At 72.7% G+C, this 57,671-nt stretch carries 48 protein-coding genes and 1 pseudogene (1 of these 49 running past the window's edge); 17 read left to right on the top strand and 32 right to left on the bottom strand.

All coding sequences use genetic code 11. The annotated features are described in order from the left end of the window. The 5 genes from ACIP9H_RS32915 to ACIP9H_RS32895 form a co-directional block, all read right to left on the bottom strand. Positions 1-656 carry the 5' portion of a M14 family zinc carboxypeptidase gene (locus ACIP9H_RS32915; protein ID WP_401583527.1) on the bottom strand. It extends 2,299 nt beyond the left edge of the window, so the window shows 656 of its 2,955 coding nt (coding positions 1-656); it begins with the start codon at positions 654-656; its stop codon lies beyond the left edge, outside the window. A 203-nt stretch (positions 657-859) separates the two neighbouring features. Next, positions 860-1,060, bottom strand: coding sequence for a cold shock domain-containing protein (locus ACIP9H_RS32910; protein ID WP_360905365.1), 201 nt, complete (start codon positions 1,058-1,060; stop codon positions 860-862). Between the two features lie 157 nt (positions 1,061-1,217). After that, positions 1,218-1,874 carry a response regulator gene (locus ACIP9H_RS32905; protein WP_401583529.1) on the bottom strand — a complete coding sequence of 219 codons (657 nt, stop codon included), beginning with the start codon at positions 1,872-1,874 and terminating at the stop codon, positions 1,218-1,220. 204 nt (positions 1,875-2,078) lie between these two features. Next, on the bottom strand, positions 2,079-2,510 hold the full coding sequence (locus tag ACIP9H_RS32900) for a hypothetical protein (RefSeq protein WP_401962469.1): 432 nt from the start codon (positions 2,508-2,510) through the stop codon (positions 2,079-2,081). Between the two features lie 67 nt (positions 2,511-2,577). Continuing rightward, complete coding sequence (locus ACIP9H_RS32895) at positions 2,578-3,030, bottom strand: hypothetical protein (protein WP_401962467.1); 453 nt, start codon at positions 3,028-3,030, stop codon at positions 2,578-2,580. A gap of 263 nt (positions 3,031-3,293) precedes the next feature. On the opposite strand from ACIP9H_RS32895, the pseudogene ACIP9H_RS32890 reads away from it, so the two are divergent. Both ACIP9H_RS32890 and ACIP9H_RS32885 read left to right on the top strand, forming a co-directional pair. Then, positions 3,294-4,430: pseudogene (locus ACIP9H_RS32890) on the top strand (phosphodiester glycosidase family protein); the annotation flags it as partial. Positions 4,431-4,488: 58 nt separating this feature from the next. Next, a complete protein-coding gene (locus ACIP9H_RS32885; protein WP_401962464.1) occupies positions 4,489-6,834 on the top strand; it encodes a phosphodiester glycosidase family protein in 2,346 nt (781 codons plus the stop codon). A gap of 40 nt (positions 6,835-6,874) precedes the next feature. Here the strand turns inward: ACIP9H_RS32885 and ACIP9H_RS32880 are convergent, their stop codons facing one another. The 9 genes from ACIP9H_RS32880 to ACIP9H_RS32840 all read right to left on the bottom strand — a co-directional run bounded on the left by ACIP9H_RS32880 (position 6,875) and on the right by ACIP9H_RS32840 (position 19,746). Then, complete coding sequence (locus ACIP9H_RS32880) at positions 6,875-7,450, bottom strand: hypothetical protein (RefSeq protein ID WP_401962463.1); 576 nt, start codon at positions 7,448-7,450, stop codon at positions 6,875-6,877. After that, positions 7,447-8,148, bottom strand: coding sequence for a VOC family protein (locus ACIP9H_RS32875; RefSeq protein WP_401583535.1), 702 nt, complete (start codon positions 8,146-8,148; stop codon positions 7,447-7,449). The genes ACIP9H_RS32880 and ACIP9H_RS32875 overlap by 4 nt, the downstream gene beginning before the upstream one ends. 299 nt (positions 8,149-8,447) lie before the next feature. Then, positions 8,448-10,631: an alpha-galactosidase gene (locus ACIP9H_RS32870; protein WP_401962460.1), complete on the bottom strand. Its 2,184-nt coding sequence runs from the start codon at positions 10,629-10,631 to the stop codon at positions 8,448-8,450. 94 nt (positions 10,632-10,725) lie between these two features. Continuing rightward, positions 10,726-12,075, bottom strand: a complete 1,350-nt coding sequence (locus ACIP9H_RS32865) for an ABC transporter substrate-binding protein (RefSeq protein ID WP_401583539.1) — start codon at positions 12,073-12,075, stop codon at positions 10,726-10,728. Further along, positions 12,072-13,082: an acetylxylan esterase gene (locus tag ACIP9H_RS32860; protein WP_401962457.1), complete on the bottom strand. Its 1,011-nt coding sequence runs from the start codon at positions 13,080-13,082 to the stop codon at positions 12,072-12,074. The genes ACIP9H_RS32865 and ACIP9H_RS32860 overlap by 4 nt, the downstream gene beginning before the upstream one ends. Further along, complete coding sequence (locus tag ACIP9H_RS32855) at positions 13,076-15,499, bottom strand: glycosyl hydrolase family 95 catalytic domain-containing protein (RefSeq protein ID WP_401962454.1); 2,424 nt, start codon at positions 15,497-15,499, stop codon at positions 13,076-13,078. Before ACIP9H_RS32855 ends, ACIP9H_RS32860 begins: the two co-directional genes overlap by 7 nt. Before the next feature lie 29 nt (positions 15,500-15,528). Further along, positions 15,529-16,455: a carbohydrate ABC transporter permease gene (locus ACIP9H_RS32850; RefSeq protein WP_401583544.1), complete on the bottom strand. Its 927-nt coding sequence runs from the start codon at positions 16,453-16,455 to the stop codon at positions 15,529-15,531. A gap of 11 nt (positions 16,456-16,466) precedes the next feature. Next, positions 16,467-17,501: a carbohydrate ABC transporter permease gene (locus tag ACIP9H_RS32845; RefSeq protein ID WP_401583545.1), complete on the bottom strand. Its 1,035-nt coding sequence runs from the start codon at positions 17,499-17,501 to the stop codon at positions 16,467-16,469. A gap of 115 nt (positions 17,502-17,616) precedes the next feature. Continuing rightward, positions 17,617-19,746, bottom strand: a complete 2,130-nt coding sequence (locus ACIP9H_RS32840) for a fibronectin type III domain-containing protein (protein WP_401962451.1) — start codon at positions 19,744-19,746, stop codon at positions 17,617-17,619. 439 nt (positions 19,747-20,185) lie between these two features. Between ACIP9H_RS32840 and ACIP9H_RS32835 the strand changes: the two genes are divergently transcribed. Further along, positions 20,186-21,340: an ROK family protein gene (locus ACIP9H_RS32835; protein WP_401583548.1), complete on the top strand. Its 1,155-nt coding sequence runs from the start codon at positions 20,186-20,188 to the stop codon at positions 21,338-21,340. Between the two features lie 37 nt (positions 21,341-21,377). After that, entirely contained in the window at positions 21,378-22,466 is a 1,089-nt protein-coding gene (locus ACIP9H_RS32830; RefSeq protein ID WP_401962449.1) for a mandelate racemase/muconate lactonizing enzyme family protein, read from the top strand. Here ACIP9H_RS32830 and ACIP9H_RS32825 read toward each other — a convergent pair. The 3 genes from ACIP9H_RS32825 to ACIP9H_RS32815 are packed head-to-tail and all read right to left on the bottom strand — an operon-like array spanning position 22,463 to position 23,814. Continuing rightward, positions 22,463-22,780, bottom strand: coding sequence for a hypothetical protein (locus ACIP9H_RS32825; protein ID WP_401962447.1), 318 nt, complete (start codon positions 22,778-22,780; stop codon positions 22,463-22,465). The genes ACIP9H_RS32830 and ACIP9H_RS32825 overlap by 4 nt on opposite strands. After that, the gene (locus ACIP9H_RS32820) at positions 22,777-23,061 is read right to left on the bottom strand and encodes a TetR-like C-terminal domain-containing protein (RefSeq protein WP_401962445.1); all 285 of its coding nucleotides are present in this window, start codon (positions 23,059-23,061) and stop codon (positions 22,777-22,779) included. The genes ACIP9H_RS32825 and ACIP9H_RS32820 overlap by 4 nt, the downstream gene beginning before the upstream one ends. A 9-nt stretch (positions 23,062-23,070) precedes the next feature. Further along, positions 23,071-23,814, bottom strand: coding sequence for an SDR family oxidoreductase (locus tag ACIP9H_RS32815; protein WP_401962442.1), 744 nt, complete (start codon positions 23,812-23,814; stop codon positions 23,071-23,073). 152 nt (positions 23,815-23,966) lie between these two features. On the opposite strand from ACIP9H_RS32815, the gene ACIP9H_RS32810 reads away from it, so the two are divergent. After that, positions 23,967-24,872 (top strand): helix-turn-helix domain-containing protein, encoded by a 906-nt coding sequence (locus ACIP9H_RS32810; protein WP_401583554.1) that lies wholly within the window; start codon positions 23,967-23,969, stop codon positions 24,870-24,872. 245 nt (positions 24,873-25,117) lie between these two features. On the opposite strand, the gene ACIP9H_RS32805 is transcribed toward ACIP9H_RS32810, so the two are convergent. The 3 genes from ACIP9H_RS32805 to ACIP9H_RS32795 form a co-directional block, all read right to left on the bottom strand. Then, complete coding sequence (locus ACIP9H_RS32805) at positions 25,118-26,026, bottom strand: GNAT family N-acetyltransferase (RefSeq protein ID WP_401583556.1); 909 nt, start codon at positions 26,024-26,026, stop codon at positions 25,118-25,120. Positions 26,027-26,089: 63 nt separating this feature from the next. Continuing rightward, a complete protein-coding gene (locus ACIP9H_RS32800) occupies positions 26,090-27,202 on the bottom strand; it encodes a PP2C family protein-serine/threonine phosphatase (RefSeq protein WP_401583558.1) in 1,113 nt (370 codons plus the stop codon). A gap of 185 nt (positions 27,203-27,387) precedes the next feature. Then, a complete protein-coding gene (locus tag ACIP9H_RS32795; RefSeq protein WP_401583559.1) occupies positions 27,388-28,116 on the bottom strand; it encodes a DUF2625 family protein in 729 nt (242 codons plus the stop codon). Positions 28,117-28,273: 157 nt separating this feature from the next. Between ACIP9H_RS32795 and ACIP9H_RS32790 the strand changes: the two genes are divergently transcribed. Both ACIP9H_RS32790 and ACIP9H_RS32785 read left to right on the top strand, forming a co-directional pair. Continuing rightward, the gene (locus ACIP9H_RS32790; protein WP_401583561.1) at positions 28,274-28,954 is read left to right on the top strand and encodes an NADPH-dependent F420 reductase; all 681 of its coding nucleotides are present in this window, start codon (positions 28,274-28,276) and stop codon (positions 28,952-28,954) included. A 180-nt stretch (positions 28,955-29,134) separates the two neighbouring features. Further along, positions 29,135-31,228, top strand: coding sequence for a PhoX family protein (locus ACIP9H_RS32785; protein ID WP_401583563.1), 2,094 nt, complete (start codon positions 29,135-29,137; stop codon positions 31,226-31,228). A gap of 111 nt (positions 31,229-31,339) precedes the next feature. On the opposite strand, the gene ACIP9H_RS32780 is transcribed toward ACIP9H_RS32785, so the two are convergent. Then, positions 31,340-32,092, bottom strand: a complete 753-nt coding sequence (locus tag ACIP9H_RS32780) for an SGNH/GDSL hydrolase family protein (RefSeq protein WP_401583822.1) — start codon at positions 32,090-32,092, stop codon at positions 31,340-31,342. A gap of 659 nt (positions 32,093-32,751) precedes the next feature. On the opposite strand from ACIP9H_RS32780, the gene ACIP9H_RS32775 reads away from it, so the two are divergent. Further along, the gene (locus ACIP9H_RS32775; RefSeq protein ID WP_401583565.1) at positions 32,752-33,603 is read left to right on the top strand and encodes a GNAT family N-acetyltransferase; all 852 of its coding nucleotides are present in this window, start codon (positions 32,752-32,754) and stop codon (positions 33,601-33,603) included. A 55-nt stretch (positions 33,604-33,658) separates the two neighbouring features. On the opposite strand, the gene ACIP9H_RS32770 is transcribed toward ACIP9H_RS32775, so the two are convergent. Next, complete coding sequence (locus ACIP9H_RS32770; protein ID WP_401962439.1) at positions 33,659-36,016, bottom strand: alpha-L-fucosidase; 2,358 nt, start codon at positions 36,014-36,016, stop codon at positions 33,659-33,661. A 209-nt stretch (positions 36,017-36,225) separates the two neighbouring features. On the opposite strand from ACIP9H_RS32770, the gene ACIP9H_RS32765 reads away from it, so the two are divergent. Then, the gene (locus tag ACIP9H_RS32765) at positions 36,226-37,446 is read left to right on the top strand and encodes a threonine synthase (protein ID WP_401583569.1); all 1,221 of its coding nucleotides are present in this window, start codon (positions 36,226-36,228) and stop codon (positions 37,444-37,446) included. A 40-nt stretch (positions 37,447-37,486) separates the two neighbouring features. Here ACIP9H_RS32765 and ACIP9H_RS32760 read toward each other — a convergent pair whose 3' ends face one another. The 6 genes from ACIP9H_RS32760 to ACIP9H_RS32735 form a co-directional block, all read right to left on the bottom strand. Further along, complete coding sequence (locus ACIP9H_RS32760; protein WP_401583571.1) at positions 37,487-38,944, bottom strand: pyridoxal phosphate-dependent decarboxylase family protein; 1,458 nt, start codon at positions 38,942-38,944, stop codon at positions 37,487-37,489. 330 nt (positions 38,945-39,274) lie between these two features. Beyond that, positions 39,275-39,865 carry a TetR/AcrR family transcriptional regulator gene (locus tag ACIP9H_RS32755; protein ID WP_401583572.1) on the bottom strand — a complete coding sequence of 197 codons (591 nt, stop codon included), beginning with the start codon at positions 39,863-39,865 and terminating at the stop codon, positions 39,275-39,277. A gap of 310 nt (positions 39,866-40,175) precedes the next feature. Continuing rightward, positions 40,176-41,003, bottom strand: a complete 828-nt coding sequence (locus tag ACIP9H_RS32750; protein WP_401583574.1) for an SAM-dependent methyltransferase — start codon at positions 41,001-41,003, stop codon at positions 40,176-40,178. Between the two features lie 76 nt (positions 41,004-41,079). Then, positions 41,080-41,988, bottom strand: coding sequence for a helix-turn-helix domain-containing protein (locus ACIP9H_RS32745; protein ID WP_401583576.1), 909 nt, complete (start codon positions 41,986-41,988; stop codon positions 41,080-41,082). 109 nt (positions 41,989-42,097) lie between these two features. Then, a complete protein-coding gene (locus tag ACIP9H_RS32740) occupies positions 42,098-42,772 on the bottom strand; it encodes a response regulator (protein ID WP_401583577.1) in 675 nt (224 codons plus the stop codon). After that, positions 42,760-43,938 (bottom strand): sensor histidine kinase, encoded by a 1,179-nt coding sequence (locus ACIP9H_RS32735; RefSeq protein WP_401583579.1) that lies wholly within the window; start codon positions 43,936-43,938, stop codon positions 42,760-42,762. Before ACIP9H_RS32735 ends, ACIP9H_RS32740 begins: the two co-directional genes overlap by 13 nt. Positions 43,939-44,107: 169 nt before the next feature. Here ACIP9H_RS32735 and ACIP9H_RS32730 point away from each other — a divergent pair, with 169 nt between their 5' ends. Then, the gene (locus tag ACIP9H_RS32730; RefSeq protein WP_401583580.1) at positions 44,108-44,374 is read left to right on the top strand and encodes a hypothetical protein; all 267 of its coding nucleotides are present in this window, start codon (positions 44,108-44,110) and stop codon (positions 44,372-44,374) included. After that, positions 44,371-45,144 carry a polysaccharide deacetylase family protein gene (locus ACIP9H_RS32725; RefSeq protein WP_401583581.1) on the top strand — a complete coding sequence of 258 codons (774 nt, stop codon included), beginning with the start codon at positions 44,371-44,373 and terminating at the stop codon, positions 45,142-45,144. Before ACIP9H_RS32730 ends, ACIP9H_RS32725 begins: the two co-directional genes overlap by 4 nt. A 72-nt stretch (positions 45,145-45,216) precedes the next feature. Here ACIP9H_RS32725 and ACIP9H_RS32720 read toward each other — a convergent pair whose 3' ends face one another. Continuing rightward, positions 45,217-46,041: a helix-turn-helix transcriptional regulator gene (locus ACIP9H_RS32720; RefSeq protein WP_401583583.1), complete on the bottom strand. Its 825-nt coding sequence runs from the start codon at positions 46,039-46,041 to the stop codon at positions 45,217-45,219. Between the two features lie 186 nt (positions 46,042-46,227). On the opposite strand from ACIP9H_RS32720, the gene ACIP9H_RS32715 reads away from it, so the two are divergent. The 4 genes from ACIP9H_RS32715 to ACIP9H_RS32700 all read left to right on the top strand — a co-directional run bounded on the left by ACIP9H_RS32715 (position 46,228) and on the right by ACIP9H_RS32700 (position 49,007). Beyond that, complete coding sequence (locus ACIP9H_RS32715) at positions 46,228-47,076, top strand: DUF1684 domain-containing protein (RefSeq protein ID WP_401583585.1); 849 nt, start codon at positions 46,228-46,230, stop codon at positions 47,074-47,076. Between the two features lie 75 nt (positions 47,077-47,151). Further along, positions 47,152-47,712, top strand: a complete 561-nt coding sequence (locus tag ACIP9H_RS32710; protein WP_401583586.1) for a GNAT family N-acetyltransferase — start codon at positions 47,152-47,154, stop codon at positions 47,710-47,712. After that, positions 47,712-48,203, top strand: a complete 492-nt coding sequence (locus tag ACIP9H_RS32705) for a nucleotidyltransferase domain-containing protein (protein WP_401583825.1) — start codon at positions 47,712-47,714, stop codon at positions 48,201-48,203. Before ACIP9H_RS32710 ends, ACIP9H_RS32705 begins: the two co-directional genes overlap by 1 nt. Before the next feature lie 327 nt (positions 48,204-48,530). After that, positions 48,531-49,007, top strand: a complete 477-nt coding sequence (locus tag ACIP9H_RS32700; RefSeq protein WP_401583588.1) for a hypothetical protein — start codon at positions 48,531-48,533, stop codon at positions 49,005-49,007. 14 nt (positions 49,008-49,021) lie between these two features. Here ACIP9H_RS32700 and ACIP9H_RS32695 read toward each other — a convergent pair whose 3' ends face one another. From ACIP9H_RS32695 to ACIP9H_RS32685, 3 genes are all read right to left on the bottom strand, one after another. Further along, positions 49,022-50,377, bottom strand: a complete 1,356-nt coding sequence (locus ACIP9H_RS32695) for a mycothione reductase (protein WP_401583590.1) — start codon at positions 50,375-50,377, stop codon at positions 49,022-49,024. Positions 50,378-50,539: 162 nt separating this feature from the next. Then, entirely contained in the window at positions 50,540-53,512 is a 2,973-nt protein-coding gene (locus ACIP9H_RS32690) for a carboxypeptidase regulatory-like domain-containing protein (protein ID WP_401962429.1), read from the bottom strand. Positions 53,513-54,018: 506 nt separating this feature from the next. Continuing rightward, the gene (locus ACIP9H_RS32685; RefSeq protein WP_401583594.1) at positions 54,019-55,221 is read right to left on the bottom strand and encodes a cytochrome P450; all 1,203 of its coding nucleotides are present in this window, start codon (positions 55,219-55,221) and stop codon (positions 54,019-54,021) included. Between the two features lie 152 nt (positions 55,222-55,373). Here ACIP9H_RS32685 and ACIP9H_RS32680 point away from each other — a divergent pair, with 152 nt between their 5' ends. After that, entirely contained in the window at positions 55,374-56,285 is a 912-nt protein-coding gene (locus ACIP9H_RS32680) for an alpha/beta fold hydrolase (RefSeq protein WP_401962428.1), read from the top strand. A 108-nt stretch (positions 56,286-56,393) separates the two neighbouring features. Further along, positions 56,394-57,440: an L-glyceraldehyde 3-phosphate reductase gene (gene mgrA, locus ACIP9H_RS32675; protein ID WP_401583598.1), complete on the top strand. Its 1,047-nt coding sequence runs from the start codon at positions 56,394-56,396 to the stop codon at positions 57,438-57,440. Positions 57,441-57,671 lie beyond the last annotated feature (231 nt).

Raw genomic sequence — 57,671 nt, 5'->3', positions numbered from 1 at the left:
CACAGCTCGGTGGTGTCGACGATCTTCTTGATGCGCGGGTCGGTGGCGTAGTTGTCCAGGTAGTAGTGCATCAGCCGGCGGGTCATCTCCGGCGTGATCCACTCCCGCGCGTGCTGGTTGGACATGTACAGCACGGAAGGCTTGGAGCCGTCCTTGGACTTCTTCGCGTCCTTGGTGAGCCGCAGCGCGAGGATGTCCTGACCGTTCACCGTCTTGCCGATGGAGACGACCTTGGTCAGGTTCGGGTTCGCCTGGCCCGCGGCAAGGATCTCCTCCTTGATGCCGCCCGGGCCGCTGTACGGCCGGAAGACGCCCTCGGCGGCGCTCTGGAGGCGCGCCTCGGACTTGGCGGCGATGGTGTGCTCCGTGAGCCGCACGCCCTTGCGCTCCAGCTGCCCGGCCTGCTTGTCGGTGAGGTAGACCTCGACCGAGGCGGTGCCGTTGACGGGCGCCTGCTCGCTCAGTTCGTGACCGTCCTGCCCTGCTTCCAGCAGCAACGGGATCTGGCTCTTGGTGACTTCCGCACGGAACACCTTGACCTCGTCCGCGTCACCCCTGGCCGGGATCGTGCTCCGGGCCTGGGCGACGGGCGCGATGGCCGCACTGCAGAGGATGAGAGCGCCGGCAACGACGGTCGTTAAGACTCTGGGTCTCACGACTCTCCTTCACATGGTCTGCGACAAGGACGCCCATACCATAAGAAGTTCACGCCACCGTCAAGGGTGTCTCAAGGCCTACTTAGGTCACGGGCACCTCGTGGGCCCCGGCGGCGGTGCCGGCCGAAGGCACGACGAGCGGGGCCGCCCCCCTGGGGAGCGGCCCCGCTCGTACGGGACACGGGCTGCGGGCGGCAGGCGGGTCAGCCGCGGACGATGTTCTCCGCCTGCGGGCCCTTCTGGCCCTGCGTCACCTCGAAAGTGACCGCCTCGCCTTCCTGGAGCTCGCGGTAGCCGTTACCGACGATGTTGGAGTAGTGGGCGAACACGTCCGGCCCCCCGTCCTGTGCGATGAAGCCGAAGCCCTTTTCGGCGTTGAACCACTTCACGACTCCAGATGCCACCGTGTCCATCCCTCATGTGCCGATGTGGCGGCGCACCAGGTGCGCCGGCGGGCCCCCGCGGCTGCGGGCCCCGGAGCCTGCCTACCCGATGGCGGGGACGTCTATCCCCCGGGACGGCGGCGGGATGGGGCGGGCCGCGTCCGCGGGCCCTCCGCGGTCAGTGCCCGGGGCGCAGCAGGCCCGACTCGTAGGCGAGAACCACCAGTTGGGCCCGGTCCCGCAGTCCCCGCTTGCCGAGCAGATTGCCCACGTGGGTCTTGATGGTGCTCTCGGCGAGGCAGAGCACCGTCCCGATCTCGGTGTTGGACATGCCCCGGCCCACCAGGCGCAGCACGTCCAGCTCGCGCTGCGTCAGGTCGTCGAGGACGGGCTGGGCCGCCGCGCCCGGCGGTGGCCCGCTGAGGAACTCCTCCAGCAGCCGCCGGGTGAGGATCGGGGCCAGCAGCGCGTCGCCCGCCGCCACCGTGCGCACCCCGGCCGTGAGTTGGTGCCGCGGCGCGCTCTTGAGCAGGAAGCCCGAGGCCCCGGCCCGCATCGCGTGGTACACGTACTGGTCGAGATCGAAGGTGGTGAGCACCAGGACCCAGCTGCGCGGTGCGGTCCGGGCGAGCCTGCGGGTGGCCTCGATCCCGTCCAGCAGGGGCATGCGGATGTCCATCAGCACGACATCGGGATCCGTGCGCCGCACCTCGCCGAGCGCCTCCACCCCGTCCGCGGCCTCCGCGACCACCTCGATGTCCGGTTCGCCGGAGAGGATGGCCGCGAGCCCGTGCCGGATCAGCATCTCGTCGTCGGCGACGACCACGCGGATCACGCCGGGACCCCCACCGCGAGCGGCAGCCGCACCCGTACGGTGAAACCGGCGGACACGTCGAGCGTCAGGCTGCCGCCGCAGACCACGACACGCTCCCGACCGCCGGCACGGTCTGACGGCGTCCGGCCGCGGCGTTCGCCCCGCCGGGGGAGGCGAACGCCGCGCCCGGCGTTCCCGACGGGGCCGCCCGGGGCGGCCCAGACGTCAGTCCGCGGGTCGACGGGCCATGTGCCGCTCACAGATCGCCCGGTGCTCCGGGAAGGCCCGGGCGATCTCCGTGAGCTTCGTGACCATCTCCGCATGCGTGGGCAGGGGGTAGCGCTCATGGTGCAGCGCGATGCCCAAGCGAAGACTGTCGTCCGCCCGGCGAACCCACTCGTCCAGTGTGTGCCCCATCGACGCGCCGTTGTCCGTCCCCGACCACGCCGCCACGTTCAGGAAAACGATCGCCTGCTCCGCTGTCGCCCGTTCGGCCACCACAGCCTCGGCGACGATCCCGGCGATGTCGTCGGCACCGTAGGCATCGATCAGATCGTCCACACGGTCGTAGAGGTCATCAGGGAACTCGGCGTCCCGCCGCGACACCCGCACGGCACACAACCGGTCGAGCGCCTCGTGCCACGCCGGCACCGTCATCGAGCCCCTCCTGCGAAGCGCGCGAACGGACAACAGCGCGGGCCGGCCCGAGAGCGCCCCGGAGGCATCACCTGCCGGCACGCCACCGGAACCAGTAATCCGGGCCCTCCACCCGGTAGCGCGCCCCGGGCCCGAAGCGCACCTCGCCCACAAGTCGCCTGGCGTCGTCGGGGGCCTGCCGGTACTGCGCCAGCAGCAGGTTGAGTTCGTCGTAGCGGGCGTCGATCCCGCCCTCACCCGGATGGGTCTCCGGCCCCGCTGTCCCTGCCTCATAGCGCTCGTTCCACCTCGCGAAGATCGCCCACTGCTCGCGCTCCCACTCCACTGCCGCGTCGCTCGCGGGCCAAACGCTGTACTCGTCGGCGAGGTCGGCGTGGCTGTAATCCTCACTCAGGAAGTAGTGCGGCCTGCCGTCGACGTCGGCAAGCCCGGCGCGCGGCCCGTCGTACCACTCCGACTCGGCGTACACGCGCTCGAAGCCATCGGCGATCAGTTGCGCTTCGTCCCAGGTCTCAGCCACACGGGCAGGCTACCGAAGGGCGAACCCGCGCGGCGCGTCGCGTTTTGACGCCTTCGTTGCCGACCGCGTCCGGACGCATCCGGGACGCAGGCCGGCGCGGCGACACCACGGGCGGCATTGTGCAAGCCTCCGCCTTCGGGCAGGCCGTACACGCAGCCGGTGCCCGGCGTACGGCCGCGCGAGCGCGGCCCAGTCGGGGCCGTACACCACTTACCGCGTCCAAAGCAGGACGCGTCACAGGATGTTCACAGCGAACATCCCCGATGATCACCCACCGCGGGGTGCTTCGACACCGGCGGCACATCGACTGGGCGATGACCCCCGGCCATTCCACGGAAAGAAGTCAGCCAGTGCCCCTTCCCTTTGACTCCGTCGTCCCGCGGCCGCGTGCCGCGGCCCGGCGCGGTGCCGTCGTCCTGGCCCTGGCCACGGCGCTCAGCATCGGTGCCGGCATGATGACGACCGCCCAGGCGCTCACGCCCGAGCACCTGATGTCGGCCACCGCCGACGCGCCGAAGCCCGCCGGTTCCGTCCAGGGCCTCATCCCGAGCACCCCGGGCCAGTCCATCGTCACGCGCGAGGACCGCACGCCCATCGCGCCCGGGCTGAACCTCACGCGCTTCGACCGCTTCGAGGCGGACGGCTGGGTGCGCGGGCAGGTGCTCGTCGCGGATCTGGCGGACGACCGGGTCAAGGTGGACTACATCTCCTCCGGCACGGTCACCGGGAAGTCCCGGGTCACCGAGCAGGCCAAGCGCACCGGGGCGGTCGCCGCGATCAACGGCGACTACTTCGACATGAACGACACCGAGGCCCCGGTCGGCGGCGCCGTGTCGCGCGACGGCGGGCTCATCAACTCCCCCACCGAGGGCCGCAGCCAGACCGTCGCGATCGGCGCGGACGGCCTCGGCCGGCTCGCCCAGGTGTTCCTGGAGGGCGAGGTCACGGTCGGCGGTACGCAGCACCTGAAGCTGTCCAGCGTCAACTCCCCGGTCCTGGCGGCTGGCGGCATCGGCCTGTTCACCGACCAGTGGGGCCCGTCCCCGCGCACCAAGCCCGTGAGCGGCGCGAGCCGTGTCGCCGAGGTGTGGCTGCGCGACGGCAAGGTCACCGAGGTGCACACCTCCGTCAGCAGCGGCCCGGTCCCGGCCGGCACCAGCGTGCTGCTCGGCCGTGAGGCGGGCGCCGACGCGCTGTCCGGCCTCGTGCCCGGGGACTCCGTGAACGTCGCCTACCGCCCGCGCGCCGACTTCGGCGACGTGGCGGTCGCCGTCGGCGGCGGCCAGGTCCTGGTCGCGGACGGCGTGGTGAAGCACTACACCGACGGCGACACCGTCACCGCCACCTCCCGCACCAGCGTGGGCTTCTCCGCCGACGGCCGCACCATGTACCTGGTCGCGATCGACGGCAAGCAGACCAACAGCCGCGGCATGGACCTCAACGAGCTCGGGCGCCTTCATGAAGGGCCTCGGCGCCGTCAACGCCCTCAACATGGACGGCGGCGGCTCGACCACCATGGCCGCCCGCCTGCCCGGCGAGAGCGTGACGGGTCTGGTCAACAGCCCCTCGGACGGCTCGGAGCGCCAGGTCGCCAACGGCCTCGGCCTGTTCGCCGCCCCCGGTTCCGGCGAGGCCCGCGGCTTCCGCGTCCTCCCGGCCCTGACGGCCGACGGTTCCGACAAGGTCTTCCCCGACCTGCACCGCACCGTCAAGGCCCTGGCGCACGACGAGACGTACACGCCCGCGCCCACCCCCCGCGTGCACTGGCGGGACGACTCCCTGGCCGCGGTCAAGGGCGGCGACGGCAGCACCGCCGTGGTCACCGGCAAGCACTCCGGCACCAGCGAGGTCGAGGCGAGTGCCAGCCACGGCGTGAGCGGCACGATGAAGCTGACCGTCCTCGCTCCGGCCGTGCGCATCACCCCCAGCAGCAGCCTGGTGGCGCTCGACAGCCTGGACGACTCGGCGCGCCTGACGGTCACCGGCTACGACGCCCTCGGCGACTCCGCCCCGATCGAGGCCTCCGACATCAAGGTCACCGGCGGCGACGGCGTCGTCTCGCTGACCCCCGCGGACGACGCGACGTTCACCGTACGCGGCCTCGCCGACGGCGCCTCCGCCACCCTGCACCTGACGGTCGGCACGATGACCACCGACGTGGCCGTCACCGTCGGCCTGGCCGAGAAGTCCTTCGCGGACCTGTCGGACGCGGCCGCCTGGACCTCGGCGAACGACCGCGCGCCCGGCGGCTCGGTCACCCCGGCCGCCGGCCACGACGGCGCGCCCGGCCTGGCCCTCACGTACGACTTCACCAAGTCCACCGCCACGCGCGGCCAGTACGCCGTGCCGCCGCAGCAGATCCAGCTGCCCGGCCAGCCGCAGGCCGTCACCATGTGGATCAACGGCGACGGCAACGGCGAGTGGCCGCGGCTCCAGTACCGCACGGGCGCGGGCGTGACCGCCAACCTCGACGGCCCCCTGATCACCTGGACCGGCTGGCGCAAGGTCGAGTTCCCGGTGCCCGTCGGCACGCCGTACCCGCTCACCTTCCAGCGGGTCCGGCTGCTGGAGACCAGCGCCGCCCGCTCGTACACCGGCAAGGTGACCGTCAGCGACCTGCGCGTCAAGGTCGCCCCGGACGTGGAGCTGCCCGTGCAGCCGAAGGTCGCCGACCCCGTGGTGGTGACCAACGGCACCGTCGACGGGCGTCCGCTGCGCGTCGCCGTCATGTCCGACGCCCAGTTCGTCGCCCGCGACCCCAACAGCCCGCTGGTGGAGGCGGCCCGCCGGACGCTGGCCGAGATCGCCGACGCCAAGCCGGACATGCTGGTCATCGACGGCGACTTCGTCGACGAGGGCTCGCCCGCCGACTTCAAGCTGGCCCGCACGCTCCTGGACGAGTTCGACGCCCGCACCGGCGGCACCATCCCGTGGCACTACGTGCCCGGCAACCACGAGGTGATGGGCCCCGGGACGCCCGTCAACTTCAAGGCGGAGTTCGGCGACACCACGTCGGTCTTCGACTCCGAGGGCACCCGCTTCATCACCCTGGACTCCTCCAGCGGCACCCTGCGCGGCGGCGGCTTCGCCCAGCTCCAGCTGCTGCACGACCAGCTCGCGGCCGCGGCAGCCGACAGCTCCGTCAGCGGCGTCGTGGTCTTCGAGCACCACCCCACCGAGGACCCGCTGCCGGACAAGGCCAGCCAGCTCGGCGACCGCAAGGAGGCCGCGCTCGTCGAGCAGTGGCTCGCCGACTTCCGGGCCCAGGGCCACAAGTCCGCCGCGTTCGTGGGCGGTCACGTCGGCGCGTTCTCGGCGTCCGAGATCGACGGCGTCTCCTACCTGGTCAACGGCAACTCCGGCAAGAACCCGGCCAGCACGCCCGACAACGGCGGCTTCACCGGCTGGACGATGCTGGGCATCGACCCGGCCAAGGGGCGGGTCACCGACACGTTCGCCGTCCCCACCCGTGACTCCGACGCCTGGCTCCGCGCGGAAGTGCACGTCCGCACCGACGCGGTGGACCTCAGCGCGCCGGACACGCTCACGGTCGGCGACCGGGCCAAGGCGTCCGCGACGGTCACGCAGGACGGCACACGTGCCGTCCCGGTGGCCTGGCCGGTCAGCGCCTCCTGGACCGGCTCGCGCGTCGAGATCGCCGGCCGCACCGAGGGCGGTTCCGCGGTCGTCTCCTACGACCCGGCCACCGGCGACCTGACCGCGCTCCGCGCCGGTACCGCGGTCCTCCGCGTCACCGTCAACGGGGTGACCACGCAGCACACCATCACGGTGGGCCGCCGCTGATCCCCCGGCCCGGCGACCGTGCCCCCGCACGGTCGCCGGGTCACGGCGCGGCAGTTGTGGCGGACGCCCCTTGTGCCCTGCGCCATTCCACTTCCCGGGCGGTCATCGGCACGTGGATCTTGTACACGTCACCGACCCGCAGACGGTCCGGCGTGCTGTACTCGCCGTGGGTACCGATGACGGAGACGCCCACCTGCACGCGGGGCTGCCAGTAGGTGCGGAAGTACGGGGCGTTCGCCGATATCTCGGGGACCTCCACCAAGGGCACGCCGCGCCTGTCCAGCAACCGTCGCAGCTTCTCGAAGCGCAGCCGTGGCGCGAAACGCCCGTACCGGGCGCGCAGCACCTCGTTCACGATGCCGCGATCCCGGTCCGCGAGCCGGTGCACCTGCAGGGTGACATGGTGCCCCTCCCACAGGTCACCGGTGGACGCGCGGTGCCAGTAGAACTCGGCGAGGCCGTAGTCACGGAACAGGCTGACGTCGTCGAAGCCGCCCTCGGCGAAGCGGGGTCCCAGCACCGCGGTGACGCGCTCGGGGGAATCCGCGGACCCCACGCCGAGCACCGTGCCCGTGGTGACGACGTCCACGTAGAACGCCAGGGAGTACGGGGTCACGAGCCCGCCCCGTCGCGGCCCTGCCAGGTCGTCACGCAGGCCTCATTGCCCTCCTTGTCGGCGAGCACCCAGAACGCGGGGGCACGGCTCGCGGACACGAGCCGGCCGCCGGCCGCAAGTGCCGCCTCGATCCGGCGGGGTGCCTCGTCGTGCGGGACGCTGATGTCGAGGTGGATGCGATTGCGCTGCGGGCGTGCCCGGTCCATCCGCTGGAACCAGACCGCCGGGCCCTGCCGTTCCGGGTCGACCAGCGGGTCCTCGGGTCCGTCGGCGCCCGCCTCGTCGGTCCAGCCCAGCACCGCATTCCAGAACGGCCGGACACCGGCGATGTCCAGTGCGTCGATCGCGATCTCCAGGAGCTGCACCGACCGGCCCTCGCCCGTGCCGGCTCCGGGGTCCGCCGGCGACCCGGCGGCGCGCATCGCGGCGGAGACGCGGCACGCGAGGTCGACGTCGAGCGACGTGACGGCCGCGTGCGCGAGCGACTGCAGGGTGAGCAGCACCCGCCCCGGGCGGACGTCGACCCAGAGGTGCCCGTCGGCGTCGTCGCCGCAGACCGCGACGGCCTCCGCCGCCAGCGCGGCCCCCTGCGCCATCGACCCGGCGGGGACCGATGTCTGCAACGCGCCCAGTATGTAGCGCCATCCGTGGCCGCCGACCGCGTCCGAGGCTTCCTGCCGGCTCAGTTTCCGCTCCATACGGGCATCCTCGCAGCCGGGCGCGACCCGGGTCGCCGGATCGCGCGCGACCGGCGTTCGGCCTCCGCGCCAGGCGCAGGCCGGCCTCCTTCTCCGGCGAGGCCACCGCTCCCTCCGGGTCGGCCCCTGCCACAACGGCCGCCGGTGACCTGCGCGCCGGCATCGGGCGCCCCCACCGGAGGGGACGCCTCGGCACGACAGGTCTCCACGTGCCTGAGAACGCGGTGCACTCCCACCCGGGCTGTGCGCCGCACGCTGTCGCGTCAGGTCGGGCGTGCGGCGCACAGGGGTCGCTCGGTTCAGGCGGTGCGCCGGACCTCGAGCAGGAGGGCCTGCTCCGGGTTGAGTTGGGGCATCGGGAGACCCGCGGAGGCGAGGACCGCGCCCGGGAGGGGGAGCCAGCCGTCGATGGCCGCCGTGAGCCATGCGGGGCCGCTGGTCTGGTGGAAGGAGGGCAGGCCGAGGTCGGTGCGGACCCGCACCTCGTAGCGGTGGGCGGGGTCGAGGCCGGGCAGCCGGACGCGGCCGGACTGGCCCTCGGGGGAGGTCGCGACGCGCGCCCAGCAGTAGAGGGCGGCGGTGCCGTCCTGGGCGACGACGCCGTGCAGGAGCGTCGCGTCGTCGGGGAGGTCGGCACGCACGGTGCGGCCGCTGTGGAGCAGGGGGCGCAGTTCGCGGTAGAGGGCCGTCCACGCGGTCAGCCGGGCGATCTCCTCCGGGGTGCAGCGGGTGATGTCCTGCTCGATGCCGGCGTGGCCGAACAGGGCGGTGGCCATCCGGAAGGCGTCGGAGGTGACGCGGGCGGTGGTGTGGCTCGGGTTGGCGCCCACATGGGCGCCGACGAGTTCGGGGGGCAGCAGCTGGCCCGTCCAGCGCTGGATGGACTGCCGCTCCACGGGGTCGTTGCAGTCGGAGGCCCACACCCGGTCGGTCCTGGCGAGGATACCCAGGTCGACGCGGCCGCCGCCGCTGGCGCAGCTCTCGATCTCCAGCGCGGGGTGGCGCTCCTTGAGCGCGTCCAGCAGCCGGTAGAGCGCCACGACCTGGGCGTGCGAGGCGGGCCGGTCCGCGGGGCCGTGGACGGCCTCGTACAGCTCCCGGTTGTGGTCCCACTTGAGGTAGTCGATGCCGTACGTGGTGATCAGGGTGTCCAGCGAGTCCAGCAGGTACGCGGCGAGGGCGGGCTGGGACAGGTCGAGGGCGTACTGGTGACGGGCCGTCGGGCCGAGGCCGGCGGCGGGGCCGAGGACCCACTCGGGGTGCTCGCGGGCCAGATCGGAGTCGAGGTTGACCATCTCCGGTTCGAACCAGAGGCCGAACTCCATGCCGTGGGAGCGCACGTGGTCGACGAGGGGGGCGAGTCCGCCGGGCCACACCTTCGGGTCGACCGTCCAGTCGCCGAGTCCCGCGTGGTCGGAGCGGCGGCCGCGGAACCAGCCGTCGTCCAGCACGAACCGCTCCACGCCGACCTCGGCGGCGCGGTCGACGAGGCGCAGCAGGTGGTCGAGGTCGTGGTCGAAGTACACGGCCTCCCAACTGTTGAGGATGACCGGGCGCGGGCGCCGGGGGTGGCTGGGGCGGGCCCGCAGCAGGGTGTGGAAGCGGTCGGCGAGGCCGTCGAGGCCGGAGCCGGACCAGGCGAAGTGGCACACGGGGGTGCGGTAGCTCTCGCCGGGGGCGAGCCGGATCTCGCCGGCGCGCAGGAGTTCGCCGCCGCCGAGGGCGGCGGCGTGGCTGCCGGCGCCCTCGGGCAGCCGCTCCACGAGGTAGCGCTGGTCGCCGCTCCAGGCGACGTGCAGGCCCCACACCTCGCCCTCGCGGAAGCCGAAGCCGGGCACGCCGACGGCGACGAGGTACGGGGAGTCGAGGCCGGGCTTGCCGCGCCGGACCTCGCGGGCGTGGGCGCCGAAGCCGAGCGGGCGCCGCTGCGGGGAGCGTTCGCGGCTCCACTTGCCGGTGAAGTCGAGGATCTCGCCGGCGCGCCGGGGCAGCGGAAGCAGCACGGTGGCCTGGGCGAGGTCGTAGGGTGCGGGGCCGGCGGTGCCGTGCCGGGTGATGTCGGCGTGGACGGCGAGCACTCCGGAGGCGTCCATCCGGTAGGTGACCGTGATGTCGAGCCCGGCGGCGGCGTCGGTGAGGGAGACCTCCAGTTCGCCGCCGCCCTCGGGGTCCTCGCGCAGGGCCGTGCCGGCGAGGGTAGGGCGCGGGGCCGCGGATCCGCCGTCGGCGTGCCCGTGGTGGGCGGGGGTGCCGGCCCATCCGTCGGCCTCGGTGGGCCAGACGGTGTAGCGGCGCGGGATGTCGACGGCGTTGTTGAGGACCGCGGGCTCGGCCGTCAGGGAGAGCGCGGCGAGGTCCGCCGCGGACAGGTCGCCGAGGTCCTCGCCCCAGTGCAGGACCCGGGGCACCGGCTCGGTGAGCTCCAGGACGAACGCGGTGCCGGCCGCGCGCAGGGCCGCGATCCGCGCGGTGGTGTCTGCCATGGGGGGTCCTTCCTTTCGATGTGCTCCGCCGCCCGGACGGGCCCCGGTGGGGGGCCGCGTCCGGGCGGCGGTTTCACGGGTCACTGCAAGTGGATCAGTTCTTCGCGAGCAGCGTCTTGCTCTGCTCCTGCATGCCGGTGAAGACGGAGTCGTCCTTCTGCCCGGCGAAGTACGCCTCGAAGAGCGGGTTCATCGCGTCCTGGACCGCGGCGCCGTTGCCGTAGACCGGCGAGGGGTAGAGCACCTTGTTCTTCAGCATGTCGGTGAAGACGGTCAGGTCGACGCCCTCGGCGGCCAGCGCCTTGGCGGAGGCGTCCATGGACGCCGGGATGGAGGGGAAGAACGTTCCGGTGAGCGAGGCCTTGCTCTGGCAGGCCTCGGAGCCCATGTAGGAGACCCACTTCCAGGCCAGGTCGGGGTTCTTGGTGCCGGCCCAGATGTTGTTGCCGTTGGAGTTGCTCATCACGGCGCGGGTCGTGCCGTCGGGGCCGTACGGGGGCGCCGCGATGCCCGCCTTGATGCCGGGGATCTTCGCGAAGGTGGAGGCCTCCCAGGAGCCGCCCATCTCCAGGGCGACCTTGTGGGAGGAGAGCAGGTCGACGTCGCTGACGCTGGAGGTGAACTCGCCGATCTTGGGCGCGTAGCCCTTGTCGGTGAGGGAGCGCACCCACTTCATCGTCTTGATGAAGCGCGGGTCGCCGTAGTTGAAGACGGTGGGCCAGCTCTGCTTGTCGCCCAGGCGCCAGCCGGTGCTGGAGACGAAAGGGCTCCAGGTGGTCTGGCCGATGAAGTCCTTGGCGGCGACCTGGCCGAAGCCGAACGTCTTGACGTGGGCCTTGTCGAAGCCCTTCTCGTCGCCGCGGTGGCCCTTCTCGTCGATGGTGAGGTGGGCGATCAGCTTGCCGAAGTCGCCGCCGTCGTCGGGGTTCCACTTCAGGGAGGCGAGCTTGTCCGCGGAGTAGCCGGCCTTGGTCAGGGCGTCCTGGTCGTAGTAGAGGGCGGCCGCGGCCCAGTCGAGCGGCAGGGCGTACTGCTTGCCGTCGGTGAACTTCCACGCGTCCACGCCCACGGAGAACCGGGACATGTCGAACTTGTCCTTGGCGATGAAGTCGTCCATCGCCAGCAGCTGGTGCTGCGAGGCGTAGGCCTGGAAGAACTGCACGCTGTTCTGGAAGGCGTCGGGGGCGTTGCCGGCGACGAAGCCGGCGGTCAGCTTGGTGAAGTAGTCGTCGACGGCGTACTGCGAGATCTTGACGGTCGTCCCGGGGTTGGCCTTCTCGAAGTCCGTGGCGCAGACCTTGTACGCGGCGGCCTGCTTGTCGTCCCAGGTCCACCAGTTGACGGTCTTCGAGCCGCCCGCGGAGGAGGAGCCGGACGAGCAGGCGGAGAGCACCGCCGCGAGGCTCAGCGTGGCGCCCAGCGCGACGACCTTGCGTATTCTCATGATTCCTTCTTTCGGGATGGTTCCTGGTGGGCGTGGGACGACGTCTTGAGGAGCGCGCGGAAGGCGCTCAGGGTGATGGCCAGGTCCTCGGAGCCGCCGGCGTCGTGGCCGTTGAACTCCCACAGCCGCATCTGCTTGGGGCCGCCGTAGGCGTGGTAGGCGGCGACGGCGGTGGCCGGCGGGCAGACCTGGTCGCGCAGCCCGGCGGAGAACCAGGCGGGGGCGGTCGCGCGGCGGGCGAAGGCGAGCCCGTCGAAGTAGCCGAGGGTCCGGAAGGTCTGCTCGACCCGGTCGCGGCGGGCGGCGAGGTAGCCGATGAGCTCCGCGTAGGGCTGCTCGCCGGTGAGCCGGGTGGCCTGCCTGATGTCGCAGAGGAACGGTGACTGGAACTGGGCGGCCGTCAGGTCCGGCACGAGGCCGGCGACGGCGAGCGCGATGCCGCCGCCCTGGCTGGGACCGGTGACGGCGACACGGCCCGGGTCCGCGTACGGCGAGCCGCGCAGGGCTTCGACGGCGCGCACGGCGTCGGTGAACACCCGGCGGTAGACGTAGGTGTCCTTGTCCTCGATGCCGCGGGTGAGGAAGCCGGGGTGGGAGGGGCCGCTGCCGACCGGGTCGGCGGTTCCGCCGCCGCCCGCCCAGGCGCCGCCCTGGCCGCGGGCGTCCACCAGCAGGTGGGCGTAGCCGGCGCAGGCCCACATCAGGTCGTCGACGGGGGCGCCGCGCCCGCTGCCGTAGCCGTGGAACTGCACGACCGCCGGCAGGGGGCCGCCGCGGTGGCGGGGCATCCGCAGCCAGCCGCGGACGGGGTGGCCGTCGAAGCCGGGGAAGACGGCGTCGAAGACGTCCACGGCCTCCAGGCCGGTGTCGACCGGGGTCAGTTCGAGCCGGGCGTCGTGGCGCCGGGCGCTGTCGAGGGTGTCCTTCCAGAAGGCGTCGAAGTCGGCGGGCTCCTGGTAGGTGCTGCGGTACGACCACAGCTCGGGGACGTCCTGTTCGGTCAGCACGGCCGCGCCTCCCCCTGCGGCCGCAGGTCGGCGCCGAGGGTGACGGCGGCCCCGGTCGGGACGCGGAGTTCGGCGGTGCGGTCGCGGTGGCGGATCCGTACCGGCACGGTGTCGTCCCCGGCGTGCCGGCGGAGCGTCACGGCGGTCAGCTCGCCGTCGCGCCAGCTGAAGTCGGCGCCGAGGCCGCCGCGGCAGCGCAGGTCCGTCGCCTGCCCGTCGGCCCATCCGGCGGGGAGGGCGGGCAGCAGGTGGACCGTGCCGGTGTGGCTCTGCAGCACCATCTCGGTGAGCGCGGCGGTGAAGCCGTAGTTGCCGTCGATCTGGAACGGCGGGTGGGTGGAGAAGAGGTTGGGCAGCAGGCCGCCCCACTGCGAGCCGTCGACGGGTGCGTCGGTGCCCGGGTCGCCGGCGAGCGGCCGGGTCGCCTCGTCGAAGAGGGAGCGGGCCGTGGCCGCGTCGTGCAGCCGGGCGCGCAGCGCCATCTTCCACGCCCAGGACCAGCCCATGGCACCGGGTCCGCGCCGGTCGAGCAGGGCGGTGGCGGCCGCGGCGAGTTCGGGGTTGGCGTCGGGGGTGATCTGACCGAGCGGGTGGACGGTGACCATCTGCGACAGGTGGCGGTGGTGCGGGTCCTGCTCGGGCAGGTCCTCGGCCCACTCCTGGAGCCAGCCGCCGGCGGCGATCCGCGGCGGGTGCAGCTTGGGCAGCGTCTCGGCGATGCGGCCGGTCAGCGGGGTGTCGAGGCCGAGCAGTCCGGCGGCGCTCAGGGTGCGTTCGAGCACGGCCCGGGTCAGGGCCATGTCCATCGCGGTGGAGCGGGTGACGGAGGCCGGGGAGCCGTCGGGGGTGAGGAAGTGGTTCTCAGGCGACGTGGAGGGGAGGGTGTCGAGGCCGCCGGCGCCGTCGTCGACCAGCCAGTCGAGCAGGAACTCCGCGCAGCCGCTGAGCAGGGGCCAGGCCCGCTCGCGGAGGAAGGCGGCGTCGTGGGTGAACTCGTAGTGGTCCCAGACGTGCTGCACCAGCCAGGCGCCGCCCATCTGCCAGATCGCCCAGGACGCGGCCCCGTGGCCCATGCCGACGGGCAGGGCCCAGCCCCACATGTCGGTGTTGTGGTGGGCGACCCAGCCGCGGGCGCCGTAGAGCCGCGTGGCCACGTCCGTGCCGTTGGCCGCTACGCGGTCCAGCAGGTCGAAGAGCGGTTCGTGGCAGCTGCTGAGCCCCGCGGCCTCGGCGCCCCAGTAGTTCATCTGGGTGTTGATGTTGACGGTGTAGTTCGAGGACCAGGCCGGGCGCAGGTCGGCGTTCCAGATGCCCTGGAGGTTGGCGGGCGGCCCGGCGTGCGGGCGGGAGGCGGAGGCGAGCAGATAGCGGCCGAGCTGGAAGAGCACGGTGGCGGTGAGGAGTTCGTCGCCTCCGCCGAGGATGTCGCGGGCCACGTCGTAGGTGCCGGAGCGGCGCGGGCCGATGCGCAGCGACGTGCCGCCGAGGAGTCCGCGGAGGTCGGCCTCGTGGGTCTTGAGCAGTTCCGCGGTGCCGCGTTCTGCGGCCCGCGCGGCGCTGCCCGCGGCGGTGTCGAGATGGCCGGCGCGGTCTTCGGCTGCCGGCAGGCCCCGCCAGTGCCGCAGGGCGGCGGTGGAGCTCGCCACGACCGCCAGCAGCCGGGTCGCGCCGGTCACCCGCAGGGCGCCCGCGTCCGCGATGACCTCGCCGTCGGTCTCCACCCGCAGGGCGACCGCCCCGAAGGGGTCGTAGCCGTCGACGGGACCCCCGCTGTAGCGCAGGGGCTCCTCGACGCCGGGTTCGTGCGCGGGCGCGCCGTCGACGGGGATCTCCACGCCGAGGACGACACCGCTTCCGTCCGCGGTGCGGTGCGTCTCCTTGAGCGGGCTGGTCAGTTCGAGCCGCAGGTCCAGGCTCCCGCCGTGCACGACGAGGTCGGTGCACAGGGTCCCGGTGCCGGCGTCGGCCCAGGTCCGGCGGTCGACGACGGTGCCGTCGGGGAGCTCGAAGGCGTCTTCGGCGAGCCCGTTGTCGAGGTTGAGGGTCCGCCCCCGGTACGTGGCCCGCTCTCCCCCGGACACGGTCAGCCACAGGTCGGCCCAGGGCAGGTACTCCTGGCTGTACGGCCCCTCGAAGGCCATCAGCAGTTCCTCGGCGCGGTGCGGGTCCCCGGCGCGCAGGGCGGCGCGGACCTCGGCCAGCCGCTCCGGGCCGGCACCGGCCGCGACCACGTCGGCCAGGGCCTTCGCCGGTCCCGCGGGGGTGCCGGACCACACGGTGGAGTCGTTGATCTGGATGCGGGAGCGGTGGGCGCCGCCGAAGACCATCGCGCCGAGCCGGCCGTTGCCGACCGGGGCGGCCTCGTTCCAGGTACTCGCGGGCGCGGGCCAGCGGAGCAGGAGATCAGAGGTGTTCATGAGGGTGCCGTCCAGGTGCGCGTACGCGGTTACTTGAGGCCGGAGAAGCCGATGGAGTTGACGATCCGCTTGCCGAAGGCGACGAAGAGCAGCAGCATCGGCAGCGCCGCGATGAGGGCGGCGGCCATCAGCCCGGCCCAGTCGGGGGCGGCCTGCGGCGAGGACTGCTTGAACACGCCCAGGGCAAGGGTCAGCGGCTGCACGCTCGCGTCGTTGGTGACCAGCAGCGGCCACATGTAGTCGTTCCAGGCGTTGACGAACATCAGCAGCGACACGGTGGCGATCGGCGCCGCCGACATCGGCAGCACGATCCGCACCAGGATCCGCAGCGGTCCGGCGCCGTCGATGATGGCCGCCTCCTCGATCTCGCTGCTGAGGCCGAGCATGAACTGCCGCAGGAAGAACAGCGTGAAGGCCTGGAACAGCCCGCCGGGCAGGATGAGCCCCGCGAAGGTGTTGGTGAGGCCGAGGTCCTTGATGAAGACGAAGTTCGGCAGCAGGGTGAAGACGCTCGGCACCATCAGCGCGCTGATGAGGATCGAGAACACCAGGTTCCGGCCGCGCCAGTGCAGGCGGGAGAACGCGTAGGCCGCGCAGGCGGAGAACAGCACGATGAGCGCGGTCTGCACGGAGGCGTAGATCAGGGAGTTGCGCAGGTAGAGCGCGATGTCCAGGGAGGCGCCGGAGCCGCCCTGGGCCTGGGCCTCGGCGAGGGAGGCCAGCCCGAGCGCCCGCTTGAACGCACCGAGGGTGAAGCCGACGGGCAGCGGCGAGGAGGGGTCGGTGGCCAGCTGGTAGTTGTTGGACAGCGCGGTGCGCAGGATCCAGTAGAAGGGGAAGACCGTGGCCAGGGAGACGATCCCGAGGTAGGTCCAGGCCAGGATCCGGCCGGGGCCGGCCTTGCGGGTGCGGGGGCGCCGTACGGACTTCGTGCGGGGCGCGAGGGCGAGCGTCATCAGGGCCTCCGTCAGTTCAGGTCGGATTCGTCGGCCCGGGCGAGCCGCAACTGGGTGAAGGTGACCGTGATGAGCAGGACGAACAGCGCCAGCGACATCGTCGCGGCGTAGCCGAAGTCGAACTGCCGGAAGGCCTTGTCGTAGATGTACATCTGGAGCACGTTCGAGGCGTTGGCCGGTCCGCCCTTGGTGGTGACCGCGACGATGTCGAAGACCTGGAAGGCGTTGATCACCGTCAGGACGACCACCATCACCAGGATCGGCCGCAGCAGCGGCACGGTCAGGCGCCGGAACATCTGGAACTCGCTCGCGCCGTCGACCCGGCCGGCCTCGTAGATGGTGGGCGGGATGGTCTGGAGACCGGCGAAGATCAGCAGGGAGTAGTACCCCATCCACTTCCACACGCTGATCGCGGCGAGGGAGGGGATCGCCCACGGGCCGCTGCCGAGGAAGAGGATCGAGTGGCCGATGACGTGGTCGAGCACGATGTTGATGACGCCGAGGTGCGGGTCGAGCATCCACTGCCAGACCAGCGCGGCGATCACGTTGGAGATCAGGAACGGCATGAGGATCATGCCGCGCAGCGCCGAGGAACTGGTGACGCGGTGCAGGATCACCGCCGTCACCAGGGATATCAGCGTGCCGGCGACGACGGACAGCACCACGAAATAGACGGTGACGAGCAGCGAGTGCCAGAAGACGTCGTCGCCGAACATCTCGCGGAAGTTGGCCAGTCCGACCCAGTTCGGCGGGGTGAGGACGTGGAAGTCGGTGAAGCCGAGGTAGATCCCGCGGAGGGTCGGATACGCGTAGAAGATCGCGAAGCCGACCACCGAGGGCAGGATGAGCAGCAGGGCGACCGGCAGGTCCTTGCGCCGGGCCGCCACCGACCTGGTGGCGGCCGGGCGCTTGGTCCTGCCGCTGTTCTTCCCTGGGGTGATCGCGGATTTCCCGCTGGATGAGGCGGCCGTGGTGGCCTCCGCGCCGGCTGCGCCGGACGGCGGTGTCACCGGCGTCGTGTGGTTGCCCTGCGATGTGACCACCACGGCACTCTCCTTTTCGTACGTCGGTCGAACGGGTGGTTCTGTGGTGCTTCCGCTCAGTGCTTCATTGCTTCAGCGGCTCAGCGGCTCAGCGGTTCGGTGCGGGTTCCGCCGCGGGTCAGAGGGTGATCCGGTCGATGTCGGACACGTAGTCGGACGGGTTGCCGAAGCCGATCGTGTTGGCGCCGGCCTTCAGCTCGACGGGCACGGTGACGGTCCGCGGCCGGCCCCACTCGTTGTCGTTGCCGCCGGGCAGCGGGAGCTGGAACGCGGTCCCGTTGACGGTGACGACGACCGTGCGGCCGGAGGAGCCGTCGGTGTAGTCGAGCTTCATCAGGTAGGTGCCGTCCTTCGGCGCCGCGACGTTGTTGACCGCCACCGAGCCGTTGCCGCCGCCGAGGTTGCCGACCTTCTTGCCGCCGGAGCAGGCCTGGCAGTCGTTGACGCTCGCGTTGCCGGTGAGTGTGTTGCCGGACGCCTCGGCCTCGTACGCGACGGGGCCGCCGGCGGCCGGGGTGGTGACCGGGACGGCCTTGCCCGCCGCGGACTGGCGGCCGCGGGAGTCGTGGGCGACGACGGTGAACGAGTAGCCCGTGGCGGCCTGGAGACCGGTCACGGTGGTGGCGGTGCCGCTGGTCGAGGCGACCTTGGTGCCGCCGGCGTAAACGTCGTAACCGGTCGTGGCGGTACCGGTGTTCACCGGCTGCCAGGCCAGCGAGACGCTGGAGGCGGTGGAGGCGGTGGCGTGCACGGCCAGCGGCACACCCGGCTTGCCGGTGACGGCGTCCGGGGTGACGCGCAGCAGGCGGGAGCCGTGCGGGGGCAGGTTGTCGGTGAAGCCGCCGGCGCTCTTGCCGAGGTTCTTGTGGCTCCACAGGTCGCGGACCGCGGGCTTGCCGCTGATGCCCAGCTCGCTCCAGTCGGCGGTGACGTCGGCGTAGCCCTTGCCGAGGTTGAACAGCGCCACGGTGTAGCTGCCGTCGGCGTTGCGGGCGTACCAGACCTGCTCGGGGGTCTTCTGGCTGACGGGCCGGGCCGGGTTGCCGGCCTGGTCGACCGCGATGACCTCGTCGTTGGTGAGCAGCGACAGGCCGTAGGGGTCGAGGTGGGTGAGGTCGTCGCCGATGTACAGCGGGGCGCTCTCGATGGCCCACAGCGTCATGTGGCTCTGCCGCTCGACCTCGTTGAGTCCGTCCAGAGGGCCAGCGCCGACGTCGAGGGAGTCGAGGTTGTTCCAGTGGCCCGGTCCGGCGTCGTCGATCCACGGGACGACGTCGTTCCACCGCTGCTTGACGGAGTTGTTCCAGGTCACCAGGGTGTCGCAGTAGCACTCGACGTCGGTGTCGATGCGCCAGCCGTTGGAGTTCTGCTTCCAGACGTCGGCCTTGTCGTGGCTGAGCGACCAGGACAGGATGAACTGGATGGGGCGGCCGGTCTTCTCCAGGGCGCTGTGCCAGGCCTGGATGTCGGGGACGTTGTTGTGCGCCTCGTCGCCCTGGTTGGAGCCCGGGCCGACACCGTCGATCTTGAGGAAGTCCACGCCCCAGTCGGCGTACTCCTGCGCGATGGAGTCGATGTACTTGGTGGTGCACGGGCTGGCGAAGTTCAGCTGGTAGGAGACGTTGTCCCAGCCGCTGGTCTTGCGCAGGTCGGGGTAGACGATGTCCTTGGTGGTGCAGCCCGGCGCGTCCAGGATGGGGCTCTTGCCGTCGTTGTACGCGTCGATGTAGAGGCCGACCGCCATGTAGACGCCGAACTTCAGGCCCTTGGCGTGCAGTTTGTCGCCGAGGTACTTCATGCCGTGCGGGAACTTGACGGGGTCCGCGGCCGGCCGGGCGTACTCGTCGACGACGTTCTTCTGCGTGTTCGGGTTGACGTTCCAGCCCGCGTCCACGTTGACGTACTCGTAGCCGTGCGACTTCAGCTTCGAGGCCAGGATGTCCGCCTGCTGGAGGACGTGCGACTCGGTGAGCCAGGAGCCGCCGTAGCCGGGGAAGTTGGTGGACTCCAGGCTCCAGCTGCTCCAGCCCATGTAGGGCTTGGCGGCGAGCACCGGGGCGGTCTTCGTTCCGGCGGTCTGCGCGACGGCCGTGGCGGGGGCGGTGGCCGGGGCGGCGACGGCCGGCACGACGAGGGGCGCCGCGAGGGCGCCCACCGCGAGGGCGGGGAGGAAGAAGGCCCTGCGCATGCCGCTGCGCGTCCGGGGCCTGAGCCGTCTCAGACGTGCGCGTACAGCTGAACGAGCCATGGGGGTACTCCATTTCGGCGCGACGGGGTACGGCAGGACGCGGCGGCGCGCGACCGGGGCCGGCGCTGGGGCGTCCGCTGGGGTATCGACGGTGGTGCGGTCGGGGCACGGCAGGGAGGCAGCCGTGCCCCGGAGCCTTCCTCGGTGGCGGTCGTCCCGGAACGCCACCGAGGCCGGAAGTGCTGCGACCGGGGCCCGATCGCACTCCTCCCCCATGAGGACCGTCTCGTCCGCACCGACGAGGAGTGCGGCGAATGTAGCCAGGGTTTCCTTCCAGCGTCAACATATTCGTGCGGAGAAATCCGATGTCTTGACCCGCCAGGACCGGCGATCAGCCGAACTTGCCGGGCAACTCCCCAGCAGGTCACGGAAAAGATGGGATCACTGGGGTGCGTCGCACCTCTTTCTTACTTTCCGTTGGAAAGGTATGGTCCCGGCCATGAGCCTCGCCGACCAGCCCCCCGCCGCTGTCCTGGTCTTCCAGACACTCCTCGCGTACGGCCCCCTCACCCGGGCCGAGATCGGACGGCGTACGGGGCTGTCGGGCGGGGCCGTCACCAAGGCCGCCACTCCCCTGCTGGCCGACGGCTGGATCACCGAACTCGGCCGGCCGTCCGGTGAACGGGCCCACGGCCGCCCGCCGACGCTGATCGCCGTCCACGCGGAACGCGCCCGCTTCGTCGGCGTCAAGGTGACCGGCGACGAACTCATCGGCGTGGTGACCGACCTGACCGCCCAGCCGCTGGCCTCGCGGCGCGCCGGCCTCGACTCCCGCGACGTCGGAACCGTGGTGCTGGCCATCGCCCGCCTCATCACCCAGCTCCGCACCGCCGCCGGGGCGGAGGAGGACGGTGCCATCCACAGCGTCGGGGTCACCATCTCCGGGGACGTGGACGGCCAGACCGGCATCGTGCACTTCTCGCCGTTCCTCAACTGGCGCCGCGTCCCGCTGGCGCAGCTCGTGGAGACCGCCACCGGCATCCCCACGGTGATCGAGAACGACGTACGGGCCCTGACCGTCGCCGAGCAGTGGTTCGGCGCCGGTGTCGGGCTGTCGTCCTTCGCCCTGGTCACGGTGGGCGCCGGCATCGGCTGCGGGCTGTCCATCGGCGGCCGGGTGGTGTCGGGGGCGCACGGGGTGTCCGGCGAGGTCGGACACCTGCCCGTGGGCGGCACCGACCGCACGTGCACCTGCGGCAACACCGGCTGCGTGGAGACCGTCGCCTCGACGCACGCCATCACCGAGCAGGCCCGCCGCGCCACGGGCAACCCCACGCTGACCATGGAGGAGGCGGTCCGCCTCGCGCACGCGGACGACACCGCGGTCCGCGCCGTGTTCTCCCGCGCCGGGCAGGTGATGGGCCTGGCCATGGCGTCGGTCGCCAACCTCATCGGCCCGGAGCGCATCATCATCTCCGGTGAGGGGGTGGCCTCGTACGACCTGTTCGCCGACCAGCTCCGGCAGACCTTCGCCGCCCACGCGTTCGGCGCCGCCGCCGACTGCGCCATCGAGGTCCGCCCGCTGCCCTTCGAGGAATGGGCCCGCGGGGGCGCGGCGGTCGCCGCGCAGCGGGTGTTCGCCCCCTCGAAGTGACCCCCTCCGCGACCCCGAAAGGCACGTGGCCGTCACCATGACCAGGATCAGACACGTCGAGTGCAGGATGGTCTTCCTCGAACCGGAGGTCCTGCGCACCGACGCCCTGCAGACCTTCGTCCGCCAGGAGACGATCCTGGTCTCCCTCACCACGGACGACGGCCTGACCGGCACCGGCTACGCCTACACCATCGGCACCGGCGGCAGTTCGGTGCTCGCCCTGCTCCGCGACCACCTGGCCGAACAGCTGATCGGGGCCGACGCCCGAACCGTCGAGGCGCTGTGGCAGCGGCTGCTGTCGGTCACCCGGGCCACCTCGGTCGGCGCCATCACCTCGCTCGCCCTGGCCGCCGTGGACACCGCCCTGTGGGACCTGCGCTGCCTGCGCGCCGGCGAACCCCTGTGGCGGCTCGCGGGCGGCGCGCACGAGCGGCTGCCGCTGTACGACACCGAGGGCGGCTGGCTCCACCTGACCCCGGACGAACTGGCGAGCGCCGCCCTCCGGGCCAAGGAGCGCGGCCTGCGCGGGGCCAAGGTCAAGGTCGGCAAGCCCACCGCCGGCGAGGACGCGGAACGACTCGCCGCGGTCCGCGCGGCCGTCGGGCCCGACTGGGTGCTGATGGTGGACGCCAACCAGTCGATGACGGGCGCCGAGGCCGTCCGCCGGGCGCGCGCGTACGAACCGTACGACATCGCCTGGTTCGAGGAGCCCCTCCCCGCCGACGACCTCGCCGGCCATGTCCGCCTCGCGGCCTCGACGTCGATCCCCGTCGCCGTCGGCGAGTCCCTCTACAGCGTCGGCCGTTTCGCGGAGTACCTGGCGGCGGGCGCCGCGGGCATCGTCCAGGTCGACGTCGCCCGCGTCGGCGGCATCACCCCGTGGCTCAAGACCGCGCACACCGCGGAGGCCTTCAACGTCCAGGTCGCCCCGCACTTCCTGATGGAACTGCACGCCGGCCTGGCGTGCGCGGTGCCCGCGGGGAGGTGGGTCGAGCACATCCCGCAGCTCGACGCGATCACGCGCACGCCGCTGACCGTCGAGGACGGCTGCGTGGTGCCGTCCGAGACCCCCGGCATCGGCATCGACTGGGACCAGGACGCGATCGACGACCTGCGGGTGGCCTAGGGTGCGTATCGAGTCATGATCCAGTGGCGCAACAGCCGACGCCGGCGCGGCTGTTCGAGCACGACCGACGTCGCGGCCGGCGCGGTTGCGACGACCGCCGCCCACGTGGGCCGAGCGAACCACGGCGCCACCGCTGCGGCGGCCGCTTCGAGCAGCACGAGCAGGAGCATCGCTGCTCCGGGGATCGCCACCGGCGGGTCGAAGGGGCGGTCGCCGGGTGCTCCGACGACGGCCGGAAGTCCGATCAGTTCGGTCAGGAACCGCGGCCCGGAGGCGGCGTTGGTGCGGTTCGGGGAGTCGGCGGCCTGGGTCATGGTCCCGCCCCGGGACGGTGCGGCGCCGTGTCGGGCCCGCCGATGCCGGCCTCGGCCCGCATGCCGTTGATGAGCGCGTTGAACAGGATCCGCACCGCTTCGTAGGTCGCGGCCTGGTTTTCCTCGTCCTCGGGGCGCGGGGCACGGATGCCGGCGGCGTACCGGCCGGGGTGGTCGAGGCCCCACTTCCGGTAGACCCCGGCGATCGCGCGAACCGCGTCCGGGCCGGACCGGCCGACGCCCCGCCGGAGGGCGTTCGGCGAATCGACGTGCAGGTACAACCGGGCCGATCAGCGGCCGGGCAGGTTGTTCAGCGGCGCGGAGCGGCGCTCCAGGAGCTCGGCGTAGGTGCCGTCCCGTTCGGCCCAGCGCAGCGGCAGCGCGGCCTCGGCAACGATCTCGCGGGTCGTGGGCTGCACGGCCAGCAGCTCCATCACCTCGTCGAGGTATTCGTCGACGGGCACGGCCGCCGGGTTGAGCTTCGCCATCGCCGGGGTCGCGACGGCCGGCGGCACGAGCTCGGCCACCTCCACGCCGGTCCCGGCCAGGTGCGCCCGCAGTGACTCGGTGTAGGAGTGGACCGCGGCCTTCGTGGCACCGTAGGTGGCCATGAGCGGGAAGGGCAGGAACGCGATTCCCGAGCTCACGGTGATGATCGTTCCGGCGCCGCGGCTGATCAGGTGCGGCGTGAAGGCGTCGATCATCCGGATCGTACCGAGCAGGTTCGTGGCGACCATGTTCTCGGCGTCGGTGATGTGCGCGGGGTCGCGCAGGTCTTCGGTGAGGAGGACTCCGGACATCGTGACGACGACGTCGAGGTCGGGGTGCGCGGCGAGCACTTCGTCGCGGGCCCGCAGGACCGAGGTGGGGTCGGTGACGTCGATCCGAACGGACCGCAGGCCGTCCTGCTGCGGCTCGGGCCTGCGCCCGCCGACGACGACCGTGTTGCCGTCCTTCGCGAACCGGTGCGCGAGTCCGAGCCCGATGCCAGAGGTGCCACCGACAATGAGCACTGTGCGATTGGTGAGCTTCACCAGAACCTCCCTGTGACGTTCGGTAGTCGTCCGACGACCACCTGCTTCCGCAACCAGGCTCGCTCGCATGCTTCGGAACCGGAAAGGCCCTGCTGATCCGGGGTGTGCCAGGACCCCGTCTGCGACCGTCGGCCGCGGCTACGGTGGTAGGTATGCCTCAAGACGACGCGAACCGGCTGGGCGAGTACCTGCACGCCCGCCGTGACCTGGTCACGCCGCAGCAGGCCGGCATCCCCGGTGGCGCCAACCGGCGCGTCCCGGGGCTTCGCCGCGAGGAGGTCGCGATGCTTGCCGGTATCAGCGCCGACTACTACCTGCGGCTGGAGCGCGGCAGGGATCACAACCCCTCCCCGCAGGTGCTCCAGGCCATCGCCCGTGTCCTCTACCTCGACGACCTGGAAACCGAGTACCTGCTCGGGCTCAACGGGCCCCGCCCGCCGGCCCGCCGCAAGCAGCGCGCGCCGCAGCCGCCCGCCCGGTTGCACCATCTGTTGGCGGCCGTGCACGTGCCGGCGTTCGTCGAGGACCGGCACTTCGACGTCCTGGCCGCCAACCAGCTCGCGACGGCCCTGTCGCCGCGGCTCCGGCCCGGCGAGAACCGGCTGCGCTCCCTGCTGCTCGACCCCGAGGAACGCCACTTCCAGCACGACTGGGAGGCGGCGGTCGTCGACTCCGTCGCGGCGTTTCGCCGTTCGGTGGACGACAGCGTCGCCGACCAGCGCTCAGTCGAACTCGTCGGCGAACTGTCCCGGGCCAGCAACCGCTTCCGCACCCTGTGGGCACGGCACGACATCAAAGCGCTCGGCTGCACCAGCACCGTCAACCATCCGGTCGTGGGCGAACTGCACCTCAACCGCGAGAAGGTCGCCGTCGGAGACCTGCTGCTCGTGCTCTACTACCCGGACCAGGGCAGCGACGCCGTCGAGAAGCTCCAACTGCTGGCCTCCCTCGCCCCTGCCGGCGGGCAGCAGCCCGCTGCGGCCGTCGACCCGCCGACAGGCAGCGACGCCGACGCCCGCCCCCGATCGCAGGACAGCCGGGGCGGAAGCGGGCCGTGACGCTCTGCCCGCGATCCGACAAAGCGCAACTGACGGATGCGGAGCGGGAGTTCGTCGAGCCGTTTCCGCCGATCGCGCGTACGGCCCGTGTCCCGCGCGGCTGCGGCAGCCGTTCGAGGGCGTGATCCGGCGGTTCGGGACGGCGGGGCCGTGGCGTGAGATGCCGCAGGAGTCCGGTGCCTGGTCGACCGTCCACACCGCTTGCGCCAGTGCCGCGACGCCGGAGTCTTCGAGGCGCTCGCGGCTCAGTGCGCGCCCCGGGACCCCTCGGGCAGGGTCCGCTCGAACCAGTGGTGGGCGTACGGCTCGGAGTTGAAGGCCTCGGTCTCGGTGAATCCCGCGGTCTCGTAGAGGCGCCTGGCCTCGCCGAGCGTGCGGTTGGTCTCCAGTCGCAGGGTGCGCATCCCGCGGGCGGCCGCCTCGTCCGCGAGGCGCTCCAGGATGCGGCGGCCGAGGCCGAGCCCGCGGACGTCCGGCGAGGTCCACATCCGCTTCACCTCCGCGATCCGCGTCCCGGCGCGCAGTTTGAGCGCCCCGCACCCCACGGGGGAGCCCTGCGCGCTCGCCACCAGGAGCAGGCCGTCGGGCAGCGTCATCTCCTCGTCGCCGGCGGAGAGCGAGCGGGCCGGGTCGAACCCGGTGTCGAAGCGCCGGCCCAGTTCCTCGAAGTAGGAGCGCAGGCAGTAACGGGCGTCGGGGGTGCGCGGATCGGTGATCTCGATCCGCACCTGAGAGGCCAGCAGCAGCCGTTCGACCTCCGCCATCGCCGCCACCAGGCGGCCGCGCTGGCCGTCGGTCAGCGGCACGAGGATCGACTCCGCCAGTTCGTCGGACGCGCGGTCCAGCACCCCCCGCTCGGCGGCGCCGGCCCGGGTCAGACGTACCTTCCGCACGCGCCCGTCGTCCGCGTCCGGGTCCGTGGTCACCAGGCCGTCCGACTCCAGCCGCCGCAGTTGCCGGCTCAGGTATCCCGAGTCCAGGCCCAGCCGCGAGCGGAGTACGCGGACCTCCGACCCGTCCGGCTCGACCTCCCACAGCAGCCGCGACAGCCCGAGCGACCGGTCCCGCGACAGGTACGCGTCGTTGAGGGCGCCGACCCGCTGTGTGACGGCGCGGTGGAACCTGCGCACGCCGTCGATCTGTCCTCGCTCCATTCTCTGACCGTAGTCAGAGAATTCCGGAAGGGCAAGTGGCCTTCGGGGGCTGCCGCGGCACCGTCACAGCCGTACGACGACGAGGGCCGTGTCGTCGGTCAGGCCGCCCGGCGGGGCGAGGTCGGCGAGCAGGGCGTCGGCGAGCGCCTCGGGGTCGGCCGCGTCGTACCGGGCGAGGGATCCCGCAAGGCGGGCCAGGCCGGTGTCGATGTCCTCGTGGCGGCGCTCGATCAGCCCGTCGGTGTAGAGGACGAGCACGGCTCCCCCGGTGAAGGGCACCGTGGCCTGGTGGCGCAGGACGTGCTCCGGCGAGGCGGCGAGCGGTGGGTCGGTGACACGGTCCAGGAACTCGACGGCGCCGTCCGGCCGCCGGAGCGCGGGCGGCGGGTGACCGGCCCTGCTGTAGGTGATGGTGCGGGCGGACCAGTCGACGAAGGTGCAGGCCGCGGTGGTGTTCTCGGCGCCGTCGATCGACCGGGCGTGCAGCCCGAGCACCTCCAGGGCCTTCGCGGGACCGTCCAGGACCCGGGTGGCGGCGCAGAGCGCGCTCCGCAGCTCCCCCATGATCCCGGCCGCGGGCAGGCCGTGGCCCACGACGTCGCCCACGGACACCGCGATGGAGTCGCCCGGCCGGTCGACCACGTCGTACCAGTCGCCGCACACGTTCAGCGCGTCCACCGCGGGCAGGTAGCGCACCGCCACCGGGTGGCGGCCGGCCGGACGCAGGCCGGGCAGCATCGCCTCCTGGAGGCTCAGCGCGACCTCGCGGGCCCGGATGAACTCGGTGACCTCCTCCACCCGGTGCAGCAGAAGCACCACCTGCCCGTCGGGGTCGAGGACGGGTAGGTTGACCACGCTGACGTAGCGCTCGTCCCGCGTCCCCGTCCGCCGGGGATCACCCACGGCGTACCGCTGGAGCGCCATCGTCTCGCGCCGCCCGGTCGTGGCCACCCGGCGCAGTGACGCCTCGACATTGCGCAGGACCCGTACGGCGAGCTCGTCGGGGAGGCCGCCGATGTCGTCGCACAGCGGCCGCCCGATGATCTCGGCGCGGCTGTGGCCCCAGGTGCGCAGGAACTCCTCGTTCGCGTCGACGTAGACCAGCTGGGGGGAGAGCAGCGCCGCCGGCCCGGGGAAGGACCGGAACACCGCCGTGTAGTCGATCGGTTCCGTCACGTCCGTCCCGTCGCCGCACCGCCGCTGTGGCCTCACACGATAGGAGGGCCACGCGCCCCGGCGGCGGCGCTCCGGTGCTGAAACGGGGCAGGTCACACGGGTGGCCCCGGCCACCGGCGACGGAAGCGGAGCCGTCCTGACGGCCGGCGGCCCCGCGCACCGCGGTGCCGCGCACGGCCGCGCCGCTACACCGTGCCGAGGAACCCCGGGTCGGCCGGGCCCGTCCGGCGGGCGAAGTCCCTTGCCACGCCGAGGACCTCGCGCATCGGCACGGGACGCCGGCTGGTCGCGGCGGGATCGGCGTGCGCCTCCTTCGACCAGAGGAACGGGTACACGCTGATCCCCTGCGAAGGGGACAGGGCCGCGGTCTCCTCGCGCCAGCCGGGCCACCGCAGCTCCTCGTAGAAGGGCTGGAGGCCGCCGGCGAGCAGCCAGGAGATCCACCCGGAGTGGCCCATGTCCAGGGCCTCCCACTCCAGCGTGTCCGGCGCGAACCAGCTCATCTGCCCCGGGACGCCCGGGCGGCCCCCGGCCGCGGGGTCGTGGCCGTTGAGCGCGAACACCCCGCCCAGCACGTCATGGCCGACGACGAGACCGGTCGCGGGGTGCCACGCCGGGTCGAAGGCGGCGGGGAAGTCGTTGACCCGGCCGAGGCTCGGCAGGCCGTCGCTCCCGGGCCCCGTGCCGCCGCCGAACACCCGCAGCCATCCGCCGTCCACGAGCAGTCCCCCGGTGCGGAGCGTCAGCCCGCCGAGCGTGGAGCGCGCGGTGACCTGCATCTGGAGCAGGCAGCGGCGTCCCTCTGCGTCGTCGGCGGGAAGCACCTCCAGCGGCACGGTGGCGGCGGCGAACGCCTCCCGCAGATGCGGCCACACCGGATCGTCCACATCGGTCAGTTCGTCGAGTCCACGCACCCGGGCATGATCGCAGTGCCGGCCGGCGGCCTCTTCGCGGGGGGCGCGTCCCGGCGCCCGGGGCCGGGGCGCGCGTCGGAGCGGCGGAAGAAAGCCGCCGGAGCCGATCGTTGGACCAGGAACCGGTGCAACGGACATCTCAGAACGAGGTCACACCATGGCAACTCTTGGACTCATCGGCAGCGGCTCTATCGGCGGCACTCTGGCGCGGCTCGCGACGGACGCCGGGCTGGACGTGGTCCTCAGCAATTCCCGGGGGCCGGAGACGCTCGCGGACCTGGTGTCCGGGCTCGGCCCGCGGGCGCGCGCGGCGACGCCGGAGGAGGCGGCCGCCGCAGGCGACTGGGTGGTCGTCACCATCCCCGTCAAGGCCGTCGGCCAGGTCCCGGTGGCACCGCTGGCCGGGAAGACGGTCATCGACACCGGCAACTACTACCCGCAGCGGGACGGCGAGATCGCCGAGCTGAAGGACGGCGGCAGCACGGACAGCCAGCTGCTCCAGCAGCACCTGCCGGACTCCCACGTGGTGAAGGCCTTCAACAACATCTTCTTCCGCCACCTGGCCGTGCTCGCCCGGCCGAAGGGCTCGCCGGACCGCACCGCGCTGCCCGTCGCGGGTGACGACCCGGCCGCCGTCGCGCAGGCCGCCGAGCTGCTCGACCTGCTCGGCTACGACGCTCTCGCCTACGGCACTCTCGCCGACAGCTGGCGCTCGCAGCCGGGCACCCCGGTCTACGGCCCGCCCTACGGGGGCGGCGCCGCCGACTTCGCGCACGCGGAGGCCACGCCCGCCTCCGCGGACACCATCCGCGCGCTCCTGGACGCGGCCACCCGCTGACCCGGTGCCGTTCCGGCGCGGCGGGCCGTCGTCCGCCGCGCCCCGGGGCGCGATGACACCGTGAAACGGGTCAACGCGCGCCGGTTCATGCGTGGTTCATGTCTCCGCCACCACCCCGAAGGGGCGTCGCTTTACCTTTCCATGGGACTTCCATTACCCGGACAAGACCATGGAGGCATCGTGCGGCCCCACAGACTCCTTCCCCTGCTCACCCGGCACGCGGCCGGCAGATCGGCCCTGACCTGCCAGTACAAGTGCGGCAACGCGTGTGCGCACGAGGCCCCCAACACCAGCGACAACCCCTATCTCGGCGACGTCGTGGCCGACGCGCTCTCGCGGCGCACGATGCTGCGCACCGGGGCCGTGGTGACACTGGCCGCCGCCGCGGGCGGCCTGGTCGTGGCGAACGGCGGTGACGTGGCCGCCGCCGTGCCCGAGGCGCTGCGCGGCGGCTCGCACGGCGGCGGCGTCGACCGTGAAGCGGCCAAGGGCCTGCGCTTCGTGCCCGTCAAGCCGAACACCACCGACGCCGTGGTCGTCCCCGAGGGGTACGCGCAGAGCGTCGTTATCCGCTGGGGCGACCCGATCCTGCGCGGCGCCCCGGCGTTCGACCCGGCGCGCCAGACCGCCGCGGCGCAGGCGGCGCAGTTCGGCTACAACAACGACTTCCTGCACCTGTTCGAGCTGCCCGGCGAGCGCCACCGCCACGTGCTCGTCGCCAACCACGAGTACACCGACGAGATCCTGATGTTCGCCGGGTACGACGCGGCGGCCCCGACCCGGCAGCAGGTCGAGATCGCCTGGGCCGCGCACGGCCTCAGCGTGGTGGTCGTCGAGGAGGACCGGCGCTCCGGCCGCCTGTACCCGGTGAGCCGGCACGAGCTGAACCGGCGCGTCCACACCACGACCCCGTTCCGCCTGACCGGTCCCGCGGCCGGCAGCCCGCTGCTGCGCACCAAGGCGGACCCCACCGGCACGAAGGTGCTCGGCACACTGAACAACTGCGCGGGCGGTACGACCCCGTGGGGCACCGTGCTGTCCGGCGAGGAGAACTTCAACCAGTACTTCGCCAACGCGGCCTCCGTCACCGACCCCGTGACCGCGGCGCGGCTGCAGCGCTACGGCGTGACCGGCACGGCCAGCGAGCGCAAGTGGGAGCGGTACGACGACCGCTTCGACCTGGCCAAGGAGCCCAACGAGATCAACCGCTTCGGCTGGATCGTGGAGCTCGACCCCTTCGACCCGTACTCCACCCCGCGCAAGCACACCGCGCTCGGCCGCCTCAAGCACGAGGCCGCCCAGCCGCGTCTCACCGAGGACGGGCGTCCGGTCGTCTACATGGGCGACGACGAGCGCTTTGACTACATGTACAAGTTCGTTGCCGCCAAGCCGATGCGGCACGGCTCCGGACGCGCGGTCCGCGAGTACAACATGACGCTGCTGGACGAGGGCACGCTGTACGTCGCCCGGCTCACCGGCGACAGCCCGGCCGCGGAGCTCGACGGCTCCGGCGCCCTGCCCGGTGACGGCGCGTTCGACGGCTCCGGCGAGTGGATCAAGCTCGCGAGCGGCACGACCTCGTTCGTCGAGGGCATGACCGCCGAGGAGGTGTACCTCTTCACCCGGCTCGCGGCGGACAAGGCCGGCGCGACGAAGATGGACCGCCCCGAGGACGTGGAGCCGAGCCCGCGCACCGGTCGCGTCTATGTCGCCCTGACCAACAACACCAACCGCGGCAGGGCCGGTTCCCCCGGTCCCGACGAGGCCAACCCCCGGAGCAACAACCGGCACGGACATGTGCTGGAGCTGGCGGAGTTCTTCGACGACCCGGCCGCCGACCGCTTCGCCTGGCGGCTCTTCCTCGTGGCCGGCGACCCCTCCGACCCGTCCACGTACTTCGCGGGCTTCCCCAAGGACCAGGTCAGCCCGATCTCCTGCCCCGACAACGTGGCCTTCGACCCGCACGGCAACCTGTGGATCTCCACCGACGGCGCGCCCGGCACCCTCGGCACCCATGACGCCCTCTACGGCGTCGCCGTGCAGGGCGACAAGCGGGGCCAGGTGCGGCAGTTCCTGAGCGTGCCGAAGGGCGCCGAGACCTGCGGCCCGATCATCCAGGAGCAGCGGGTCCTGGTCGCCGTGCAGCACCCGGGCGAGACGGACGGCTCCACCTACAGCAACCCCTCCTCGCGCTGGCCGGACGGCGGCAAGGGGATCCCCCGTCCTTCCGTGGTCGTGGCGTGGCGCAAGGACGGGCACGGCATCGGCACCTGACGGCCGGGGCCGGGGCCCGGCACCGGACGCGTGAGCGCCGGTGCGGCCGGGACCGTGCCCGCGGAAGGCCGCGGGCACGGTCCCGGCCGGGTGCCGGTGCGGGTGGGGGTGTCAGCTGATGGCGTTCATGACGGGGTAGTAGCCGCTCGAGTGCCCGGTGGCCGTGGGGTGGTAGGATTCCCAGCTCGGCGAGATGACGAGGGAGTGCAGGTAGTCGTCGCCGGAGCAGAGCTCGTGGTTGTTGAAGGTGTTGCGGACGTCGCCGAAGACGAAGCCGTGGGCGGCCGCCCGGGCGGCGATGACGCTGTCGAGCACGTCCGCCGCCTCGTCGATCTTGCGGTGCTTGGTGTCGGAGAGGCCGACGCAGAAGACGTTGAGGGTGTAGACGCGCGGGTAGCCCAGGACGACGACCTTGGCGTTGGGAGCCTTGGCGCGGATCGCGTCGTACGTGGCGTCCAGGCGGGCCGGGAGGGTGTTACGCGCGTAGTTCTCCGCCGTGTTGACCCGGTTGACGCAGGTGGTGTCGGAGCCGGTCACGCAGGTGGTCATGACGTCCGCGAAGCCGGCGTCGTTGCCGCCGATCGTGATCGAGACGAGCCCGGTGGAGGCGTTCAGCGGACCGAGCTGGCTGTTGGTCACGTCCGTGGTCACCGCGCCGGAGCAGGAGGTGTCGGCGAACGAGGACGGGGCGTGGGCGTTCTTCCACAGGTACGGGTACGCGCTGAAACTCCGGTGGCAACTACCGCTGGCGCTGTCGTAGTTGCCCGCGCCGTTGCCCGAGGAGTACGAGTCCCCGAGCGCGACGTAGGCAGGTCCGGCGGCGTGTGCCGGACTCGACAGGAGCAGACCGAACACCATGGCCATGATCAAGGTGGCGAGGGCCGACAACGACTTCGTGGGTCTCACGGAACCTCCCTGAGCGGTGAACTGACTACCACTTAGTAGCGCCAGTTCCGGCACCTTGGGAAGTGTCCATGACAATAATTCTTCCCGCGTAGATCTCGCGTTCGCCGGACGCGGAGCCGGCGTTGGCCCCGGCGTCACGCTCCGGATCGGAGTCCTCGCGCGGGCGCGCCGCACCACGTCACAACATCAGCCACGGACAACGGAGTTGAGGGCTTCCGACGGACAGGTGATGACACGTCGGCGGGGCACACCGTGTGCCGTACGCCGGGACGGCCGGGAAGCGGGAGGCGGGATCGGCACCGCGCCCCGGACCGCAGCCCTCCCCCACCAGGGGCATCGGGCACGTCCGGCGTATGTCGCCCCGCGTGGACGCCGACCTGAGGAGTGGCCCCCCGGACCGGCGAGGCGGGCGGCGGCGTGTGACTCCGTGGGCGAAGGTGGGAGGACGCGGCACACCGGAACCGGACGAGTGGCCCGGATCACAGGGGCCGGTTCGAACTTTCCCCACGGCGGCCGCGTCCTGCCGGTGTCCGCCGCCGCGGCCCGCGCGGCGCCGGGCCCCGAGCGGTTCGCCCCTTCCCGTACGACACAGACCCCCCGAAAGAGCCGGTTGCCCCATGAACACCCTGGTCCCCCCGTCGGTCGCCGAGCAGTCCGAGGCCGAGGCGCTGTTCCGGTTCGAGACCGGCGCCCCCGAGCACCTGCGCACCGCCCTGGGTATGAACGCCGCGCGGATCGGCGGCGGAGTCGTGCTGTCGATGCGCAACGACCCCACCCGCTTCTGGAGCAAGGCCCTGGGGTTCGGGGTCACCGGCCCCGTGACGCCCGAGCTGATCCGCGAGGTGTGCGACTTCTACCGGGCGGAGGGGACCCCGCAGGCCGTCCTCCAGATCGCCCCCGCGTTCCTCCCCGGGGACTGGGAGGCCGTCTGCGCGAGCGAGGGCATCACCGAGGGCTCGTCCTGGGTGAAGCTCGTCGGCGCGGCGCAGGACGTCGTCGCCCGCGCCGACGCCCTGGACAAGGCACCCGACGGGATCACCGTGGCCCCGGTCGAGGCGGGCCACGCGGCCGGGTGGGGGTCGGTGCTGGTGCGCGCGTTCGGCATGCCCGAGGAGCACTACGCCCAGCTGTCCGCGTACTCGGCCGCCCAGCCGGGATGGCACCCGTTCGCCGCCTGGCTGGACGGGGAGATCGTGGGCACGGGGACGATGCACGTCCACGGGGAGACGGCCCAGTTCTTCGCCGGCGCGATGCTCCCGCACGCGCGCAACCGCGGCGGGCAGACCGCCCTCCTGGCCGCCCGGGCCCGGGCCGCACGGGACCTCGGCTGCCGCTTTCTGGTGGCCGAGACCGGTGCGGAGACCCCCGGCACCCGCAACCCCTCCCTGCACAACATGGTCCGGCTCGGGTTCCAGGTCGCCTACGAACGCCCCAACTGGAACTGGCAGCCGCTGCCCGAGGCGGCCTGAGACAGCGGCCGGCCCCGCGCCCCGCAGGGGAGGGCGCGGGGCCGGCCGCCGGGGCTCAGTCCTGCCAGTCCACCTTGAAGACCCACACGTGCTCCCCGGCCCTGCGGGCGGCCTCGGGGACGTCGATCACCAGTGCCCCGTTCCGTACCGTCCAGTGCAGGGGCCGGTCGTGGCCGAGCATCGTCACGGTGTCGCCCGCGCGGACGGGCACCGGCGCCCCGACGGTGAGCCGGGCGCCCGGGCGGACCATGCTGTGGATGTAGAAGGCCCGGTTCGGGCGGACGGTGAAGCGCAGGTCGTCGCCGAGCTCCGCCATGAGCGACCAGTACGTCGTGTCGTAGATCGCCTCGCCGTTGGTGCGCAGCCAGCGGCCGGTCTCCCGCAGCCGCCGCTGCATGATCTCCGGGATGGTGCCGTCGGCGCGCGGGCCGATGTCCAGGAGGAAGTTGCCGTTCTTGGACACGATGTCGACGAGGCTGCGCACGACCTCCTCGGCGGTCATGTAGGCGTCGTCCGGGGTCGCCCGGTTCCACCCGTAGCTGCGCGGGTCCAGTCCGCGGCTGGCCTCCCACTTGGCGACGACGGTGCTGTCGTAGGTGGTGTACTCGGGCGTGGTGTAGTCGTGGAACCCGATGCCCGAGCGGTCGTTGACGGTCACGTCGACGGGCCGGTGCCGGTTCTTGGCGTGGTTGAAGTACTCGGCCAGCACATGGACGCTGTCGTTGGAGCCGCCGATGTCGCACCACAGCACGTGCGGGTCGTAGCCGTGGATCAGCTCCAGCATCTGCGGGGCCTGGTAGTCCTTCACGAAGTCCTTGCCGGCCGTGTAGCCGGTGTACGGCACGGACTCCAGGGTGTACGGATTGCGCGGGGCGTGGCCCATCCAGGGGCTGTCCGGGTTGAACCACTCCGGCATCGAGAAGTACAGGCCGCGGCGGAGTTCAGGGGCGTACCGCCGCGAGGCGTCGAAGAGTTCCCCGACCAGGTCGCGGCGCGGGCCCAGCTTCACGGAATTGCGGTCGGACACCTTGCTGTCCCACAGGGCGAATCCCTCGTGGTGCTTGGAGGTGAGCACGTGGTACTGGGCCCCGGCGTCCCGGAAGAGTTCCACCCAGGCCCGCGGGTCGAACTTCTCGGCGGTGAACATCGGGATGAAGTCGTCGTAGGCGAAGTCCTCGCCGTAGGTGGCCCGGTGGTAGGCGTACACCGCGTCGCCGGGGTTCTGCATGCTGTTCCAGTACCACTCGGCGTACTGCTGTCCCACGGGCGACCAGGCGGGCACCGAGTACACGCCCCAGTGGATGAAGATGCCGAACTTCGCGTCCTGGAACCAGTACGGCGCCTGGTGGCCGGAGAGGGAGGTCTCGGTGGGCTCGTAGTCGGCGGTACCCAGGGTCAGGGCGGCGCCGGCCGCGGCGGCGCGGGCGCCGCGGCCGCGGACGGTGACAGTGCCGTCCTGCCGGGTGCCGGGCGCGGTTCCCGGGCGGTTGCGGATCCCGACGCGGACCCGGGCCTGCTCGCCGGGGCCGAGGCGACGGATGCGGACGGGCTCGACGGTGCGGGCGCCGGGGACGTCCACGGTCACGGACACCTCGTCGCGGGCGAGGACCGCGACGGTGCCGGCGTTCAGGACGGTGGCCTCCACGCTCTGCGCGCCGGAGGACTCCAGGAGCGAGTGCGTGGAGTGCGCGTCCCGCACCAGCAGCGCCCGTCCCTCGGCCGGCGGCTGGAGGGAGAGGGCGAAGACGTGCAGGGCCGTGCGGCCCTCCTCGGCGGGCCCGATGTCGGGCAGGGAGACGGCGACGGCCTCGCGCCCCGGGTCGATCCACACCTCCGCGACCTGGATGCCGACGCTGTGCGCGTCGGTGCCGCCGCCGGGCGTGTACCGGTACGGCGCCGACAGCGGGCCGCCGGTCGCGTACCAGTCGGCGCCGCCGAGCCCCGCGGTGGTCGTCGAGCCGTCGGCGTAGTGCACGATGGCCGTGCCGGAGGCGTTGCCGTAGCTGCCGGACGTCAGGAAGACGGCGGACAGGTAGCGGCCCCTGGGCAGGTCGATGCGCTGGCCCCGGGCGACCACGTTGTTGTACGTCCCCGCCCCGGCGGCCGGGAACAGGAAGGGGATGCCGCCCACCTCGATCCGGCCCGAGGGCAGTTCCTCGCCGGGAAAGGTGTAGCCGGAACCGTCGAAGTCGCCGCCGCCGGCGGCCGCGGTGTCGATGCCGTCGTTGTCGAAGAGCGCGTCGAGCGGAACGGGTACCGGATCCGGGACGGCGGCCCAGGGGCCCGTCCCCCGCTCCCCCGCGAGCCCTGCCGCGGGCTCGGCGGCGCCGGCCGGGCCGGCGAGCGGTACGGCGGCCAGGGCGGCGGCACCGGCCGCGGCTCCCAGCACCTGGCGTCGTGGATAGCTGGCCATGAACAGCCCCCCAAAGGCGACTCGATTCATCGGACGTCTGATGATTGAGCCGTAGCTGATTGACTGTCAACGGGGCTGACGTTCAAGGATGTTCCGCGATTGATCCGATGACAGCCCGGCGGTCGTGCGGTGGCGGTCCGGTGAGGCGGGCGTCCCGGCCCGGCCGGCGGGTGTTCCCACGGCCCGCCCCGCCGGGGTAGGAAGGGAGGATGACCTTGCCTTTCAGCACGCTCACGCATCTGGAGTGCGCGCGGTGCGGCCGCCGCCACGACGCCGACCGGGTGCAGAACCTCTGCGCCTGCGGCTCGCCGCTGCTGGCCCGCTACGACCTGGAGCGGCTGCGCGCCTCGCTCACCCCCGCGGACCTCGCGGAGCGGCCGCCCTCGCTGTGGCGCTACCACGAGCTGCTGCCCGTCCGCGCGCCGGAAAACGTTGTCAGCCTGGGCGAGGGCATGACCCCGATGGTGCCGCTGCCCCGCTACGGCGAGGCCATCGGCGTCCCGGGCCTGGTGATGAAGGACGAGGGACTGGTGCCCACCGGCAGCTTCAAGGCCCGCGGCGCGGCGGTCGGCGTGGCCAGGGCCCGCGAGCTGGGAGCACGCGGCATCGCCATGCCCACCAACGGCAACGCCGGCGCGGCGTGGGCCGCCTACGCCGCCCGCGCCGGTCTGGACGCCCTGATCGCCATGCCCGTGGACGCCCCCGCCATCACCCGGGCCGAGTGCGCGGCCGCGGGCGCCGACCTGTACCTGGTGAACGGGCTGATCGGCGACGCGGGACGGCTCGTCGCGGAGAAGATCGCGGCCGACCCCGGCACGTGGATGGACGCGGCCACGCTCAAGGAGCCGTACCGCATCGAGGGCAAGAAGACGATGGGCCTGGAGATCGCCGAACAGCTCGGCTGGCGCGCGCCCGACGTCATCGTCTACCCCACCGGCGGCGGTGTCGGCCTCATCGGCATCCACAAGGCCCTGCTCGAACTGCGCGAGCTGGGCTGGCTCCAGGGCCCGCTGCCCCGCCTGGTCAGCGTCCAGTCCACCGGCTGCGCCCCCATCGTGCGCGCCTTCGAGAAGGGCGAGCGGACCAGCGAGCCCTGGCAGGACGCGCGCACGGTCGCGTTCGGCATCACCGTCCCCAAGGCGCTGGGCGACTTCATGGTGCTGGACGCCCTGTACCAGACCAAGGGCCAGGCCGTCGCCGTCACCGACGAGGAACTGCTCGCCGACCGCGACGCGTGCGCCGCCGCGGACGGCGCCCTGCTCTGCCCCGAGGGCGCGGCGACCCTGTCGGCGGTGCGCGTCCTGCGGGAACGGGGATGGCTGTCGGGCGACGAGGAGGTCGTGGTGCTCAACACCGGCGCCGCGGCCAAGTACCCGGAGGCGTTCCGGACCGATCCTCCGGTCCTGGACCTCACCGACCGCATCCCGTAGCACGGGCGGGGACGGCCGACCGGCGCACGCGGTACGGGAATCACGACCCCGGCCCGGTGCCCTCGGAGGCCGCCCTCCCCGCCTCGGCCGTGACGAGGTCGAGCAGTTCGTCGATCCGGTCCCGGTGGGTGCGGTAGGACACCACGCAGACGCGGATGGTCTGCCGCCCGTCGATCACGGTGCTCTGGAGCAGGACGCGGCGGCCGGCGTTGACCCCCTCCAGCAGGCGCCGGGTCGCGCGGTCGGCCTGCTCGGCGGCGGCCCGCGTGGTGCCGTGCGGCCGGACCCGGAACACGACGGTGCTCAGCTCGGGCCGCAGCGGCAGCTCCAGGGCGGGTATCGCGGAGAGGCGGTCGTGGACGTGCCGCGCCAGGTCCAGCTTCTCGTCCAGAGCGGCCCGGAAGGCGGCGACGCCGTGCAGGTGCAGAGGGAGCCAGAGCCGCAACCCGCGCACCTCGTGGCTGAGCTCGACTCCCATGCCGGCGTAGTCGGGCAGGCCGTCGTAGGAGCCGACGTCCTGCAGATAGGTGCCGGTGCCCGAGAAGGCGGCCCGCAACGTCCGCGGATCGCGGACGACGAGGGCGCCGGTCCCGAAGGGCAGGAACAGCGCCTTGTGCGGGTCGAGGGTGACCGAGTCGGCGCGTTCCAGGCCGGTGAGGGCGGCCCGTCCGCGCTCGGTGAGCCGGAAGAACCCCCCGTAGGCGGCGTCGGCGTGGAACCACAGGCCCTCCCGCCGCGCCAGGTCGGCGATCGCGGCCAGGGGATCGATCGTCCCGGTGTCGGTGGTGCCTGCCGACCCGACGACGAGGAAGGGGCGCCGTCCGGCCGCGCGGTCGGCGCGCACCATCGCTTCCGCCGCCGGCACATCCATGCCGAGCCGCCCGTCGCAGGGCACGCTGCGGATGTTGCGCGCCTTGATGCCCGCGAGCAGGGCGGCCTTCGCGACCGAGTGGTGTGCGTGGGGGGTCGTGTAGACGGTTCCCTCGCCGATGTCCTCGCCGAGTCTGTCGTGGCGGGCGGCGACCAGCGCCGAGAAGTTGGCCATGGAGCCGCCGGTGGTCAGCAGGCCGCCGCTGCCCTCGGGCAGTCCGCACACGTCGCGTGCCATCCACTGCACGGTGCTCTCCTCGAGCGCGGCCAAGGCGGGCGCGGCGACGGCGAGACTGCCGTAGCGGTTGGTGGCGCGAGCCCAGAACTCCCCGAGTGCGGAGCTGTACAGCCCCCCGCCGGGGACGGCGGCGAGGAAGCCGGGTCCTGTGGTCTCCACAGCGCACGCCGTCGCCTCGTCGAGCCGGTCCAGCAGCGGTTTGAGCTCTCCGCCCGTCTCCGGGGGCGGCGCGAGGAACGCCCGCACCAGGTCGGCGGTCTCCTCGGGAGTGGACACGTTGTCCACGGGACGGTCGGGGATCCCGGCCACGAACTGCGCGATCCGCGCGGCCACCAGGCCGCCCATTTCGGCCACGTCGGCCGCGTCGGTCTCCAGCGGGTTGTGACTCATGCCGTCCCCAATCGTGCAGGCGCGCCGGGATGCCGGTGGGAGGCAGCACGGACCGGCCGATCCGCATCGTCGATGTGGTGCGTCGCCCGCCGGTGAGGCACACGTCCGGCCGGGATCACCCCACCGGGCCGGGCCCACGTCGTCGTGCGGCCCTGGCAACGCCCCGGCACATACCGTGCCGGAAGGTACGAACGCCCGCCGTTCGGGAGCGGGCGGCATCGGCCGCGGCCGGGAGCGGGCCGGGAAGTGCCGCACGGGCGATCCGGCACACCGTACAACAGCCGCCCATCAGGCGGAAGCTTTGATTCCGGAGCGCGGTCCGCCCCGCACCTACGGGCGGGGCAGCAGCGCCATCGCGGTGTCAGCGACGGCGTGGAGCGACTCGGGGCCGCTGCCGCCCTTGCCGAGGGCCTCGATGCCGCGGATGACGGCAAGGAGGAGTGCGGCGAGGCGCGCGGGGTCGGCGGCCGGGTCGATGTCGCCCGCGCGCTGGGCGGCCGCGACGCACGCGGTGAAGAGTTCCTCCAGCGCGGCGAAGGTGCGCCGGGCGATCGCCTGGACCTCGGGGTCGCGGCCGGAGAGCTCGGCCGTGCCGTTGGCGAGCAGGCACCCGCGCAGGTCCACGTCGGAGGCGGTGGCCGCGGCGACGTCCCGCACCTGCCCGCCCAGGCGCTCCAGTGCGCCCTCGTCGGGGCCTTCCAGGCGGTCGCCGATGGCCTTGACGAGCCCGTCGCAGTAGTCGCGGAACGCGCGCAGGAACAGCTGGTGCTTGTCGCCGAAGGCTCCGTAGAGGCTGCCTTTGCCGAGTCCGGTGTCGCGCAGGATGTCGTCGACGCTGGTGCCCGCGTAGCCGGTCGACCAGAACCGGTCCCTGACCGCGCGCAGTACCTGGTCCTCGTCAAAGCTCCGGGGTCGTGCCATGCGCCCACCGTATCTGTTCTTGACTGCCCCGTCCACAATCGGGTGGGCCTGGACGAGGTCGTCCGCAGCACAGGACCCGCCGGGACACGTGCCACGGCTCCGGCGGCCTCCCCCGAAGACCTCCGTCATGGCGGCCGAGGGCGGCGCGCCCGGGGAGGCGGTCGCGGCCTTCCTGGCCGGGCCGGACGTCTCGTTCGTCACCGGCTCCGAGCACTCCGCCGTCGGCGGGCGAGGCAGGCCCAGGTCCGACCGGCAGCACGGCAGGCGCCGGCACCGGGCGGGCCGCCCGGTGCCGGTCCGCCGCGGCGGACTACGGCTTGCGGGCCATCCCGGCGGCGATCAGGTGCTCCCAGACCGTCAGCTCCCGCTCCGCCTGGCCGATCTGCGAGGCGTCGGCCGCCTCGGGCCGCCACAGGGACGCGGGGACGATCCCGGGCTCCAGCATCTCCAGCCCGTCCAGCAGGCCCTCGATCTCCTTGTCGGTGCGCCACCGGCCGCGCCCGAACGTCTGCTGGAGGACCCGCTCGGCCTCCACGGTCTGCGGGTTGTTGCCCGACCGGAAGTGGCTGACGAAGAAGTAGCTCCCGGACGGCACCTGCTCGCGCCAGTAGGCGACGATGCCCGCCGGGTCCTCGTCGTCGTTCACGTGGTGCAGGATCGCGCTGAAGATGACGGCCACCGGGCGGCTGAAGTCGATCAGTTCCAGGGTGTCCGCGTGCTCGCGGATGCCCTCGGGCTCCCGCACGTCCGCCTGGATCACCCGGGTGTCGTCGTTGTCCTCCAGCAGGGCCCGGCCGTGGGCCAGCACGATCGGGTCGCTGTCCACGTACACCACGCGGGAGCCCGGCGCGTGCCGCTGGGCGACCTGGTGGACGTTGTCCGCCGTCGGCAGACCGCTGCCCAGGTCGAGGAACTGCCGCACGTCGGTGGTCGTCGCGATCTCCCGGACCGCGCGGACCAGGGCGGCGCGATTGGCGAAGGCGATCGCCACCGAACCGGGCAGGTCCCGCTTGAAGACATCACCGATCTCCCGGTCGACGGCGTAGTTGTCCTTGCCGTCGAGCAGGTAGTCGTACACGCGCGCGATGCTGGGTTTCGTCTGGTCGACCCAGGAATCCTGTTCCGTCATGCCGGCCATCCTTCTCCACACCGCGTCGCCCAACCACCCTCGTGCGCAAGGATAGTGTGCCGATCCGGCCGCGTGCCGCCGCCCCTCAGCCGAGCCGGTCGATCAAGGACGCCAGCAACCGGGCGGAGTTGCGCGGCGGTTCGGCCTCGGCCGCCAGCCGGTCCATGACCGTCAGGTAGTGCTCGACGTCCTCCTGCTTGTCCAGGTACAGGGCGCTGGTCAGCTGCTCCAGGTAGACGATGTCGGGCAGCGCGGGTTCCGAGAAGCGCAGGATGGTCACCGGCCCGCCCGCCGCGGCCAGGCCGCCGACGTCGAACGGCGCGATCTGCAGCGTCACATGGGGCAGCGTGGCGGCCTCCATGAGGTACTCCAGCTGACCGCGCATCACCTCGACGCCGCCGAGCGGCCGGCGCAGGCACGCCTCGTCCAGCACGACCCACAACCGGGGCGCTCCCGGCCTGGTCAGCAGCTTCTGACGGGTCATCCGCATGGCGACACGACGCCCGACCTCGCTCTCGGTCGCGCGGGGGTGGCCGAGCCGCATGACGGCCCGCGCGTACGCCCCGGTCTGCAACAGGCCCGGCACGAACTGCACCTCGTACGTCCGGATGGTGTGCGCGGCCTCCTCCAGGCCGATGTGCGTCTCGAACCAGCCGGGCAGGACATCGGCGTACTGGTGCCACCAGCCGGGGGTGTTGGCCCGGCGGGCCAGTCCGAGCAGCTCACCGCGCTCCCGCTCGTCCGCCACGCCGTACAGGGTGAGCAGGTCCGCGACGTCGCGCTCCTTGAAGCCCACCCGGCCCAGTTCCAGGCGGCTGATCTTCGCGTGCGAGGCGCGGATGGCGTCCCCCGCGGCCTCCCGGCTGATGCCCCGGTCCTCGCGCAGCCGGCGCAACTGCGTGCCGAGCACGATGCGCAGCACGGTCGGGCCGCCCTGGGGCGTGTCGGTCCAGGAACGGGCCACGGACTCACCGCCCGGCCCAGCAGCGCTCATCTCGACTCCCCTGAACGACTCGTCGGGGCCAGTCTCCCACTGCCGCACCGGCGTTCGCAGTCCCACCGCGCAGAACGGCGGAAGGAACGGCCCGGTCGCGCCCGGCCGGTCAGACCAGCCCCGCGCGGTAGACCAGCAGGGCGATCTGGACCCGGTTGTTCAGGTCGAGCTTGGTCAGGATGTGGGAGACGTGCGACTTGACCGTCGGCAGGCTCATGAAGCACGAGGCGGCGATCTCCGCGTTGGTCATGCCCTGGGCGACGGCGAGGGCCACCTCCCGCTCTCGGTCGCCGAGCAGCCGCAACAGGCCCTCCGCCCGGTCCTGTTCGGTACGGTCCGCGGGGGCGCCCGGCGCGGTGCCGGTGACGGCGTCGATGAGCTGCTTGACGGCGTCGGGCGACAGGACCGGCTCCCCCGCCATCACGTTGCGCACCGCCGCCACGATCTGCGCCGGGGGCGTGTGCTTGAGGACGTAGCCCGCCGCCCCGGCCCGCAGCGCGCCGAGGATGTAGCCGTCGGTGGTGAAGGTCGTGAGGATCAGCACCTCGGGCGCCCGCGGCAGCCGCCGCAGCGCGGCGGTGGCGGCGAGCCCGTCCATGCGCGGCATGCGGATGTCCATCAGGACCAGGTCGGGGTGGTGGGCCTCGGCCAGCGGCAGGACGTCGGCACCGTCCTCGGCCTCGCCGACCACGTCGATGTCGTCCGCGGCGGACAGCATCAGGCGCAGGCCGGAGCGGACGAGCGGGTCGTCGTCGACGATGAGCAGGCGGGTCATCTTGTCCATGGCAGCCAGACGTCGAGTCGGAAGTCGGTCGCGGTGTGGCGGTGGCTCATGCGCCCGCCGGCCAGGCGCACGCGTTCGTTCATGCCGATGAGGCCCTGCCCCGAGCCGGGCCCGCGGGTCGCGGGCTCGCGCTGCACGGGGTTGGCGACGCCGACGGTCAGCCCGGAGCGCCGGCCCCCGGTGAGGGTGAGGCTGACGGGTGTACGGGGGGCGTGCTTGCGGTGGTTGGTGAGGGCTTCCTGCAGTACGCGGTAGGCGGTACGGCTGGTGGCCGGGTCCATCGTGGCCGGATCCTCCAGTTCCTGGTGCGTCTCCACGGTGGCGCCGGTCGCGCGTGCCTCCTCGATCAGCCGCGGCAGGTCGCCCAGTGAGGGCTGCGGGGGCTCGGCGTGCGGACTGACCGTGGGGGCGCGCAGGACCCGCAGCACGTCCTGGAGGTCCTCCAGCGCCTGGCTCGCGCTCTGCCGGATCACGCCCGCGGCCTCGGCGACCTGTGCGGGCGCGGCGCCCGGATGGAACTCCAGGGCACCCGCGTGCATGCTCAGCAGCGTCAGCCGGTGCGCCAGGACGTCGTGCATCTCCCGCGCGATCTCCTCGCGCGCCTGCTGCCGCGCCCGGTCGGCGCGCAGCGCGGCCTCGCGTTCGGCACGCGCCTCCCGTTCCCGCACACCCCCGACCCACAGTCCCCAGCCCACGGTGCCGCCGACGAACGCGACTCCCGCCACCGCCATGGCCACGCTCAGGGGGTTGAGCAGGGCCGTCACGAACGGCCGCGCCAGAACCGGCAGCAGCGCGAAGCCGGTGACCGCGGCGGTGGTCCGCCCCGGCCGGCGGGCGGCCACGGTGAACAGGGCCACCAGCAGCGGCACGCCGGTCGGCCACGCGGTGGCCAGGACGACGAGCGCCAGGGCCAGGGCCACCGGGAAGCGCCTGCGCCAGTAGAGCGCCGCGCACCCCAGCAGCGGCACGGTCATGCCCCGCGCGTCCAGTCCCCCGACGTACGGAACGAGCCACGACAGCGCGGCGTGCGAGGACAGCAGGGGTTGGACGGGCAGACCCCCCGCGTCCGACCGCACCACGAGCGCGGTCAGCGCCGCCGCCGAGGCCACCACGAAGGCGTCGGCGAGACGCGGCCGCTCGCGCCACTGCTGCCGGAGGTCGATCACGCTCGCCACCGTAAGGGCGCTCCGCCCGCCCGCCAACTCGTGACGGGGCGCGCGGTGAATTCCTGTACCAAAGGATGAAGGCGCCCTGTCCCGGTGGTTCTTTCGGCTGCGCGCACTACCTCCGCATGGCCGAATTCGGCGCCCCCCGCCGCTCCGTAGCGTCGGCGCCATGAACTTCGAACAATTCTCCAAGAACCTTTCCAGGACCAGCGTCGCGGCCATTGCGGCCGCATTCGCGGGAGTCGTCGTCACGCTCTACGCGGCCGTGCACATCGTCGAGCGGATCTGGGCCCACGCGACGCTGGCCCTCGTGCAGATCCCGGGCCTCGGCGCGGCCGTCGTGCTCGCGGCGGGCGTGATCGTGCTCGGCGTCTCGACGGGACTGCTGCGCCGTGGGGCGCACCGGGCACGCACGGACGCGGACCTGGGCTCGTGACACTGCGCCCCCGACGCGGCGTCCGCGCCGTTCTCGCCCTGATCACCGTGGCTGCCGCGGCATCGACCGCCGCGTGCGGAACACTCCACGGGGTGACCTCGCCGCACGACGAGCGGGAGCACGCCGCGGCGGCGGGGACCGGGGATCCGCAGCCGGCCGTCGACTGCGCCACGGACAAATGCGTCGCGCTCACCTTCGACGGCGGCCCCAGCAGACCGACCCCGGCGCTGCTCGACATCCTGAAGGAAAAGCACGTCCACGCCACTTTCTTCGTCCAGGGAAAGGGGCACACGGACACCTATCCGCAAACGGTGCTGCGCATGGCCCGCGAGGGCCACGAGATCGGCAACCACACCTGGTCGCACAAGAATCTCACCGCATTGGACGAGAAAGGGATCACCGACGAAATAGCCCCCGTGCAGCAGGAGGTACGGGCGATCACCGGGCACACGCCGACAGTGATGCGTCCCCCTCAGGGCCGTACCGACGACGACGTGTCCGGCGTCATGAAGCGGCTGGGTCTGGCACAGGTGCTGTGGAGCGCGACCGCGAGCGACTTCGCCACCAGGGACACCGACACGATCATCAAGCGCATCCTGGAGCAGACCCACCGCGACGGGATCATCCTCCTCCACGAGAGCTACGGGGGAACGGTCCCCGCCGTGCCCACGATCATCGACACCCTCCAAAAGCGGGGCTACACCCTGGTCACCGTCTCCCAGCTGCTCGCCCCGGCCGTCCCGCGGCCCGGCGTGGTCTACCGTCCGTGAACCGTGCGCCCCCGGACGCCGGTGCTGCCGTTCGCGGCGGCACCCCGGCGTGCGGGGGCGCCGGCACGCCCGTCAGGTCCGGCCGCCGGCCAGCCGCCGCAACCGCTCCTCGCTCGGGCTGCCGGGTTCCGCGGTGAAGACGGTCAGGATCTGCGACTGGTCGAGGTCGGCCAGGCTCTCACCGTGAAGGCGGAGGGGGCCGACGTCGGGGTGGTGGATCGTCTTGGGCTCGCAGTACGGCCCGAGCACGGGGCGTTCGCGCCACAGCGCGGCGAACTCGGGACTGGCGTCGAGCAGCGCGTCCACCAGGACGCGGACGCGGGGGTCGGAGCCGCCCGCGGTGTGCGCCGCCAGGAGCTGGGCGGTCAGGGTCCGGCTGTGCCGCGCGTGCTCGTCGGCGGGAAGGGGCAGCCGCGTCCCGGGGTCGGTGAACCAGCGGTACGCCAGGGAGCGCGCGAGGCCCGTGTGGCGGGTCTGGTCCCCGAGCAGCAGCCGGGCCGGCCGGTTCTGCGCGAGGGTCTCACCGAGGTGGTTGACGATCTGCGCGGGCGTGTCGCCCAGGCGGTCCAGGATCCGCCGGATCCCCGGATTGACGCCGTCCGCCTCCGGCTCACGGCGCGGCGGGACGTAGCCGGCGAGCCGGAAAAGGTGGTCGCGTTCGTCCGGCGACAACCGCAGCCCCTCGGCGATCCCGGCGAGGATGCGCTCGGAGGGGCGGGGTCCCCGCTGCTGCTCGATCCGGCTGTAGTAGTCGGTCGACACATGGCTGAGGACGGCGACCTCCTCGCGGCGCAGCCCCTCGGCACGCCGCCGCCGGGTGCGGGGAAGACCCACGTCCTCGGGCTGGAGCGCCGCCCGGCGGCTGCGCAGGAACCCGGCCAGCTCACCTCGTCGCACCGCCGGCCCTTCCCTCGTCCTCGGTCCCCGGGGTGCACGGCGCGCACCCGTGCCCGCTGCAACCCGCGGCGGGCGCGGCGCTATTCCGGGGCCGCCGGGATTTCCCGTCGTTCCGGGGATGACGCGCCGGGCCGACGGGGTTGTACGGGGGTGGGACAGCTCACATCGCCGGGCGAAGGAGTGGACATGACCGTGCAGGACAGCCACCGGGCGGAGTCGCGGGAGGCCGTCGACCCGGCCGCCTTCACCGAGGAGTGGGAACGCTGGCACCGCGCCAAGGAGGACACGCTCGCCGGGCCGCACGGCTTCCTGGCGATCACCAGTCTGCGCTGGCTCGGCCCTGAGCCCGAGCGCTTCGACGACGCCCCCGGAAGCTGGTTGGCCGCCGGCGACCGCGTGGTGGTCGAGCTCGCCGAGGGCGAGGAGCTGACCGTCGACGGCACGGCGGTGCGCGGCCGTTACGACTTCGGGGTGATCGGCGAGCGGGACAGTGTGTACGCGGGCCACGGCGACGCGGTGATCGAGGTCGCCAAGCGCGGCGGGCACAACATCGTGCGCCCCCGTCACCCCGGCAACACCCTGCGCACCGCTTTCGCCGGCACGCCCGCCTACGCCCCGGACCCCCGCTGGGCCCGCGAGGGCCGCTTCGTGCCGTTCGACACCCCGCGCGCCGTGACCGTGGGCGCCGTCACCGAGGGGCTGGAGCATGTCTACGACTCCCCCGGCCAGGTGGAATTCGCCTGGGACGGGACCACGTACCGGCTCACCGTGTTCAACGGAGTCCGCCCCGGCAGCCTGATGGCGCTCTTCACCGACGCCACCTCCGGCGTGACCACCTACGCCGCCAACCGCTCGCTCCAGATCGACGCACCCGGCCCCGACGGCCGGGTCCGCCTCGACTTCAACCGCGCGGCCAACCTGCCCTGCGCCTACACCGACCTCGCCACCTGCCCCCTCCCGCCCGCCGGGAACCGCCTCCCGATGGCCGTCGAGGCAGGGGAGAAGATCCCCTTCGAACGCGGCGGCAAGGGCTGACCGGCTGACCCCCACCGGTGTCCGCGCGCCGGAAATCGCTGGACGCGCCGCGGTCCGGTCGGCGAACATCCGCCTGTGGCCGATGACTTCGACGACCGCGGACCGCGGCGGGTGCGCTGTGCGGAACTGTCCGGCGCGGCGATGGCGGCCCTGCTCGACGGGGACCTCCCCCGAGCCGGTGCGCTGACGGGCGTGCCGCTGACGGCGTACTTCCTGACCGACCGGGCCCTGTGGCTGTGGCGGTACCGGCTCGGTCAGATGGCCGCCGATCCCGGCCTGGCGCGGTGGATGGTGCGGCAGGTCCTCGTGGGGGACGAGGGCCTGGCCGTCGGGCACGCGGGCTTCCACGGGCCTCCCGACGGGACGGGCACGGTCGAAATCGGGTACTCCGTGGCTCCCGCCTTCCGCCGCAGGGGGTACGCCCGCTCCGCCGTGGCCGAGCTGCTGCGCCGGGCGGCGGCTGAGCCCTCGGTCCTGACCGTGCGGGCGGCCGTCGCGCCGGACAACCGGGCGTCCCTGGCCACGATCGCGGGCTTCGGCTTCGCCGAGGTGGGCGAGCAGTGGGACGAGGAGGACGGCCGTGAACTCCTCTTCGAGGTCCCGGCCCGCCCGGCCCGTGCGGGGGGCACCGCATGATGACCGCGTCCGACGTCCTGTCCGTACTCGCCCTGCTGCGGCGGGCGCACACCGAGGTGTGGATCGGCGGCGGCTGGGGCATCGACGCCCTCGTCGGTGAGCAGACCCGGCCGCACCGCGATCTGGACCTGATGCACCGCGCCGAGCAGGAGCCGGCCGTCGTCGCCGCGCTGGCGGACGCGGGCTTCGCCGAGACGCTGGACTGGCGGCCCGTACGGTTCGTCGTGACGGACCCGCGCGGGCGGGAGCTCGACCTCCATCCCCTGTCCTTCGCGGCGGACGGCTCCGCCGTACAGGCTTCCCCGGACCCCGACCGCCCTTTCCGGTATCCCGCGTCCTGCTTCACCACCGGCGTGATCGAGGGAACGGTCGTCCCTTGTCTCTCCGCGGCACAGCAGGTCCACTTCCACCAGGGCTACGAGCCGGCCGACCACGACCGGCACGACATGACCCAACTCCGCCGCGTGTTCGGCATCGCGACGCACTTCTGAGACCCGGCAGGGCCGCTGCCGTTGGCACTCACGTTCAAAAGTGTCAAACAGTGTTATGGAGATTCGGTGTGCACCTGACGCCTCCGCGACACCGGAAGCGCCCAACACGCCGGATATATGCTCATCAATCCGGACGAACACTCCCCGCGCCCTGCTCCCACACCCTGGACACGCGCCGCTGAGCGTCAACACTGTCTGCTACGTTCCCCATGACTCGACAGCGAGGCCGGCACGACGGGTGCGTGAGCCATCCGCACGGCTTCCCCCGTGCCCCGCACTCCCGGCGACCTGAACGACCGTTCCACAGCACGACCTTGGGAGCCACACGTGCGGAAAGCACTCCTGCCCGCCGTACTTGCCGCCGCAGCCGTACTCGTCACCGCCGCCGCGCTGGGCGCCGTCGCCGCCGCGCACTCGCACGGGTCCGGATCGGGCAGCCGGGCGGACGACGCGGAGGACGGCCTGCGCGTCGGCGCCGTCTGCTCGTCCGACTTCGCCTTCGCCACCGAGGTCTCGTGCGGGCTGACGCACTTCGGGGACGTGCGCAGGCACTGCTCCGCCCCGGGCACCGCCGGCTGCCCCCTGACCCGTTCCGTCACGCTGAAGAACGTGGGGCGGACGCCGGTACGGCTCGTGGCCGTCAGCGGATCGGCGCCCGGCGAGCGCCACGAGACCGTCTCCCGCACGCTGCGCGCCGGGGCGTGGGAGGTGCTGGGACCGCGGGACGGGGACCTGTATCTCTTCGATATCGTCCTGCGCTCGGACGGCGGCCGGGCGGCGGTCAGCGTCACGGGCGTCTCCTGACCCCGCGCGCGGGGTCAGAGGTCCAGCAGCGCCTGCTCGACGGCCTCGGTGAGCGCGGGGTGGATGTAGAGCACGTCCCGGGCGATCCGGTCCACGGTCTGCCCCAGGGACATGGCCTGGATCAGGGGCTGGATGAGCGTCGCGGCCTGGGGTCCGATGATGTGGGCACCCAGCAGCGTGCGGTCGGCCCGGTTCGCGAGCACCTTCACGAAACTGGTGGTGTCCTCGAGCGCCCAGCCGTACGCGGTCTGCGAGTAGTCGCGGACGCTGACGAGGTAGTCGATGCCGCGGCGGCGCACTTCCTGCTCGGTCATGCCGACGCCCGCGATCTGCGGATGGGTGAAGACCGCGTGCGGCACGGCGGAGGTGCCCAGGGTGCGGATGTCGTCGGGGTGCAGCAGGTTGTGGCTCACCAGCCGCACCTCGGCGTTGGCCCGGTGCTTGAGCTGGAAGTGGTTCGCGACGTCGCCGAGCGCCCACACGCCCGGCACCGAGGCGCGGCAGGCGGCGTCGGTCGCGATATGGCCGTCGGAGTCCAGTTCCAGACCGCCCGCCGCGGCGTCCAGCCGGTCGGTGTTGGGCCGGCGGCCGACGCACAGCAGCATCGCCTCCGCCTCGACGACCTGTTCGCCCTGCGGCCCCCGCACGGTGACCGCGACGCCGTCGCCGCGCCGCGCCACGGAGGTGACCTCGGTGTCCAGCAGGACCCGGTGCCGCCGCGAGGCGAGTTCGGTGAACCGCGCCGACACCTGCTCGTCCTCGGCCATCAGCAGCCGCGGCCGGTGCTGCACGATCGTCACCTCCGCCCCGAAAGCGTCGAGGACGTGACCGAACTCGGCGGCGATGAACCCTCCGCCGATGACGACCAGGGACGCGGGCACCTCGTCGATCCGCATGATGGTGTCCGAGGTGTGGTACGGGACGGTGTCGAGCCCCGGGATGTCGGGGATGACCGGCCGCGACCCGACCGCCACGACGATCGTCTCCGCGCCGATCCGCTCGGAGCCGACCTGCAGCACCTTCGGCGCGACGAAGCGGGCCGCCTCGGTGTACACGTCGACGCCGCTCTCACGGCGGAACCGCACCGCGTCCTGGTGGAGCGGGTCGATCCGTCCGAACACCCGGTCGCGCACGGTACGCCACCGCACGGGCTCCACCGTCGCGTGGACGCCGAGCCGCGCGGCCGCCCGTGCCTCCACCACCGCGTCGGCGGTGACGACCAGCATCTTGCTGGGAATGCAGCCCCGGTTGAGGCACGTCCCGCCGAACCGGCCGGGGTCGACGGCCGCGGAGCGCAGATGGGCGGTTTCGTCGCCGAACAGCATGTTGCCGCTGCCCATACCCAGAACCACGAGATCGTACTGCCGCACGTCCGTCCGCCTTCCATCCCTGCCGAGTCCGTTTCCTCCCGATTCTGACCCCTTCGGCCGCGACGGCGCAGCGGGCCACACCGCTCCCGGACATGGTGTCCCCGGCCGGACCGCGGCGCGCGCCGCGGTCCGGCCGGGGACGGCCGAGGAAATGACGGGCGATCAGGCGCCGTGGCCGTGGGCCGCGGTGACGTGCAGGGTCACCGGGACCGGGCTGATGGCGTAGGGGGTGTCGCCGGTGAGCGCGATCTCGGTGCGGTAGTCGCCCGGGCCCGTGACGTCGGAGGACGCGGAGTCCAGGACGACGGTGACGGTGGTGCGCCGGCCCGGTTCCAGCGTCACCTGGGAGACGCCCGTCGTCAGCCAGCCGGTGCCGGACGGCTGGGCCAGACGGACGGTCACCGCCCCGGTGCCGGTGTTGGCGAGGCGCAGCCGGACGGAGGTGTGCCGTCCCTGGGCGACGGTGCCGCTGATCGTGTCCGGGGTCGCGGTGACACGTCCGACGCCGAGGGCGAGGTCCGTACGTGTCACTCGGTCGGCGTGCACCGTGGCCCGCTCCGTGGCGGCCGAGTGGCCGGACGCCGTCGCACTGAGGGTGTGACTGCCGGGGCCCGCGGCGAACAGGGTGTAGAAGCCGTCGCCGACGGCCGGGTCGTCGGGGGTCGCGGTGGTGGTGGCGGTGGTCCCCGGGTTCTTCAGGTCGGTGACGGTGGCACCGACCAGGCCGGCCCCGGTGTTGGCGTCGCGGACGGTGCCGACGGTCAGGCCGCCGGGGGCGGGCAGGAGGGTGCGGGTGGCAATGTAGACGTCGTCGATCGCCCAGTGGTAGCCCCAGTTGGCGACGAAGCGGAAGCGCACCTGGACGGCCTTGTGCCCCGCGAAGGCGCCGAGCCCCACGTGCAGGGTGCGGTTCTGCACGCTGTCGCTGCTCTGCGGCGAGACCCAGGCGCTGGTCCAGGTGGCGCCGCCGTCGGTGGTGACGTCCACGCTCATCTGCTGGTTGTTCGGGTTGTACCCGTACTCGGTCTTGAAGGAGAGCTCCGCCGACTGCCCCGCGGAGAAGTCCAGGACGGGGCTGATGAGCTGGCTGTCCTGGTGCGGGCCGATCGGTCCGTTGTCGCTCTCGGCGACGGCGAAGGCACCGCTGCCGCCGGTGAGGTTGCCCCGCTGGATCGGGTCGTCGAACTCCCAGCCGCTGTCGGTGCCGGGGGCGTTCACGACGGTCCAGCCCTGCGGCGCGCCGGTGGTGGAGTCGAACGTCTCGGTGCGGCCCTGGCGTTCGAGGGTGTAACCGACGGCGGTCGCCGCGTCGGGGTCGGCGGTCAGCGCGAAGTCGGCGGTGACCTTTCGCCTGCCGACGTCGACCTGGCCGCCTCCGGGCCGGTAGCCGGGCAGGCTGCTGGTGACCTCGAGGGTGTACTCGGCGCCCTGGGGCAGGTCGAGCCGGTACGCGCCGGTCTCCGGATCGGTCCACACCGGGGCCTCGGGCGAACCCGCGACCGCGACCTGGGCGTAGAGCGGCCAGCCGTGGCCGGAGCCGTCGGTGACCTTGCCGCGCACGTGCTCGCGCGGGATCGGGGCGAGCGCGACGTCGCGCGTCAGGGACTGGCCGTCGGCGATGGTGAACGTGGCCGGGGCGGCGGCGGTGTAGCCGAAGGCCTTCACCGTCAGGTCCTTCACGGTGCCGGCGGGCAGGTCGAGGGTGTACGCGCCCTGGGCGTCGGTCGTGGCGACGTCCAGTCCGGAGCCGACGGTCGCGTGGGCGACCGGCTTGCCGGTGGCGGAGTCCTTCACGGTGCCGGACAGGGTGCCGTGCGGGCCGCTGCGGAAGGCGGCCAGGCCCGCGGGCGTGCCGAGGCCCGTGGGGCCGTCGTATCCGGGGCCGCCGGTGCACAAGTAGGCGGCGTCGCAAGTGCCGTTGGATCCGGTGGTGACGTCGTTGAGCCCGGCGCCGCCGGCCGCGTAGGGGTAGGCGTTGGGGTACGTGCCGGGCCGCGGGGGGCCGGCGAGCGCGTAGAGGGCGGCGATCACCGGGGTCGCGGCGCTGGTGCCGCCGTAGCGCTGCCAGCCGGTCCCGTGGACGCCGTACGACAGGTACACGGCAACGTTGTCGGCCACGGCCGAGACGTCCGCGACGCTCCGCCCGGTGCAGCCGGCGTCCTCCTGGAAGGCGGGCTTGGCCTGGTTCCGCGCGCAGCCGGAGCCGGGTCCGTAGTTGTCCCGGGCCCAGACCGTCTCGGACCAGCCGCGGGCGGTGCCCGGGTCGGCGGTGAGGGTGGTGCCGCCGACGGCGGTCACGGTCGGCAGGGTCGAGGGGAAGGAGACCCCGTACTTGTTGTCGCCGCTCGCCGCCACGACGGCGACGCCCGGGTGGTCGTAGGAGGCACCGTAGGTGGCGAGGTCAGTGCTGAAGTCACCAAGCCGGCCGTAGGAGTTGGAAACGTACTTCGCGCCGAGGGCGACAGCCTCGTCCACGCCCGCCGCAAGGTTCTCCAGGCCGTCGTTGTCGGTCTCCACGAGCAGGATGCGGGCGCCCGGGGCCGCCGCGGACACCATGTCCAGGTCGAGCGCGATCTCCCCCACCCACGCCTCGCTCGGCTGCGGGTAGGAGGTGCCGCCGCGCTGGTCGACCTTGCGGAAGCAGCCGTTGGCGGTGGTGCACGGCGGCAGGCCGTACTGGGCGCGGTAGACGGCGAGATCCGCCTCGGCGTTGGGGTTGTCGTAGGCGTCGACGATCGCGATCGTCTGCCCTGCGCCGCCGTCGGCGGGCAGGCTGTAGGCGCTCTGGATGTCCTTCGGGCCGAAGCCGGCGGGGGTCGCCGAGGCGCTGAGGCGAAGGAGCGGCGGCTGGCCGGTGGCGCGGAGCGCGTAGCAGGCGGCGCGGCCCTCCGCGGGGGTGTCGCAGACGGGTTCGAGGCCGGGCGTCGTACCGGGCGCGGTGGCGCGCGCCTGCGCCGAGGGCGCGGAATGGGCGGCGGCCTGGCCGGTCGCGCGGGCGACAGGTTCGGTCGGCCGGGCCTGCGCGGCGGGCTGGAGGCCCAGCAGCGCCAGGGCCGCGACGCCCAGGACGGCCGCCCCGCGGCCGAGTACGCGGAAGGCCGGTGAGGCACTTCTCGCGGAGGGGGATATCGACACAGTCCACCAATCCGGACAGGGCCCCGAATTCGGGGCCGGCGACGGCGGATTCAGGGTTCCGCCGACGCACCATTACCGGACCTGCATTGACCGTGTGTCAATACCTTGTTTGTTGCCGTCACATGTCGGCGCCACTTCGGTGCGCATGATGCGGGCCAGGAGTAAAAAGGTTCAAAAAAGAGCCGGTTCACCGTGCGGCAGGAAAGCGTGCACGACTCACGGCACGAAGGGGAAGAGCAGGTGAACAGGGTTGCCCTCGTGGCGAATCCGCTTCAGCCGCCATGAAGACGGGCAGATCGCCCGCCGGTTCGCGCACGTCGGCTGCGACATTCCTGGAGCCCGGACTTCCCACTTGCGCAGCCGCGCATTCCCGCCCCGGCCCCGGCTTGCCTCAGGAGCTGCCGCGGACGAGAATCCGGTCTCGACGGAAAGGGAACCGCACAACCGTGCACCGGCCATTCGGAATTGCGGCGAGGTGCCGGAATTCCGCGCACCGGGCGGTCGCGTCAGAGCCGGACGGGCACCCGCGCCATCGCGTGGAAGACGATGGTGGGCAGCGGTTCCAGCGCCTCGGCGGGCTCGGCGAGTTCCAGGCCGGGGAAGCGCGTGAAGAGTGCGGGCAGGGCGACCGCCGCCTCCAGCCGGGCCAGCGTCTCCCCGATGCAGCCGTGCACGCCGTGGCCGAACGCCACGTGCTCCTTGTCCCGCCGGTCCGCGTCGAACGTCGCCGCCGTCTCCCCGTGCAGCCGCGCGTCGCGCCCGCCGGCCCCGAAGCCCACGAGGATCGCCTCCCCGCGGCGGATCACGACGCCCTCCCCGAGGTCGATGTCCTCCAGCGCGTAGCGCAGCGGCATGTGCTGCACCGGCGCGTCCGCGCGCAGTGTCTCCTCGACGACCGCGGACCACGGTGTCATGCCCTCCGTGACGGCGAACCGCTGCCGCGTGTGCCGGAGGACGTTGACGACGGCGTTGCCGATGAGACCGGTGGTGGACGGCACCCCGCCGGCGATGGTGACGACGAGGGCCAGCAGGCGTTCCTCGTCCGTCATGTCCGCGGCCCGCACGAGCGTCGTGGCCAGGTCCTCCCCGGGGTCGTCCCGCTTGGCCGCGAGCAGCGCGGCGAGGAAGCCCATGGCGTCGTCCATGCCCGCGGCGGCCGCCGCCGGGTCGGCGGGGGGCTCCAGCAGACTACCGACGGCCCGCCGCGACCGCTCCACGCTCTCCTCAGGGACGCCGAGGACGTCGCACACGGTCCCGGCCGCGACGACCTCCGCGTAGCCGCGGCGCAGGTCGACCACCGTGCCCGAGCCGGGCGTCCCCAGCGCGTCGAGCGCGGCGTCCACCCGCTCGCGCAGCCGCTCCCCCAGGGCCTCCAGGCGCGACGCCGTGAACGCGTCCTCCATGACGGTGCGCAACCGGCGGTGATCGGTGCCGTGCGCGTTGAGCACCGTGGGCGCGAGCAGGAACGGCGCGAGCGGCCAGTCCCCCTCCACGGCGGCCAGCGCGGGCCAGTGGCGCCGGGCGTCACGGGACACGCGGTCGTCCTCCGTGAGCCGTTTGACGAGGTCGTACCGCGTGACGGACCACGCCGTCACGCCGCCCGAGAGATCGACCCGGACGGCCGGACCGAGGCTCCTGAGCCTGGCGTTGTCCTCCAGAAGCCGGCGCCCGGTGGGGTCGAAGCGGAAAACCTCCGGATGAGTCGCCATGGCCGATCGCGCTCCGTGCTCGCCGTACGGCGCCGCGGCGCCGATGCCGTCCCGTCTCATCCCATCGTTCGGGGCGTTTCCGCTTCCCGCACGGCGAGCGGCCGCAGGACGCCACTACCGACACCACCTCAGGTGGTTACCATGGAAACCCTGTGATCCACGCGAGGTACCCCGTGAACGTCGAAGGCAGCAGCACCCCGGTCCCGGGCCGCCGCGAGGGCGAGATCCTCACCGACGACGGAGTGCGCCTGCGGTATCAGGAGGCCGGATCCGGGAACCCCGGGCACCCGCTCGTCCTCGTCCCCGGGTTCGGGCAGACCGCCGCCGGGTTCGCCGCGCAGATCGACGGACTCGGCCGCCACCGCCGCGTGATCGCCCTGGACCAGCGGGGCCACGGCCGCTCGGAGCGCCCGGCCCACGGCTACCGCGCCTCCCGGCTCGCCATGGACCTGCACCAGGTGCTCGAGGGCCTCGACCTGCGCGACGCGACCCTGCTCGGCCACTCCCTGGGCTGCTCGGTCCTCTGGTGCCACTGGGACCTCTTCGGTTCCGACCGGACCGGCCGGCTGGTCCTGGTCGACCAGTCGCCCGTCGTGTCGTCCGAATTCGCCGGTGCCGGGCAGGAGGCACCGCCCGCCGCCGTGTTCACCCGGGACATGACCCTGGGCTTCGCCGCCGGACTGCGCGGCGGTCCCGATGCTGTCGATGCCGTCGTGCGCGCCGTCGTCGCCATGCTGCACAGCCCGTCCCTCGGCGAGGACGAGGTGCGGTGGCTCGTGGAGCAGACCCGGCTGCTGCCGCCGCGCCACGCGGCGGACCTCCTTCTGGACCACTACGCCAACGACTGGAGGGACGTCCTGCCCCGCATCACCGTCCCGGCGCTCGTCATCGGCGGCGAGCTCAGCTTCCTGCCGCCCGGCACGACCGAGTGGGTCGCCTCCCTGATCCCCGGAGCACGCGCACGCGTGTTCTCCGCCGACGAGGCGGGCAGCCACCTGATGTTCCGGGAGAACCCCGCGCTCTTCAACCGCGTCGTCGCCGACTTCCTCGACAGCGTCGAATGATTGAGAAGCCACAGCGCTCAATCCAAGAGACGACGACTGTTGGACTTCCTAATCACGGCACAGCAGGCTGGCCCCCGCACGCCACCCCCTACGTCGCGGAGAAGTCCCATGCCCCACGTCGCCAACCCCGACCGCTACGACGGCACGATGCGGTACCGCCGCACCGGACGCTCGGGACTCGACCTGCCCCTGCTCTCCCTGGGCTACTGGCACAACTTCGGCGACGACAAGCCCTTCGAGCGGCAGCGCGAGATCGCCCTGCGCGCGTTCGACCTCGGCATCACCCACCACGACCTGGCGAACAACTACGGGCCGCCGTACGGCGCGGCCGAGCTCACCTTCGGGCGCATCATGAAGAACGACCTCGCGCCCTACCGCGACGAGATGGTGATCTCCACCAAGGCGGGCTGGGACATGTGGCCCGGCCCCTACGGCCAGGGCGGCGGCTCCCGGAAGTACCTGCTCGCCTCGCTGGACCAGTCCCTGGAGCGCATGGGCCTGGAGTACGTCGACATCTTCTACTCCCACCGCCTCGACGCCACCACGCCGCTCGAGGAGACGATGGGCGCCCTCGACACCGCGGTCCGCCAGGGCAAGGCCCTGTACGTGGGCATCTCCTCCTACGACGCCGAGCGCACGCGCGAGGCCGCCGCCGTCCTGCGGGACCTCGGCACCCCGCTGCTGATCCACCAGCCCTCGTACTCCCTGCTCAACCGCTGGATCGAGACCGAGGGCCTGCTGGAGACCGCGCACGCCGAGGGCGTCGGCGTGATCGGTTTCACCGCGCTCGCGCAGGGCCTTCTGACGGACCGTTATCTCGACGGCGTGCCCGCGGACTCCCGCGCCGCGCACGGCTCGACGTTCGACGCGGCCTGGCTCTCCGAGGACATGCTGCGACGGCTGCGCGGCCTCGCCGGCATCGCCCGCGACCGCGGCCAGTCGCTGGCCCAGATGGCACTGGCCTGGGCCCTGCGCGACGAGCGCGTCACCTCGCTCGTGATCGGCGCGTCCCGTGTTGAGCAGGTCGAGCAGAACGTCGCCGCCTTGGGCAACCTCCACTTCAGCGCCGAGGAACTGGCCCGGATCGACGAGTTCTCCTTCGACGCGAGCGGTGTCGACCTCTGGCGCGACGCCCGCAACGGCGCCCTCGGCTGAGGGGCGGCCGCTGGGCCGCGTCGTCGAGTGAGCGCTCAGCCACCACTGGGGCCCCCACCGCCCGAAGGGCGGGTCCCACGTCCCCCAGCGGACCTGAGGGCGCGTCGCAGGACGGAACGGCCGCTGACGACGCCGACTAAAGGGTGTTGCACAAGCCTGCGCGCGGGCAGGTCAGAGTGGGCGCCGGGCTCGTCTTCTCATGACACGAGGGCGAGGTTGTGCATGTGGGCG

The organism is Streptomyces sp. NPDC088732, from assembly GCF_044751205.1.
In the GTDB taxonomy this organism is placed as follows: Bacteria; Actinomycetota; Actinomycetes; order Streptomycetales; family Streptomycetaceae; genus Actinacidiphila.
This window is presented reverse-complemented; position numbering and strand designations above follow the sequence as displayed.

Coding starts and splice junctions, on each gene's coding strand:
- ACIP9H_RS32760 (WP_401583571.1), bottom strand. CDS start 38,944: ATGAGTCACAACCCGCTGGAGACCGACGCGGCCGACGTGGCCGAAATG.
- ACIP9H_RS32745 (WP_401583576.1), bottom strand. CDS start 41,988: ATGAGCGCTGCTGGGCCGGGCGGTGAGTCCGTGGCCCGTTCCTGGACC.
- ACIP9H_RS32805 (WP_401583556.1), bottom strand. CDS start 26,026: ATGGAGCGAGGACAGATCGACGGCGTGCGCAGGTTCCACCGCGCCGTC.
- ACIP9H_RS32810 (WP_401583554.1), top strand. CDS start 23,967: ATGCCTCAAGACGACGCGAACCGGCTGGGCGAGTACCTGCACGCCCGC.
- ACIP9H_RS32750 (WP_401583574.1), bottom strand. CDS start 41,003: ATGGCCGGCATGACGGAACAGGATTCCTGGGTCGACCAGACGAAACCC.
- ACIP9H_RS32900 (WP_401962469.1), bottom strand. CDS start 2,510: ATGACGGTGCCGGCGTGGCACGAGGCGCTCGACCGGTTGTGTGCCGTG.
- ACIP9H_RS32855 (WP_401962454.1), bottom strand. CDS start 15,499: ATGAACACCTCTGATCTCCTGCTCCGCTGGCCCGCGCCCGCGAGTACC.
- ACIP9H_RS32825 (WP_401962447.1), bottom strand. CDS start 22,780: ATGACCCAGGCCGCCGACTCCCCGAACCGCACCAACGCCGCCTCCGGG.
- ACIP9H_RS32775 (WP_401583565.1), top strand. CDS start 32,752: ATGAACACCCTGGTCCCCCCGTCGGTCGCCGAGCAGTCCGAGGCCGAG.
- ACIP9H_RS32865 (WP_401583539.1), bottom strand. CDS start 12,075: ATGAGAATACGCAAGGTCGTCGCGCTGGGCGCCACGCTGAGCCTCGCG.
- ACIP9H_RS32835 (WP_401583548.1), top strand. CDS start 20,186: ATGAGCCTCGCCGACCAGCCCCCCGCCGCTGTCCTGGTCTTCCAGACA.
- ACIP9H_RS32870 (WP_401962460.1), bottom strand. CDS start 10,631: ATGGCAGACACCACCGCGCGGATCGCGGCCCTGCGCGCGGCCGGCACC.
- ACIP9H_RS32685 (WP_401583594.1), bottom strand. CDS start 55,221: ATGGCGACTCATCCGGAGGTTTTCCGCTTCGACCCCACCGGGCGCCGG.
- ACIP9H_RS32765 (WP_401583569.1), top strand. CDS start 36,226: ATGACCTTGCCTTTCAGCACGCTCACGCATCTGGAGTGCGCGCGGTGC.
- ACIP9H_RS32730 (WP_401583580.1), top strand. CDS start 44,108: ATGAACTTCGAACAATTCTCCAAGAACCTTTCCAGGACCAGCGTCGCG.
- ACIP9H_RS32840 (WP_401962451.1), bottom strand. CDS start 19,746: ATGGCTCGTTCAGCTGTACGCGCACGTCTGAGACGGCTCAGGCCCCGG.
- ACIP9H_RS32885 (WP_401962464.1), top strand. CDS start 4,489: ATGAAGGGCCTCGGCGCCGTCAACGCCCTCAACATGGACGGCGGCGGC.
- ACIP9H_RS32755 (WP_401583572.1), bottom strand. CDS start 39,865: ATGGCACGACCCCGGAGCTTTGACGAGGACCAGGTACTGCGCGCGGTC.
- ACIP9H_RS32850 (WP_401583544.1), bottom strand. CDS start 16,455: ATGACGCTCGCCCTCGCGCCCCGCACGAAGTCCGTACGGCGCCCCCGC.
- ACIP9H_RS32875 (WP_401583535.1), bottom strand. CDS start 8,148: ATGGAGCGGAAACTGAGCCGGCAGGAAGCCTCGGACGCGGTCGGCGGC.
- ACIP9H_RS32715 (WP_401583585.1), top strand. CDS start 46,228: ATGACCGTGCAGGACAGCCACCGGGCGGAGTCGCGGGAGGCCGTCGAC.
- ACIP9H_RS32780 (WP_401583822.1), bottom strand. CDS start 32,092: ATGGCCATGGTGTTCGGTCTGCTCCTGTCGAGTCCGGCACACGCCGCC.
- mgrA (WP_401583598.1), top strand. CDS start 56,394: ATGCCCCACGTCGCCAACCCCGACCGCTACGACGGCACGATGCGGTAC.
- ACIP9H_RS32740 (WP_401583577.1), bottom strand. CDS start 42,772: ATGGACAAGATGACCCGCCTGCTCATCGTCGACGACGACCCGCTCGTC.
- ACIP9H_RS32770 (WP_401962439.1), bottom strand. CDS start 36,016: ATGGCCAGCTATCCACGACGCCAGGTGCTGGGAGCCGCGGCCGGTGCC.
- ACIP9H_RS32830 (WP_401962449.1), top strand. CDS start 21,378: ATGACCAGGATCAGACACGTCGAGTGCAGGATGGTCTTCCTCGAACCG.
- ACIP9H_RS32790 (WP_401583561.1), top strand. CDS start 28,274: ATGGCAACTCTTGGACTCATCGGCAGCGGCTCTATCGGCGGCACTCTG.
- ACIP9H_RS32705 (WP_401583825.1), top strand. CDS start 47,712: ATGACCGCGTCCGACGTCCTGTCCGTACTCGCCCTGCTGCGGCGGGCG.